Annotated in this window: 52 protein-coding genes (2 of these 52 only partly in view); 26 read left to right on the plus strand and 26 right to left on the minus strand. The window is 66.3% G+C overall.

Annotation, left to right across the window (positions count from 1 at the left end; translation table 11 throughout):
• Together J5M67_RS16120 and J5M67_RS16125 are read right to left on the minus strand one after the other, a co-directional pair.
• Positions 1–327, minus strand: partial view of a GTPase/DUF3482 domain-containing protein gene (locus J5M67_RS16120; protein ID WP_207886347.1) — the 5' portion only. 1,047 nt of this gene lie to the left of the window's left edge; the window shows 327 of its 1,374 coding nt (coding positions 1–327); its start codon is at positions 325–327; its stop codon lies off the left edge, out of view.
• On the minus strand, positions 320–1,696 hold the full coding sequence (locus tag J5M67_RS16125; RefSeq protein ID WP_207886348.1) for a DUF2868 domain-containing protein: 1,377 nt from the start codon (positions 1,694–1,696) through the stop codon (positions 320–322). The genes J5M67_RS16120 and J5M67_RS16125 overlap by 8 nt, the downstream gene beginning before the upstream one ends.
• A 181-nt stretch (positions 1,697–1,877) precedes the next feature.
• On the opposite strand from J5M67_RS16125, the gene J5M67_RS16130 reads away from it, so the two are divergent.
• From J5M67_RS16130 to J5M67_RS16140, 3 genes are read left to right on the plus strand one after another with little or no spacing between them, the layout of a single operon-like run.
• Positions 1,878–2,900: a hypothetical protein gene (locus J5M67_RS16130; protein WP_207886349.1), complete on the plus strand. Its 1,023-nt coding sequence runs from the start codon at positions 1,878–1,880 to the stop codon at positions 2,898–2,900.
• Entirely contained in the window at positions 2,897–3,961 is a 1,065-nt protein-coding gene (locus J5M67_RS16135) for a hypothetical protein (protein WP_207886350.1), read from the plus strand. Before J5M67_RS16130 ends, J5M67_RS16135 begins: the two co-directional genes overlap by 4 nt.
• Before the next feature lie 20 nt (positions 3,962–3,981).
• Positions 3,982–4,494 (plus strand): dihydrofolate reductase, encoded by a 513-nt coding sequence (locus J5M67_RS16140; protein ID WP_207886351.1) that lies wholly within the window; start codon positions 3,982–3,984, stop codon positions 4,492–4,494.
• 250 nt (positions 4,495–4,744) lie between these two features.
• Here the strand turns inward: J5M67_RS16140 and J5M67_RS16145 are convergent, their stop codons facing one another.
• From J5M67_RS16145 to hslO, 5 genes are all read right to left on the minus strand, one after another.
• Positions 4,745–5,347, minus strand: coding sequence for a nitroreductase family protein (locus J5M67_RS16145; protein ID WP_207886352.1), 603 nt, complete (start codon positions 5,345–5,347; stop codon positions 4,745–4,747).
• 150 nt (positions 5,348–5,497) lie between these two features.
• Positions 5,498–6,997 (minus strand): NAD(P)/FAD-dependent oxidoreductase, encoded by a 1,500-nt coding sequence (locus tag J5M67_RS16150; protein WP_207886353.1) that lies wholly within the window; start codon positions 6,995–6,997, stop codon positions 5,498–5,500.
• A gap of 114 nt (positions 6,998–7,111) precedes the next feature.
• Positions 7,112–9,049, minus strand: coding sequence for an ATP-dependent DNA helicase RecQ (locus J5M67_RS16155; protein WP_207886354.1), 1,938 nt, complete (start codon positions 9,047–9,049; stop codon positions 7,112–7,114).
• Between the two features lie 191 nt (positions 9,050–9,240).
• A complete protein-coding gene (locus J5M67_RS16160) occupies positions 9,241–10,782 on the minus strand; it encodes a phosphoenolpyruvate carboxykinase (protein WP_207886355.1) in 1,542 nt (513 codons plus the stop codon).
• A gap of 168 nt (positions 10,783–10,950) precedes the next feature.
• A complete protein-coding gene (gene hslO, locus J5M67_RS16165; protein ID WP_207886356.1) occupies positions 10,951–11,844 on the minus strand; it encodes an Hsp33 family molecular chaperone HslO in 894 nt (297 codons plus the stop codon).
• A 119-nt stretch (positions 11,845–11,963) separates the two neighbouring features.
• On the opposite strand from hslO, the gene J5M67_RS16170 reads away from it, so the two are divergent.
• A complete protein-coding gene (locus J5M67_RS16170) occupies positions 11,964–12,764 on the plus strand; it encodes a phosphatase PAP2 family protein (RefSeq protein ID WP_207886357.1) in 801 nt (266 codons plus the stop codon).
• A gap of 48 nt (positions 12,765–12,812) precedes the next feature.
• Here J5M67_RS16170 and J5M67_RS16175 read toward each other — a convergent pair whose 3' ends face one another.
• Positions 12,813–13,205: a S4 domain-containing protein gene (locus J5M67_RS16175; protein WP_207886358.1), complete on the minus strand. Its 393-nt coding sequence runs from the start codon at positions 13,203–13,205 to the stop codon at positions 12,813–12,815.
• Between the two features lie 134 nt (positions 13,206–13,339).
• Between J5M67_RS16175 and J5M67_RS16180 the strand changes: the two genes are divergently transcribed.
• From J5M67_RS16180 to J5M67_RS16190, 3 genes are all read left to right on the plus strand, one after another.
• Positions 13,340–13,783 (plus strand): ATP-dependent zinc protease, encoded by a 444-nt coding sequence (locus tag J5M67_RS16180; protein ID WP_279381575.1) that lies wholly within the window; start codon positions 13,340–13,342, stop codon positions 13,781–13,783.
• Positions 13,780–14,685: a 30S ribosomal protein S6--L-glutamate ligase gene (gene rimK, locus J5M67_RS16185; RefSeq protein ID WP_207886360.1), complete on the plus strand. Its 906-nt coding sequence runs from the start codon at positions 13,780–13,782 to the stop codon at positions 14,683–14,685. The genes J5M67_RS16180 and rimK overlap by 4 nt, the downstream gene beginning before the upstream one ends.
• 176 nt (positions 14,686–14,861) lie before the next feature.
• Positions 14,862–15,791, plus strand: a complete 930-nt coding sequence (locus J5M67_RS16190; protein WP_207886361.1) for an LD-carboxypeptidase — start codon at positions 14,862–14,864, stop codon at positions 15,789–15,791.
• Here the strand turns inward: J5M67_RS16190 and J5M67_RS16195 are convergent.
• Both J5M67_RS16195 and ompR read right to left on the minus strand, forming a co-directional pair.
• Positions 15,788–17,107: an ATP-binding protein gene (locus J5M67_RS16195; RefSeq protein ID WP_207886362.1), complete on the minus strand. Its 1,320-nt coding sequence runs from the start codon at positions 17,105–17,107 to the stop codon at positions 15,788–15,790. The two genes, J5M67_RS16190 and J5M67_RS16195, sit on opposite strands and share 4 nt — an antisense overlap.
• A gap of 61 nt (positions 17,108–17,168) precedes the next feature.
• Positions 17,169–17,909, minus strand: a complete 741-nt coding sequence (ompR, locus tag J5M67_RS16200; protein ID WP_207886363.1) for a two-component system response regulator OmpR — start codon at positions 17,907–17,909, stop codon at positions 17,169–17,171.
• 364 nt (positions 17,910–18,273) lie between these two features.
• On the opposite strand from ompR, the gene J5M67_RS16205 reads away from it, so the two are divergent.
• From J5M67_RS16205 to gshA, 3 genes are all read left to right on the plus strand, one after another.
• Complete coding sequence (locus J5M67_RS16205; protein ID WP_207886364.1) at positions 18,274–20,616, plus strand: Tex family protein; 2,343 nt, start codon at positions 18,274–18,276, stop codon at positions 20,614–20,616.
• A gap of 9 nt (positions 20,617–20,625) precedes the next feature.
• Positions 20,626–21,015 carry a PaaI family thioesterase gene (locus J5M67_RS16210; protein ID WP_088420109.1) on the plus strand — a complete coding sequence of 130 codons (390 nt, stop codon included), beginning with the start codon at positions 20,626–20,628 and terminating at the stop codon, positions 21,013–21,015.
• A 165-nt stretch (positions 21,016–21,180) separates the two neighbouring features.
• Positions 21,181–22,767, plus strand: coding sequence for a glutamate--cysteine ligase (gene gshA, locus J5M67_RS16215; protein WP_207886365.1), 1,587 nt, complete (start codon positions 21,181–21,183; stop codon positions 22,765–22,767).
• A gap of 67 nt (positions 22,768–22,834) precedes the next feature.
• Here gshA and argA read toward each other — a convergent pair whose 3' ends face one another.
• Together argA and argE are read right to left on the minus strand one after the other, a co-directional pair.
• On the minus strand, positions 22,835–24,133 hold the full coding sequence (argA, locus tag J5M67_RS16220; RefSeq protein WP_207886366.1) for an amino-acid N-acetyltransferase: 1,299 nt from the start codon (positions 24,131–24,133) through the stop codon (positions 22,835–22,837).
• A 155-nt stretch (positions 24,134–24,288) separates the two neighbouring features.
• Positions 24,289–25,428, minus strand: a complete 1,140-nt coding sequence (argE, locus tag J5M67_RS16225; RefSeq protein WP_207886367.1) for an acetylornithine deacetylase — start codon at positions 25,426–25,428, stop codon at positions 24,289–24,291.
• A gap of 175 nt (positions 25,429–25,603) precedes the next feature.
• On the opposite strand from argE, the gene J5M67_RS16230 reads away from it, so the two are divergent.
• Together J5M67_RS16230 and J5M67_RS16235 are read left to right on the plus strand one after the other, a co-directional pair.
• Positions 25,604–26,968 carry an inorganic triphosphatase gene (locus J5M67_RS16230; RefSeq protein WP_207886368.1) on the plus strand — a complete coding sequence of 455 codons (1,365 nt, stop codon included), beginning with the start codon at positions 25,604–25,606 and terminating at the stop codon, positions 26,966–26,968.
• 57 nt (positions 26,969–27,025) lie between these two features.
• Positions 27,026–28,810 carry a GspE/PulE family protein gene (locus J5M67_RS16235; protein WP_207886369.1) on the plus strand — a complete coding sequence of 595 codons (1,785 nt, stop codon included), beginning with the start codon at positions 27,026–27,028 and terminating at the stop codon, positions 28,808–28,810.
• Here J5M67_RS16235 and J5M67_RS16240 read toward each other — a convergent pair.
• Complete coding sequence (locus tag J5M67_RS16240; RefSeq protein ID WP_207886370.1) at positions 28,785–29,801, minus strand: AraC family transcriptional regulator; 1,017 nt, start codon at positions 29,799–29,801, stop codon at positions 28,785–28,787. The two genes, J5M67_RS16235 and J5M67_RS16240, sit on opposite strands and share 26 nt — an antisense overlap.
• A gap of 153 nt (positions 29,802–29,954) precedes the next feature.
• Here J5M67_RS16240 and J5M67_RS16245 point away from each other — a divergent pair, with 153 nt between their 5' ends.
• Together J5M67_RS16245 and J5M67_RS16250 are read left to right on the plus strand one after the other, a co-directional pair.
• Positions 29,955–30,821, plus strand: coding sequence for an SDR family NAD(P)-dependent oxidoreductase (locus J5M67_RS16245; RefSeq protein WP_207886371.1), 867 nt, complete (start codon positions 29,955–29,957; stop codon positions 30,819–30,821).
• Between the two features lie 101 nt (positions 30,822–30,922).
• A complete protein-coding gene (locus J5M67_RS16250; RefSeq protein WP_207886372.1) occupies positions 30,923–31,765 on the plus strand; it encodes an SDR family NAD(P)-dependent oxidoreductase in 843 nt (280 codons plus the stop codon).
• A gap of 189 nt (positions 31,766–31,954) precedes the next feature.
• Here J5M67_RS16250 and lgt read toward each other — a convergent pair whose 3' ends face one another.
• Positions 31,955–32,755 carry a prolipoprotein diacylglyceryl transferase gene (lgt, locus tag J5M67_RS16255; protein ID WP_207886373.1) on the minus strand — a complete coding sequence of 267 codons (801 nt, stop codon included), beginning with the start codon at positions 32,753–32,755 and terminating at the stop codon, positions 31,955–31,957.
• A 23-nt stretch (positions 32,756–32,778) separates the two neighbouring features.
• Positions 32,779–33,561 carry a sulfite exporter TauE/SafE family protein gene (locus J5M67_RS16260; RefSeq protein WP_207886374.1) on the minus strand — a complete coding sequence of 261 codons (783 nt, stop codon included), beginning with the start codon at positions 33,559–33,561 and terminating at the stop codon, positions 32,779–32,781.
• Positions 33,562–33,675: 114 nt separating this feature from the next.
• On the opposite strand from J5M67_RS16260, the gene J5M67_RS16265 reads away from it, so the two are divergent.
• A complete protein-coding gene (locus J5M67_RS16265; protein WP_207886375.1) occupies positions 33,676–34,440 on the plus strand; it encodes an NRDE family protein in 765 nt (254 codons plus the stop codon).
• Here J5M67_RS16265 and J5M67_RS16270 read toward each other — a convergent pair.
• The 3 genes from J5M67_RS16270 to J5M67_RS16280 all read right to left on the minus strand — a co-directional run bounded on the left by J5M67_RS16270 (position 34,437) and on the right by J5M67_RS16280 (position 38,339).
• The gene (locus J5M67_RS16270; RefSeq protein WP_207886376.1) at positions 34,437–35,462 is read right to left on the minus strand and encodes a sensor domain-containing diguanylate cyclase; all 1,026 of its coding nucleotides are present in this window, start codon (positions 35,460–35,462) and stop codon (positions 34,437–34,439) included. The two genes, J5M67_RS16265 and J5M67_RS16270, sit on opposite strands and share 4 nt — an antisense overlap.
• Positions 35,463–35,547: 85 nt before the next feature.
• Complete coding sequence (gene ptsP, locus J5M67_RS16275) at positions 35,548–37,827, minus strand: phosphoenolpyruvate--protein phosphotransferase (RefSeq protein ID WP_207886377.1); 2,280 nt, start codon at positions 37,825–37,827, stop codon at positions 35,548–35,550.
• Positions 37,828–37,859: 32 nt separating this feature from the next.
• Entirely contained in the window at positions 37,860–38,339 is a 480-nt protein-coding gene (locus J5M67_RS16280; RefSeq protein ID WP_152227102.1) for an RNA pyrophosphohydrolase, read from the minus strand.
• 147 nt (positions 38,340–38,486) lie between these two features.
• On the opposite strand from J5M67_RS16280, the gene J5M67_RS16285 reads away from it, so the two are divergent.
• Positions 38,487–39,143: an HAD family phosphatase gene (locus J5M67_RS16285; protein ID WP_207886378.1), complete on the plus strand. Its 657-nt coding sequence runs from the start codon at positions 38,487–38,489 to the stop codon at positions 39,141–39,143.
• A 149-nt stretch (positions 39,144–39,292) separates the two neighbouring features.
• On the opposite strand, the gene J5M67_RS16290 is transcribed toward J5M67_RS16285, so the two are convergent.
• The 3 genes from J5M67_RS16290 to ilvA all read right to left on the minus strand — a co-directional run bounded on the left by J5M67_RS16290 (position 39,293) and on the right by ilvA (position 41,827).
• Complete coding sequence (locus tag J5M67_RS16290; protein WP_207886379.1) at positions 39,293–39,760, minus strand: DUF2269 domain-containing protein; 468 nt, start codon at positions 39,758–39,760, stop codon at positions 39,293–39,295.
• Between the two features lie 10 nt (positions 39,761–39,770).
• Entirely contained in the window at positions 39,771–40,244 is a 474-nt protein-coding gene (locus J5M67_RS16295; RefSeq protein WP_243434696.1) for a DUF2269 domain-containing protein, read from the minus strand.
• 68 nt (positions 40,245–40,312) lie between these two features.
• Complete coding sequence (ilvA, locus tag J5M67_RS16300; protein WP_207886380.1) at positions 40,313–41,827, minus strand: threonine ammonia-lyase, biosynthetic; 1,515 nt, start codon at positions 41,825–41,827, stop codon at positions 40,313–40,315.
• Positions 41,828–42,031: 204 nt separating this feature from the next.
• On the opposite strand from ilvA, the gene rpiA reads away from it, so the two are divergent.
• Positions 42,032–42,703, plus strand: a complete 672-nt coding sequence (gene rpiA / locus J5M67_RS16305; protein WP_207886381.1) for a ribose-5-phosphate isomerase RpiA — start codon at positions 42,032–42,034, stop codon at positions 42,701–42,703.
• 91 nt (positions 42,704–42,794) lie between these two features.
• Positions 42,795–43,127: a YegP family protein gene (locus J5M67_RS16310; protein WP_207886382.1), complete on the plus strand. Its 333-nt coding sequence runs from the start codon at positions 42,795–42,797 to the stop codon at positions 43,125–43,127.
• Between the two features lie 40 nt (positions 43,128–43,167).
• On the opposite strand, the gene J5M67_RS16315 is transcribed toward J5M67_RS16310, so the two are convergent.
• A complete protein-coding gene (locus J5M67_RS16315; protein WP_207886383.1) occupies positions 43,168–44,097 on the minus strand; it encodes an SdiA-regulated domain-containing protein in 930 nt (309 codons plus the stop codon).
• A gap of 135 nt (positions 44,098–44,232) precedes the next feature.
• On the opposite strand from J5M67_RS16315, the gene J5M67_RS16320 reads away from it, so the two are divergent.
• The 7 genes from J5M67_RS16320 to J5M67_RS16350 all read left to right on the plus strand — a co-directional run bounded on the left by J5M67_RS16320 (position 44,233) and on the right by J5M67_RS16350 (position 52,289).
• Complete coding sequence (locus J5M67_RS16320) at positions 44,233–45,249, plus strand: AraC family transcriptional regulator (protein ID WP_207886384.1); 1,017 nt, start codon at positions 44,233–44,235, stop codon at positions 45,247–45,249.
• Positions 45,250–45,544: 295 nt separating this feature from the next.
• Positions 45,545–46,594, plus strand: coding sequence for an ABC transporter ATP-binding protein (locus J5M67_RS16325; protein WP_207886385.1), 1,050 nt, complete (start codon positions 45,545–45,547; stop codon positions 46,592–46,594).
• A complete protein-coding gene (locus J5M67_RS16330; RefSeq protein WP_207886386.1) occupies positions 46,591–47,505 on the plus strand; it encodes an ABC transporter permease in 915 nt (304 codons plus the stop codon). Before J5M67_RS16325 ends, J5M67_RS16330 begins: the two co-directional genes overlap by 4 nt.
• A complete protein-coding gene (locus J5M67_RS16335; protein WP_207886387.1) occupies positions 47,502–48,290 on the plus strand; it encodes an ABC transporter permease in 789 nt (262 codons plus the stop codon). Before J5M67_RS16330 ends, J5M67_RS16335 begins: the two co-directional genes overlap by 4 nt.
• 44 nt (positions 48,291–48,334) lie before the next feature.
• Positions 48,335–49,384, plus strand: coding sequence for an extracellular solute-binding protein (locus J5M67_RS16340; protein ID WP_207886388.1), 1,050 nt, complete (start codon positions 48,335–48,337; stop codon positions 49,382–49,384).
• Between the two features lie 388 nt (positions 49,385–49,772).
• The gene (locus tag J5M67_RS16345; protein ID WP_207886389.1) at positions 49,773–51,158 is read left to right on the plus strand and encodes an APC family permease; all 1,386 of its coding nucleotides are present in this window, start codon (positions 49,773–49,775) and stop codon (positions 51,156–51,158) included.
• Between the two features lie 99 nt (positions 51,159–51,257).
• Complete coding sequence (locus tag J5M67_RS16350; RefSeq protein ID WP_207886390.1) at positions 51,258–52,289, plus strand: histone deacetylase family protein; 1,032 nt, start codon at positions 51,258–51,260, stop codon at positions 52,287–52,289.
• Between the two features lie 197 nt (positions 52,290–52,486).
• Here the strand turns inward: J5M67_RS16350 and J5M67_RS16355 are convergent, their stop codons facing one another.
• From J5M67_RS16355 to J5M67_RS16370, 4 genes are all read right to left on the minus strand, one after another.
• On the minus strand, positions 52,487–52,864 hold the full coding sequence (locus tag J5M67_RS16355; RefSeq protein ID WP_207886391.1) for a NirD/YgiW/YdeI family stress tolerance protein: 378 nt from the start codon (positions 52,862–52,864) through the stop codon (positions 52,487–52,489).
• Between the two features lie 118 nt (positions 52,865–52,982).
• Complete coding sequence (locus tag J5M67_RS16360) at positions 52,983–53,903, minus strand: SdiA-regulated domain-containing protein (protein ID WP_207886392.1); 921 nt, start codon at positions 53,901–53,903, stop codon at positions 52,983–52,985.
• An 83-nt stretch (positions 53,904–53,986) separates the two neighbouring features.
• A complete protein-coding gene (locus J5M67_RS16365; RefSeq protein ID WP_207886393.1) occupies positions 53,987–54,652 on the minus strand; it encodes a fumarylacetoacetate hydrolase family protein in 666 nt (221 codons plus the stop codon).
• Positions 54,653–54,807: 155 nt separating this feature from the next.
• Positions 54,808–56,202: an FAD-binding oxidoreductase gene (locus J5M67_RS16370; protein ID WP_207886394.1), complete on the minus strand. Its 1,395-nt coding sequence runs from the start codon at positions 56,200–56,202 to the stop codon at positions 54,808–54,810.
• 194 nt (positions 56,203–56,396) lie between these two features.
• Here J5M67_RS16370 and serA point away from each other — a divergent pair, with 194 nt between their 5' ends.
• Positions 56,397–56,703, plus strand: partial view of a phosphoglycerate dehydrogenase gene (gene serA, locus J5M67_RS16375; RefSeq protein ID WP_207886395.1) — the start only. Its footprint extends 923 nt past the window's final position; 307 of the gene's 1,230 nt are visible here — the first part of the coding sequence; it begins with the start codon at positions 56,397–56,399; its stop codon lies beyond the right edge, outside the window.

Here is a 56,703-nt window from a genome sequence, read left to right on the forward strand (position 1 = left end):
CACCTTGGCCTCCTGTTCGAAGCGGCCACGGGCCTCGCTGCCGTCGAGGAAGCGGCGCAGCTTTTCCGGTCCGTCCAGGCGCTCGCCGGGGCGCTCCAGACCGTCGAGGAAGTCACGCAGGGCGATGGCGTCTTCCAGGCCGGGCGTGTCGTACAGCTCCAGCAGCGGCTCGCCGTCCACCGACAGCCGCGCGCCTTCCACATGCCGCGTGGTACTGGGGCGGTGGGACACTTCGCCGAAGCCCACGTCGCGGGTCAGGGTGCGCAGCAGGGAGGTCTTGCCGACGTTGGTGTGGCCGACCACGGCCAGTTTCAGCGCATCAGTCATGCCCGGTCTCCAGCCAGCCCAGCGGCGATGCCGAGGTGTGCGGCAGTTGCAGGCGTTCGATGGAGGCGTGCCAGTCGCCCAGGCGCTCGGCGTCCAGCGCTTCGCCCGTCGGCGCCTGGAGCAGCCAGACGCGGCTGGCGGCGGCGCAGCGCGAGAGCTCGGCGATCAACGCCAGGGTGCCGCGATCCGGCGAGCGGCGCGGGTCGCAGGCGATCACCAGGCGTGCCGGCGGGTAGCGGGTGAGTTGTTCCAGCAGGCGGCGGCGCTGGGCGCCGTCGTCGAGGTCGCCGGCATTGGCGATGCCTTCCGGCAGCCTCGGAGGCCAGTTGGGCCGGTCCAGCAGTTCGATAGACACCAGTACGGCGCCGTCGGCGGTGCTCGCGGGAGCCTGCGCCTGCGGTTCGACCAGTTCGTCCGGTGCGGCATCGCTGACACCCAGGCGCTCGCTGGCCGGCATCAGGCGCTCGCGCAGCAGGGCGTAGCCGGGCAGCGAGACATCCAGCGCCAGCTGCGCGCGCCCGCGCTTCCAGCGCCACAGGCAGAGCAGCCAGAGCGCGCCGCGCAGCAGCACGCCGTACACCAGCAGGATGCCCACCAGCCAGCCGGCCCAGGCGTGGCGCGCGTTCTCGCTGGCCACCAGGGCATCGCCGCTGGCGCGCACCAGTTCCGAGTCCGGCTGCGGGAAGCCGAGCAGCGACGGCAGCGCGCCAAGGCCTTGGGTCAGGGCGATGAAGGTATCGCCGCCGAGGATGGTGGTCTCCCAGACGAAGCCGTAACGCCGCGTCGCCAGCAGCGCCAGCATCACGCCCAGCGCGCTGGTCAGCGCCACCAGCCACAGACCGTGGACCAGCAGGCCGAGCGCCCAGCGCGTGAGCTTCTGGCGGTCCAGCAGCACCAGCAGGGCGGGCGCCAGTTGCGCGGCCTGGGCATCGCGGGCGAGCTTGCCGCTCAGCCATAGCCACAGGCGGCCGAGTGCGCCGGCCGCCTCGCCGCTGGCGAAGAAGGCCAGAATCCAGCCGATCAGGGTAATCAGGTGCAGGCCCAGCAGGCTGGCCAGGGCCCAGAACACGTTGACCGGGCGCAGGCCGTCGCCGAGGGCGGCAAAGGCCAGGCCGCCGCCGGTGAACAGGGCCAGCGCCAGCAGGACATACAGCGCCAGGCGCGAGCCTTGCACCCAGGTGCGCAGCGCGGCGCGCTGGCCGTCACGCCCGGCGAGCAGCAGCGCGCGGTGTTGCAGGCGCCGCGCAAGGTCGCCACCCGCAACGATGGCGCGGCGGTTGGCTTCGCTGTCTTCCAGGGGACCGACCTGTTCCTCGCGCAGGCGTACGGCCTCGCACAGCCACAGGGATTGGAGGGCGGACTCGCTCACGGGGTCTCCGACAATCGGTACTGAGAGCAAAGCATAACCGCTGCTCGCCCTCGCGTCCGCCAGGACCGCCGGTAACACCTTCTGCGGTCAACCAAACCAAGGAAGGGCTCACGGCGCTCGTCTGCGGCCTCAGACTCGCCCGACAGCAACCTGCCTACAACAACAAGAACGAGGCCTCGCCATGCTGCGCTCGATGCTCAGTGCCTTGCCCCTGCTGCTGGCCGCCGCCACCGCGGTTGCCGTGGAAACACCGCCGGTGCGCCCCTCCGACTGGGGCCCGGACACCCCGTTGATGCAGGCGGTGCCGCCGCGCGTGCTGGACGCCAACGTCAGCGCCCGGCAGTCCGACAGCAATACCTCGCAACTGTGGATCAGCCATACCGACTTCCGCCTGCACGACGATATCGGCTTCTTCATCCGCAGGATGCTGATCCAGATGAGCCCGGTGGCGGGCAGCGGCACGCCGCTGATGCTGGATGATCCGAAGTCCATGGTCGCGCACATCCAGGCCGGGGACATTTTCGTCGCCGACGCGACCCTCGCCACGCTGCTCAACGAGGAGCTGCGCAACGCCAACGCCCCGGTGCGCAACCTCAGGCTCAGCACCCGCGCCGACGGCCAGGAAGTCCACGGCGAACTGCTGCGCAAGGGCCGCTGGCGGCCGCTGCGGATGGTCACCGGGATCGAGCAGGCCGGGCCGCTGAAGGTGGCGCTGGTGCCGCAGCGCATCTTCGTCGACGGGGTGGACGTCACCCCCTCGCTGGCAGCCGCGTCCATCGAGATGTCCGAGGTGCTGCAACTGCACACCGCGCACATGCAGCTGATCGGCAACCGCATCCTGGTCGACCTCGACGGCCTGTTCCCGCCGCCGCGCCTGGACTTCACCGTGCGCCGCCTGAAGCTCGCCGACGGCGGCATGGACCTGCTGCTGGGCGGCGACCTGGCCGAGCTGAAATGGCCGCAGCTGAAGGCCCCGCAGAGCTACATGTTCATCGAGGGCGGCGACATCAAGATGGCGCGGACCATCCTGGTGAAGGCCTACGCGCTGTTCACCAGCCTGAGCCCCGACGCGCCGCTGCTGTTCAACCTCTACGACTACCGCCGCCAGCTGCAGTACGGCGAAATCCGCCTGCGCGAGGACGGCATGGTGCACATCGCCGTCTCACCCGTAAAAGCGCCGGCCCCGGAGGAGAAAGCCCTATGAGAACCCTCCTTGCCGCCCTGCTCTGCCTCGCGCTGGCCGGCCAGGCCGCCGCCGAAAGCGCCATCGACAGGCAGCAGCGCGAACTGGGCGTGCTGCGCCAGGGCTGGTTCCAGCAGACGCCGCCGGCGCCGGATTTCAAGGCGACCCGCCCCGGCGGCCTGCGCGACTCCGGCCAGGACGGCGTGGGCATCCTGCTGAACAACGTGGACATGTACTTCCAGGGCGGCGTCGGCTTCCACAGCCCGCAGCTCAAGGGCTGGCTGGTGCCGCTCAAGGCCGGGGAGCCGGTGGACTTCGACCGCCCGCAGGACATGCGCATCGAGGTCTCCGAGGGCGAGGTGATCCTCAACCCCGAGCAGCTTGCCAACCTGTTCAACCAGCACATCCTCGCCTACCCGGAAACCATGCTGCGCAACTTCAGCCTGAGCGTGGAAGGCGACCGCCTGCTGGTCTCCGGCGAAGTACAGCCGCTGGGCGTCGGCCCCTGGCTGCCGCTGCGACTGTCCGGCACGGTGACACTCAATGGCGACAACATCGACTACCAACCCGACAGCGTGAAGGTGCTCGGCGTGCCCAGCTACGGCGCCATGAGCCTGGTGGGCCTGCGCCTGGACTCGCTGGTGACCCTGAACCGCCCCGGCGCGGTGCTGCAGGACAACGTGATGCACCTGAACTACCACCAGGTCTTCCCGCTGGTGGGCATCGGCGGACGGGTGGAGTCCAGCTGGCTGGACACCCAGGGCCTGCACCTGAAGTTCGCGCCGAAGCCAGGTGCCGCCGCGCTGGCCTTCGAGCCGCCGCGCCAGGCCGGGCAGTCCTATATCTGGCTGCAGTCGGGCGACCTGAAGATCTTCGAGATCCTCATCACCTATGCCCAGGTGCTGCTCAAGGCCGAGCGGCCGGACCAGACCCTGGCCTTCAACCTCAAGGACTATCGCAAGGTGCTGGCCACGGGCATCACCCAGGTCAACGAGGACGGCACCTTCTTCATGCGCGTACCACCGCCCGGTCCCACCGGGGAGGTGCGACTGGTATCCTCTGGCAACGGGAGTTCCCGCTGATGTTCACCACTGGAGTCACGATGTCCGAAGTCCTGCCCCTGGCGATGATCGCCGCCCTTGCCGAGAACCGCGTGATCGGCGTCGACAATCGCCTGCCCTGGCACCTGCCGCAGGATCTCAAGCACTTCAAGGCCATGACCCTGGGCAAGCCGGTGATCATGGGCCGCAAGACCTGGGACTCCCTCGGCCGCCCACTGCCGGGCCGGCTGAACATCGTGGTCACCCGCCAGCAGGGCCTCAAGCTCGAAGGTGCGGAAGTCTTCACCAGCCTCGATGCCGCGCTGGAGCGCGCCGCCGAGTGGGCGAAGGAAGAGGAAGCCGAGGAACTGATGCTGATCGGCGGCGCGCAGCTCTATAGCGAAGCGCTGGAACGCGCCGGGCGGCTGTACCTGACTCGCGTAGGGCTGAGTCCGGCGGGCGATGCACATTTCCCGGCGGTGGATGAAAAGCGCTGGCGCCTGGCGTCGAGCATCGAGCATGAGGCGGATGGCGAAACGCCGGCTTATGCGTTTGAGGTTTGGGAGCGGACCTGATAGCCCTGCGCATTCAAAGCCCCTCACCCCAACCCTCTCCCAAGGGGAGAGGGGCCGTACGTGCCGAGATAGATTCTGCTCTCCCTGACTCACCGGCTGATGCTGGACTCCCAGAGCGCTCGGGTCAGTCCCCTCTCCCTCAGGAGCGGGGCGCGCAGCCAGGGTTAGGGTGAGGGAACGACATGGGCACACCGGTGGGCAGCGCGCCACGCAAAAACAGAAACGCGCCCGAAGGCGCGTTTCATCTGGCTCAGAAGCGATCGCGAATGATCGTCTCTTCCAGCGGCAGGCGGCCGATGCGCGGCTTGGCTTCCACTGCCTGCTTGCCCACGGCGATCATCAGGCCAATCACGTGGTTGTCCGGCAGGTTGATCAGCTTGCCCACAGCATCGAAGTCGAAGCCGACCATCGGCACGCTGTCCAGGCCACGGCCTCGGGCGGCGAGCATCAGGGTCTGGGCCACCAGGCCGCAGCTGCGCATGGCTTCGTCGCGCTGGGTCTGCGGCTTGTCGCGGTAGTAGCCGTCGATGGCGCCGACCATGTAGTTCTTCACTTCAGCCGGGGCGCCGTCCCACACGCGCTGGGCATCCTGCTCCCAGCTGTCGACCCGGGCGCAGACCACCACCAGCATCGAGGCTTCGGTCATCTGCACCTGGTTCCAGCCGGCTTCGCGAATCTGCGCGCGCAGCTGCGGGTCGCTGACTTCCACCAGACGCACGTGCTGCAGGTTGAAGGAAGTGGGGGCGAGCAGCGCCTGTTGCAGCAGTTCGTCCTTCTCCTCACGGCTCATTACGTAGGAGGTGTCGAAGCCACGGATGGAACGGCGGCTGCGGATGGCGTCATCGATATGCATGGAAATTCCTCTGGCCTGCATGTTTGCGAATGGCGCGCATGGTAATCCGTGCGGGAGCCGAGTTGCAGAGCGGCGTATCGATAATGTCTATCCGATGTCTCGATGGGACAGCGCAGCCCCCACCGTGATAGCGGGGGCCCGGCGGAGGAATCAGCCCTCCAGCGCTTCCACCGGCGCCGCCGTGGCCTGGCGCTGTCTGGGCGAGGTGAAGGCCAGGTAACCGTCCTCGACCTTGCCGAAGCGCAGCAGGGCGAGGTCCAGCGCGTAGTTCTGGTAGAGCTTCCACGGCGTGCGGTCGCCCTGCTTGGGCATGCGGTCGGCGGCGCGCTGGATGTAGCCGGAGTTGAGGTTGAGGAAGGGTTCTTCCTTCACCTGCCCGGCGGTCTGGCGCGGCGTGCACTGGCGCATGCCGATGGCGTCGAGGTGGTTGATCAGGCGGCAGAAGTATTCGCTGGAAAGGTCGGCCTTGAGCGTCCAGCTGGCGTTGGTGTAGCCAACGATGGCGGCCAGGTTCGGCAAGTCGCGCAACATGATGCCGCGGTAACCCATGCTCTGGGTGACGTCGAAGGGCTTGCCGTCGATGGCCAGTTCCGCGCCGCCGAACATCACCAGGTCCAGTCCGGTGGCGGTAACGATCACGTCCGCCTCCAGCACCTGCCCGGATTTCAACAGGATGCCTTTCTCGGTGAAGCGCTCGATGTGGTCGGTGACCACCGAGGCGCGGCCCTGGCGCAGCGCCTTGAACAGGTCGCCGTCGGGCACGCAGCACACGCGCTCGTCCCACGGCTTGTAGCGCGGGCTGAAGTGGCGCATGTCGAAATCCTTGCCCAGCTGCAGGTTGGCCAGCTTGAGCATGAGCTTGCGCACCAGACCGGGGAACGCCTTGGAGGCCATGAAGAAGATCATCTGCATGGTCACGTTGCGCGCACGCGCCTGGCGGTACACCCACTTCTCCGGCAGGAAGTTGCGCAGGAAGTTGGAGATCGGGTCCTTCGCCGGCAGGGTGATCACGTAGGACGGCGAACGCTGCAGCATGGTGACGTGGGCGGCCTTGTCGGTCAGCGAGGGAATCAGCGTGACCGCGGTGGCGCCGCTGCCGATCACCACGATGCGCTTGCCGCTGTAGTCGAGGCTCGAAGGCCACAGCTGCGGGTGGATGACCTGCCCGGCGAAGCTCTCGCGCCCGGCGAAGTCCGGGGTGTAGCCGGCGTCGTAGCGGTAGTAGCCGGTGCACATGAAGAGGAACTGCGCACTCATGCGCACCGGCTCTTCCTCGTCGCCGCGCTGCACGGTGAGGTTCCAGCGCGCTGCGTTGCTGTCCCAGTCGGCCTTGAGCACCCGGTGACGGTAGCGGACCTTGTCCTCGACGCGATACTCGCGGGCGGTTTCGCGGATGTAGTTGAGGATCGACGGACCATCGGCGATGGCCTTGGGATCGGTCCAGGGTTTGAAGTTGTAGCCCAGGGTGTACATGTCCGAGTCGGAGCGGATGCCCGGGTAGCGGAACAGGTCCCAGGTGCCGCCCATGGCCTCGCGGCCTTCGAGGATGGCGTAGGTCTTGCCGGGGCACTGCTTCTGCAGGTGGCAGGCGGCGCCGATGCCGGACAGGCCGGCGCCGATGATCAGTACATCCAAGTGCTCGACGGACATGCGGGGTTCCTCTTGCGACGCCCTGGTGAGTCTAGGCAGGAATGCCTCTCCACACCCTACAAGGGAGCCCGGCGGCGCCACGCCGACCTTTAGTCGTGCGCGGCGCCTGCGCGGTTACAGCTGCGCTTGCACCCAGTCGCGCACCCTGGCGCAGGGGTAGTCCTCCAGCGTCGCGTAACCGGGCAGCGTGCGCGCCCGCATGCGGGTGAAGGCCGGCACGCTGATGCCGCAGAGAAAGCGCGTGATGCAGTCGGCGCTTGGCGTTGCACCACGGGCGCTGCGGTATTTCTCCAGGAAAGCGGCGCAGCGGTTGTGCAGCGACTGGCCGTCCAGCGGCGGCAGCGCGGGCGGCTCCGGCAGATGGGCGACGTGGCCGGCGCACACCGAGCAGTGTCCGCAATGCCGGGGTGCCTGCTGGTCGCCAAAGTAATGCGCCAGGCGCCAGCTCAGGCAATCCTCGCTGGCCAGCAGCTCGAGCATGGCGCCGATGCGCGCGATCTCGCTCTCCTCGTGGCGCTTGAAGTAGCGGTGCAACTCGTCGCTCAACTTATCCACAGCGAAGGACGCATCGAGCACCGAGTAGACCTCGGTCATCTGCTTGCTTTCCAGCTCCACCCAGCCGCGTTCCTGGAAGTAGTCCAGCGCCTTCACCACCCGTGCGCGCTCGGCGCTGTGGCGGCTGTAGAGGGTATCGAAGTCCAGGGTCGCCCAGGTCCGCGCGCGGGCCGAGGTGGTGAGGATGGCCTCGACGAACTGTCGCCGCTCGCCCTCGAAATGACCGAGCAGCGCAGCGGAATCGATGAGCAGTTTGTAGCGATATTCGGCGAAATAGGCGAAACGCGGCGCGATGATGCCGCGCAGCTCCAGCTGCACCAGCAGCGTCTTGAGCGGCAGCTGGCGGATATTGGACTGGTCCGACAGCGGCACCAGCATGGTTTCCCACTGGCCGCCCCCCTGATCGCCAGCCGCTTGGCGGATTTCCTCCAGCACAGTGCGGATGCCCTCGCGCTCGGGCGTGTCGCCGTAGACGAAGTTCTCCAGCACGTTGAGGCTGTCGCGGTTGGCCAGCACAAGGCATTCCGAACGCTGGCCGTCGCGCCCGGCGCGGCCGATCTCCTGGCTGTAGTTCTCCAGCGACTTGGGCAGGTCGTAGTGCACCACCTGGCGGATATCGCTCTTGTCGATGCCCATGCCGAAGGCGATGGTGGCGACGATGCAGTTCAGCGCGCCCTCCATGAAGCGGCGCTGGATGCCTTCGCGTTCCGGGTGTTCCATCCCGGCGTGGTAGGCGCAGGCGGGAATGCCACGCTCGGCCAGGTGCGCGGCGACCTCCTCGGCGGTCTTCTGCTGGGTGACGTAGACAATGGCCGGCTGCCCGGAGCGCTCGCGCAGCCATTGCACCAGGCGTGCACGGCGGGCGGCGCTGGAAATCGGTTCCACCTGCAGATCGAGGTTGGCACGGTAGAAGCCGGTGGTGACCACATCGGATTCGGCGATGGCGAACTTGGCGCGCATGTCGGCGATCACCGCTGGCGTCGCCGTCGCGGTCAGCAGCAGCACCTGAGGGATGCGGAACTGCTTCTGGTAGTCCGGCAACTTCAGGTAGTCAGGGCGGAAGTTGTGGCCCCATTCGGAGATGCAGTGCGCTTCGTCCACCACCAGCAGGGAAATCGGCACCTCGCTGATGAAGTTACGGAAGCGCTCGTTCTTCAGGCGCTCCACCGAGATCATCAGCACCTTCAGCTCGCCGCTGCGCGCGCGGGCCATGGTCTGCGCGGTCTGCTCGCGGCTCTGCGCCGAGTCGATGCTGGCGGCGGCGATGCCATGGCGGGTGAGGAAGGCGAGCTGGTCCTGCATCAGCGCCAGCAGCGGCGACACCACCAGCGTCAGGTGCGGCAGCAGCAGCGCCGGCAGCTGGTAGCACAGCGACTTGCCCGAGCCGGTGGGGAAGATCGCCGCCGCCGAGCGCCCGGCCAGCACGGCGCTGACCGCGGCCTCCTGGCCGGGGCGGAACTGGCGGAAGCCGAAGACGCGTTCGAGGGTGTCGTGCATGGGGAGTACTCCTTTACTAGGCAATCCACCCAGCCTAGAAAGCGTCATTGTAGGAGCGAGCTTGCTCGCGAACCGGAGCTGGGCTGTTCGCGAGCAAGCTCGCTCCTACGAAGAGCCCAATGGCGTAGGACCATTCCGAGGCGCCAATGAAAAAGCCGCCCGAAGGCGGCTCTTTCGCAGAACGGGCTCGCTTACAGCTGCGGGCCGGCGTTCTTGATGGCGTCGCTCACGTCGAACTTCTTGAAGTTCTCGATGAACTTGCTGGCCAGGCCCTTGGCGGCTTCGTCGTAGGCGGCCTTGTCTGCCCAGGTGTTGCGCGGGTTGAGCAGGACGGTCTCGACGCCCGGAACGGCCTTGGGCACGTCCAGGTTGATGATGTCCAGGTGCTCGGTCTCGGCGCCGATCAGAGCACCGCTCTGGATGGCGGCGATCACGCCACGGGTGGTCGGGATGTTGAAGCGCTTGCCGACGCCATAGCCACCGCCGGTCCAACCGGTGTTGACCAGGTAGACTTTGGAGCCGAAGGCCTTGATGCGCTTGATCAGCAGCTCGGCGTAGACGCCAGCCGGACGCGGGAAGAAGGGTGCGCCGAAGCAGGTGGAGAAGGTCGACTTGATGCCGCCGCCCGAACCCATTTCGGTGGAACCGACCAGCGCGGTGTAGCCGGACAGGAAGTGGTAGGCCGCCTGCTCGTTGTTCAGGATCGACACCGGCGGCAGAACGCCGGTCAGGTCGCAGGTCAGGAAGATCACGGCATTCGGTTCGCCGCCGAGGTTCTTCTCGGAACGCTTCTCGACGTGCTCCAGCGGGTAGGCCGCGCGGGAGTTCTGGGTCAGGCTGTCATCGGCGTAATCCGGGGTGCGGTTCTCGTCGAGGACGACGTTTTCCAGCACGGAGCCGAACTTGATGGCTTTCCAGATGACCGGCTCGTTCTTCTCGGACAGGTCGATGCACTTGGCGTAGCAGCCGCCTTCGATGTTGAAGACAACGCCTTCGCCCCAGCCGTGCTCGTCGTCGCCGATCAGGTAGCGGCTTTCGTCGGCGGACAGGGTGGTCTTGCCGGTGCCCGACAGGCCGAAGAACAGGGTGACGTCGCCGGCTTCGCCGATGTTGGCGGCGCAGTGCATCGGCAGTACGTCTTTTTCCGGCAGCAGGTAGTTCTGCACGCCGAACATGGCCTTCTTCATTTCACCGGCGTAGCGCATGCCGGCGATCAGCACTTTCTTCTGGGCGAAGTTGAGGATCACGCAGCCATCGGAGTTGGTGCCGTCACGCTCGGGCACGCACTCGAAGTTGGCGACGTTGAGGACCTGCCATTCTTCGCGGCCGGCCGGGTTGTACTGCTCGGGCTCGATGAACAGCGCACGACCGAACAGGTTCTGCCAGGCGGTGGCGGTGGTCATCTTGACGGCCAGGTAGTGGTCGTGGGCCGAACCTACATGGACGTGGGAAACGAAGTGGTCCTGGGCGTTGTTGAAGGCCTGGACACGGTCCCACAGGGCATCGAACTTGTCGGCCGGGAACGGACGGTTGATGGCGCCCCAAGCGATGAAGTCCTTGCTGCCCGGCTCTTCGACGATGAAACGGTCGGCAGGCGAGCGGCCGGTGCGGTGGCCGGTACGTACGACCAGTGAGCCGTTGTCGGCGAGTTCGCCTTCGCCGCGGCGAATGGCTTCCTCGACCAGTTGGGCAACGCTGATGTCGGTGTAAACGGCTTTATTGGCTTGCGTCATGTGGGTCCCCGTCGGCCGAAGCCGAGTCCTCCAAACATTGCGTAGTGACTTCTAATTCCCACTACCGCGGAAAAAAGTCGCGGGATTATGCCAGAAAAGAACTGTTTTCGTGCAGCCTCTGATCTGGCAAGAGCGCCATTGGTGCGGCTATCGGACGGATAGAAGCGGTCAATGGCGGGTTTCTGACGGCGTTTTGCTACCTCCGCCGGAGAACAGCTGGGCAACGTCCGAACCGTCGAAACGGTAGCGCTGGTTGCAGAACTGGCAGTCGATGACGATCTCGCCATCCTCCTCGGCCAGCAGACGCTCGGCGTCTTCCTGCCCAAGACTGACCAGCGCGTTGGCCGAGCGTTCCCGCGAGCAACTGCAGCGGAAGACCAGCGGCTGCGGGTCGAACAGGCGCACGTCGTCCTCGTGGTACAGGCGGTGCAGCACGGTGGCGTTGTCCAGGCCCAGCAGTTCCTCGGCGGTGAGGGTGTCGGCCAGGGTGATGACGTGCTGCCAGCTGGCTTCGCGGGACTCGGCGTCGCGCTGACGGTCGGCCGGCAGTTGCTGCAGCAGCAGGCCACGGGCGCGGCGACTGTCGGCATTGAGCCAGAAGCGGGTCGGCAGTTGCTCGGACGTGGCGAAATAGGTCGACAGGCACTCGGCCAGGGTCGCGCCTTCCAGCGGCACGATGCCCTGGTAGCGCTTGCCCTTCTTCGGATCGACGGTGAGGGTCAGCACGCCATGGGGCATCAAATCGGCGAGCCCGGCGGCATCGCCAATGGCCTCCGCGTCATAGCGGGCCAGGCCGCGCACTTCGCGGTCGCTGGAGCATTCCACCATCAGCAGCGGGACCGCGCCGTTGGAGCGCGCCTGCAGCACCAGCAGGCCATCGAACTTCAGGGTGCCGCACAGCAGCGCGGCGGCGGCTAGCATTTCCCCCAGCAGCTGGGCGACCGGCTGCGGGTAGGGGTGCTTGGCCAGCACTTCGGCGTAGCTGCGTTCGAGCTCCACCAGTTCACCGCGGACATCGGTGTTGTCGAACAGGAAACGCTGACTTTGATCGATCTGAGACATGCTGGGCACAACGCTGGGAGAGGCACAAATAAATGACAAGTTGATGGCAAAGGCCTATAAAGCGCGCTTTGCAGCACCCACCCGTACTGGGGTGGTTCCGTAAGGGGGGAATCGATTTTATGGATAAAGCCAATCCGTTCCAAGCCACCTGGTCCTGGAAGCCCTTTATCGCCTGTCATCTTTTCGCGCTCGCACTGCTCCTGCTGTGGCTCTGGGAGCCCGCCCGCGCCGCGATGAACCTGTTCGACTTCAGCCTGTTCAGCCTGCTCAACCAGCCGTTGGCGACCAATGAAATCTGGCGCCTGACCTGGGCCGTGGCCAGCACCCGGGCCTTCGACCTGCTGGTGGGCGTGATCCTGCTGCTCCTGCTGATCCGCGGCGACTGGATCTTCAAGGCGGTCCAGGCCCGCGCCGCCACCTTCGGCTTCCTCTGCACAGCCCTGCTGCTGGTCGTGGTGCGCGTTCTCTACGCCAAGCTCGCCCACAAGCTGGGCTGGCAGCATCCGAGCATCTCGACCGTCGCGCCGGACGCGGTGCGCCTGGAGCATTACTTCCCGCAGTGGGACGACACACTCCTCGAAGTGAAGGACGACTCCGCCCGCAGCTTCCCCGGCGACCACGCCTCGGTGCTGCTGATCTGGGCGCTGTTCCTCACCCTGTTCGCCCGCACCGCCCTGCAGTGGGTGGTGATCTGGGGCCTGGCGCTGCTGTTCATGCTGCCGCGCCTGGTGGCCGGCGCCCATTGGGGCCAGGACGACTACATCGGCGGCGTGCAGATGGCGCTGCTGGCCCTGGCCTGGAGCTGCTTCACCCCATTCGCCGCCACGGCCAGCGCCGCCCTGGTGCGCTGGACCGACCCGCTGTTCCGCCTGGCCGCCAGGATTCCGCTGCTCAATCGCCTGAGCGTCGTCGCGGCCTGACGCACTGCCCGATCCCGGCGAGGCGCGCCTGCCGCCCTCCCCGGTCGATCATTCCTGATCGCGGAAACTGAACAACTGGCGGCGCTGCTTCTTGGTCGGCCGCCCGTCGGTCTGCACGCCCAGCGCGCCAGCCTTGCGCATGGCCGAGGCGTCCTCGCGGCGCTTCACGCTGTCGGCGGTCTCCTCATACAGCAACTGGGCCTCGGGCGCGCCGCGACGCACCATGGACAGCGCCCTGACCACCACCGTGCGCTCGTCGAAGCCGGTGCGAATCACGTATTCCTCACCGATCTTCGGCTCCTTGCCTGGCTTGCAGCGCTCGCCCCGGCAATGCACCTTGCCACCGTCGATGGCCTCCTTGGCCAGCGAACGGGTCTTGTAGAAGCGCGCCGCCCACAGCCACTTGTCCAGGCGGACCTTGTCGTCGTCTTTCTCGCTCACTTCATAACCTCGTCACGTGGGTCTGAGAGTGTACCGCGCGCCCCGCTGGCGGGGCACAACCGGCCTGACTAGAATGCCGGCAAACGCCGGGGACGCCTGCCTTGAAGACATTCGACCAGCTGTCGGTAATAGGTTTGCGCGAGTGGATCGCCCTGCCCGAACTGGGCATGGTCGGCCTGCGCGCGAAGATCGACACCGGCGCCAGCACTTCCAGCCTGCATGCCAGCGACATCGTGCCGTTCAAACGCAACGGCCAGAGCTGGGTGCGCTTCGTCGCCCACCTTGGCACCCAGGTGCAACGCCGCCACCGCTGCGAGGCGCCGGTGGTGACGATGAAGACCATCAAGAGCTCCAACGGCCAGGCCCAGACCCGCTACGTGATCCGCACCCTGCTGGCCCTGGGCGACCGCGCCTGGCCGGTGGAATTCACCCTGGCCTGCCGCAAGACCATGCGCTACCGGGTACTGCTAGGCTCCAAGGCTTTGGTCCATGGCCAGTTGGTAGTCAATCCCGGCCTGACCTACGTCCAGGAAAAACCTCTCATCATGGTTCCCACCACCCCTTCAGGTGATCAATGAAAATTGCTGTGCTGTCGCGCAATCCGCGTCTGTATTCCACCCGTCGACTGGTGGAGGCCGGGCAGCAACGCGGCCATGAGATGGTGGTGATCGACACCCTCCGCGCCTACATGAACATCGCCAGCCACAAGCCGCAGATCCACTATCGCGGCCAGCCGCTGGAAGGTTTCGACGCGGTGATCCCGCGCATTGGCGCCTCGGTGACCTTCTACGGCTGCGCCGTGCTGCGGCAGTTCGAGATGATGGGCGTGTTCCCCCTCAACGAATCGGTGGCCATCGCCCGCTCCCGCGACAAGCTGCGCTCGCTGCAACTGCTGTCGCGCAAGGGCATCGGCCTGCCGATCACCGGCTTTGCCCATTCGCCCGACGACGTGCCGGACCTGATCGAGATGGTCGGCGGCGCGCCGCTGGTGATCAAGCTGCTGGAAGGCACCCAGGGCATCGGCGTGGTGCTCTGCGAGACCGAGAAGGCCGCCGAATCCGTGCTGGAAGCCTTCATGGGGCTCAAGCACAACATCATGGTGCAGGAGTACATCAAGGAAGCCGGCGGCGCCGACATCCGCTGCTTCGTGGTCGGCGACAAGGTGATCGCCTCGATGAAGCGCCAGGCCGCGCCCGGCGAGTTCCGCTCCAACCTGCACCGCGGCGGCAGCGCCAGCCTGATCAAGATCACTCCGGAAGAACGCATGACCGCCATCCGCGCCGCGCGGATCATGGGACTGAAGGTCGCGGGCGTGGACATCCTGCGCTCCCACCACGGCCCGCTGGTGATGGAAGTGAACTCCTCGCCGGGGTTGGAGGGCATCGAGACCACCACCGGCAAGGACGTCGCCGGGGTGATCATCGAATACCTGGAGAAGAATGGCGGGCCGCATCTGGCCAGGACCAAGGGTAAAGGGTGACTCCCCTGTAGGAGCGAGCTTGCTCGCGAACCACCCACCTTCCGCACCATACGGCGGATAAAGCGTTCCGCTTTATTCGCCCTACGGGTGTGAGCCTTCCGCTTTCGTTGCCACGCTGAACTCTTCGCGAGCAAGCTCGCTCCTACAGGCACTCCCCGCCAATACTGGATGTACCCATGCCGTCTTCCCGCTCCAACGCCGAACTCAAGTGGTCGCCCATCGAAGGCCGCGTCGCCCTGGTTGCGCCGGCCTCGGCCATCGCCGAGGAGGTGCTGGAAGCCACCCTGCGCCAACTGGAAGTGCTGGGCGTGGACTATCACCTGAGCGAGCACGCCGACGCGCGCTATCGCTATCTGGCCGGCACACCGCAGCAGCGCCTGGAAGACTTCCACGCCGCCTTCGAGCTGGAAGACGTCAGCGCCGTCTGGTCCCTGCGCGGCGGCTACGGCTGTGGACAACTCATCCCGCAACTCGACTGGCAGCGCCTCAAGGCCGCCTCGCCGCGCCCGCTGATCGGCTTCTCGGACATCTCCATCCTCCTCAGCACCTTCCACCGCCAGGGCCTGCCGGCGATTCACGGCATGGTCGCCACCGGGCTCGGCCTGCAGCCGCTGAGCGCACCCAGCGAACAGCGTGAACGACTGGCCTCGCTGGCCTCGGTCAGCCATGTGCTGGCCGGCGGACCGGGTAAGCTGCCCGTGCAGCACCTGGCAGGGCCGAAGCGCGCCGTGGAAGGCGAACTGATTGGCGGCAACCTCACCGCGCTGGCCTGCATGGCCGGCACCGAAGGCGCGCTGTATGTACCTGACGGCGCGATCCTGATCCTCGAAGACGTGGGCGAACCCTACTACCGCCTCGAACGCAGCCTCTGGCAACTGCTGAACAGTCTGGGTGGCGCACGCCTGGGGGCGATCTGCCTCGGCACCTTCACCGATTGCCCGCGCAAGGGCGTGGCCCACAGCCTGGAAGAAATCTTCGCCGAATACGCCGCGCAGCTGGGCGTTCCGCTCTACCACGGCCTGCCCAGCGGCCACGGCGCGCACAACCGCGCCTGGCCCTATGGGCGCCAGGCGGTGCTGGAAGGCAAGGCCCTGCGCTGGGCTTAATGGGCGTTGCGCGGTAGCAACAGGCCGAGCGGCAGGCAGACCCGCGCTTCCACGCCACCGCCCTCGCGGTTGCGCAGCTCGATGCTGCCGCCGTGTTGTTCGGCGATGCGCTTGACGATGGCCAGCCCCAGGCCGGTGCCCTTGCCGCCGCGCGCCTTGTCGCCACGGAAGAAGGGGTTGAAGATGTTCGCCAGCTCCTGCGGATCGACGCCCGCGCCGCGGTCGAGCACGCTGAGCACCACGTAGGGCGCACCACCGCCGCCGGCCACATGGGCCGCCACTTCCACCTTGCCACCGCCGTGGTTCAGACCGTTCTCGATCAGGTTGCCCAGCAGGCGCTTGATCGACACCCGGCGGAAGCGGAACAGCGGCAAGGTATCCAGGCACAGGCGCACCCGGTTGCCGTTCTGGTTGAACGCATCGGCCACCTCGCGGATCAGGTCGGCCAGGTCGCCCTCTTCCACTGACTCGTCGCGGCCATCGCGGATGAAGGCGAGGAACTGGTCGAGGATGGCGTCCATGTCCTCGATGTCACGGACCATGTCCTCGACCATCTCGCGGTCGCTGTCGGGCATCAGCTCCAGCGACAGGCGCAGGCGCGTCAGTGGCGTGCGCAGATCGTGGGACACGCCGGCCAGCATCAGCTCGCGCTCGCGCCCGGCCTGCTCGACGTCGTCGGCCATCTGGTTGAAGGCACGGTACACCTCGGCCATCTCGCTGGGCGTTTCCGGCCCCAGCGGCAGGCGCACGCTGCGGCCCTTGCCGAACTCGCGGGAGGCGAACACCAGGCGCTTGAGCGGCTGGCTGAGCAGGCGCACGAAGATCCACGCGGCGGCGGTGGACAGCAGGCCGATGCCGAGGAACCAGCCGAGCACGCTCCAGATCTGCTGGCCGCGCAGCGGGTGCGGGTAGAGCGGGACGCCGATCCAGCCGTCGCCCAGGGTCGGCGCGCGCACCCAGAGCATCGACGGGTGGTGGATGCGCAGGCGGGTCTCGGTGTCGATGCCCAGTTCCATGCGCATCTGCCGCTGGAAAATGTCCGTGTACGGCCAGTGCACTTCCTCCGGCTGCCCCTGTTCGTGGGGCGCCCACTTCAGCCCGGCGGACTGGGCGATGGCTTCGCGCGACTTCTCGTCCGCCGCCCAGTAGGCGCGTACGGTCAGCGCCGCGCCGTGGCTGTACTGGCGGTCGACCAGCATGTCCTCGTTCATCAGCAGGTAGACCAGGGTCAGCGCCTTGGAGAACAGCACGACGATGAGCACCAGCCAGAGGGTGCGGGCGAAGAAGCTTTGCGGGAACCAGAGGGGTGTTTTCAAGAGGGCATTACCAGGGGAGCACGAACGACCGGGGCGAAGGGCTTCGCCCCGGCGGGGTCAATCACTTGCGGGCGGCACCATCGGGTACGAACACGTAGCCCACGCCCCAGACGGTCTGGATATAGCGCGGCTTGGACGGATCGGGCTCGATCAGCCGGCGCAGGCGGGAAATCTGCACGTCGATGGAGCGCTCCAGGGCGTCCCATTCGCGGCCGCGGGCCAGGTTCATCAGCTTGTCGCGGGTCAGCGGCTCGCGGGCGTGCTGCACCAGGGCCTTGAGCACGGCGAACTCACCGGTGGTGAGCATGTGCACTTCCTCGCCCTTCTTCAGCTCGCGGGTGGCCAGGTGCAGTTCGTAGTCGCCGAAGGTGACGATCTCATCCTCGCCCGCCGGCGCGCCCGGCACCAACGGCGCCTGGCGGCGCAGCACGGCCTTGATCCGCGCCAGCAGTTCGCGCGGGTTGAACGGCTTGGCCAGGTAGTCGTCGGCGCCCTGCTCCAGGCCCGAGATGCGGCTGGCCTCGTCGCCCTTGGCGGTGAGCATGATGATCGGGATCTGGTTGTTCGAGTCGCGCAGGCGCTTGCACGCGGAGAGGCCGTCCTCGCCGGGCATCATCAGGTCCAGCACCACCAGCTGGAACAGCTCGCGGGCCAGCAGGCGGTCCATCTGCTCGGTGTTCTCGACGGCGCGGACGCGGTAACCCTGCTCGTCGAGGAAGCGTTCCAGCAGACGGCGCAGGCGCGCGTCGTCATCGACCACGAGGATCTTTTCGCCTTCCGGCAGGGTGGCAGCGTTGCTCATGGAAACTCCCAGAATCTGATTCGGCGGGCATTATCGCCCAGCAGCCGCGCGTCACGGCCTGTCCATTGTTAGCAGATTTTTCCCCGACCAGCCGCCCACCCGGTGAAATTGTCGTGGGTATAATGCGGCGCTTTTGCGGCGGGGCGTTGTCACAGAGCCTGTCCGAACGCCGGAGCATCCGGCACGGACGCTCAGTTTTGGGCCTGTCGATGATCTTGCGAGCTAGAGCAGAACAAGGCGAGGACAGCCGAGAAAGCTTCAGTTGACTGCAGTCAATGAGCACTTCTCGGCTGGCCTCAACGCAGTGATGCCGACGCGCAGCAGATCATCCGCCCCGTTTTCGATTGGTTTGTCAGGTGGATTCATGGACAGCATCAACACCCGTATCGCCGAAGAGCTTTCCGCACTGCCCTCCGGCCGCGTTCAACCGCAGCAAGTCGCCGCTGCCGTCGCCCTGCTCGATGAAGGCTCCACCGTCCCCTTCATCGCCCGTTACCGGAAAGAAGTCACCGGCAGCCTGGACGACACCCAGCTGCGCATGCTCGAAGAGCGCCTGCGTTACCTGCGCGAGCTGGAAGACCGCCGTGGCGCGATCCTCGCCAGCATCGAGGAACAGGGCAAGCTGACCCCGGAACTGGCCCGCGAGATCAAGCTCGCCGATACCAAGACCCGCCTCGAAGACCTCTACCTGCCCTATAAGCAGAAGCGCCGCACCAAGGGCCAGATCGCCCTGGAAGCCGGCCTGGGCGAGCTGGCCGACGCGCTGTTCAACGACCCGACCCTGACCCCGGAAACCGAAGCCGCGCGCTTCGTCGATGCCGAGAAGGGCTTCGCCGACACCCGCGCCGTGCTCGAAGGCGCCAAGTACATCCTGATGGAGCGCTTCGCCGAGGACGCCACCCTGCTGGACCGCCTGCGCGGCTTCCTCAAGGACAATGCCACCCTCACCGCACGCGTGGTGCCGGGCAAGGAAACCGAAGGCGCCAAGTTCAGCGACTACTTCGAGCACGACGAGCCGCTGAAGAGCGCCCCGTCGCACCGCGCCCTGGCGATCTTCCGTGGCCGCAACGAAGGCGTGCTGAGCGTCGCCCTGAAGGTCGGCGAGGAGCTGCCGGGTACCGCCCACCCCTGCGAGACCATGATCGGCGAGCGCTTCGGCGTGAGTAACCAGGGCCGCGCCGCCGACAAGTGGCTGTCCGAGGTGGTGCGCTGGACCTGGAAGGTCAAGCTTTACACCCACCTGGAAACCGACCTGCTGGGCGAGCTGCGTGACGGCGCCGATGCCGAGGCGATCAACGTCTTCGCCCGCAACCTGCACGACCTGCTGCTGGCCGCCCCGGCCGGCCCGCGCGCCACCCTGGGCCTGGACCCGGGCCTGCGCACCGGCGTGAAGGTCGCCGTGGTCGATGCCACCGGCAAGCTGCTGGACACCGCTACCGTGTACCCGCACGCGCCGAAGAATCAGTGGGACCAGACCATCGCCGTGCTCGCCGCGCTGTGCGCCAAGCATCAGGTGGAGCTGATCGCCATCGGCAACGGCACCGCCAGCCGCGAGACCGACAAGCTGGCCGCCGAGCTGATCAAGAAGTACCCGGCACTCAAGTGCACCAAGATCATGGTCAGCGAGGCCGGCGCCTCGGTGTACTCGGCCTCCGAGCTGGCCGCCAAGGAATTCCCGGACCTCGACGTGTCCCTGCGCGGCGCCGTGTCCATCGCCCGCCGCCTGCAGGACCCGCTGGCCGAACTGGTGAAGATCGAGCCGAAATCCATCGGCGTCGGCCAGTACCAGCACGACGTCTCCCAGCTGCAGCTGGCGCGCAGCCTGGACGCGGTGGTGGAAGACTGCGTGAACGCCGTGGGTGTGGACGTGAACACCGCCTCCGCCGCCCTGCTGGCGCGCATCTCCGGCCTCAACAGCACCCTGGCGCAGAACATCGTCGCGCACCGTGACGCCAACGGCGCCTTCCGCACCCGCGACGACCTGCGCAAGGTCAGCCGCCTGGGCGACAAGACCTTCGAGCAGGCCGCCGGCTTCCTCCGCGTGATGAACGGCGACAACCCGCTGGACGCCTCCGCGGTGCACCCGGAAACCTACCCGCTGGTACAGCGCATCGCCGCCGACACCGGCCGCGACGTACGCTCGCTGATCGGCGACTCGGGCTTCCTCAAGCGCCTGGACCCGAAGAAATTCACCGACGAGCAGTTCGGCCTGCCCACCGTCACCGACATCCTCAAGGAACTGGACAAGCCCGGCCGCGACCCGCGCCCGGAGTTCAAGACCGCCGAGTTCCAGGAAGGCGTCGAGAGCCTGAAGGACCTGAAACCCGGCATGGTGCTCGAAGGCGTGGTGACCAACGTCACCAACTTCGGCGCCTTCGTCGACATCGGCGTCCACCAGGACGGCCTGGTGCACATCTCCGCGCTGTCGGAGAAGTTCGTCAAGGACCCGTACGAAGTGGTCAAGGCCGGTGACATCGTCAAGGTGAAGGTCATGGAAGTGGACATCCCGCGAAACCGCGTCGGCCTGTCCATGCGCATGAGCGACACGCCCGGCGAGAAGGTCGAAGGCCCGCGCGGCGGTGGCCGTCCCGGCAACGGCGCGCCGCGTGGCGAACGCAGCGCCGCTCCGCGCCAGCAGGAGAAGGCCCCGGCGAACAACGCCATGGCCTCGCTGTTCGCCAACGCCAAGCAACTGAAGAAGAAGTAAGGAAGGTCCATGAGCGAGATGCCCGCCCGCGAGCTGATGATCAGCCGCTTCAGCGAAACCATCGGCGTGCAGCCGATCCGTGTCGCTGACGGCGAAGCCGAGGTGCTGCTGCCGATGGCCGAGCACCTGCGCAATCGCGGCAACGTCATGCACGGCGGCGCGCTCTTCACGCTGATGGACATGACCATGGGCCTGGCCTGCTCCAGCGCCCATGGTTTCGACCGGCAGAGCGTCACCCTGGAATGCAAGATCAACTACATCCGCGCGGTCGCCGAGGGCGAGGTGCGCTGTGTGGCCAAGGTCCTGCACGCCGGGCGCCGCTCGCTGGTGGTCGAGGCCGACATCCACCAGGGCGACAAGCTCGTCGCCAAGGGACAAGGCACCTTCGCCCAGCTGTAAATAGCGTCAGCGCAACTGACCTATGCTGTAGGCCGGAGCCTGCGGATGGCGGGCGCCGGCGCAGCGCTTAAGAAAGCCAGGCGACCACGCCGGTAGTGTTCTCCCCTTGTAGACCGCCCAGTCCACCCCCATAGTGAGGCGACTGCCGTGTGAAGGACTTCCAACTTGAGCGACCAACTCACCCGCCGCCTGGCTCTGCTCGGCGATGCTGCCAACCTGTCCCTGCTCACCCAGTGCCTGCACGGTATCGAGCGCGAATGCCTGCGTGTCGACGAGCACGGCAAGCTGGCGCTGACCCCGCACCCGCGCGCCCTGGGCTCGGCCCTGACCAACCCGCAGATCACCACCGACTACTCCGAGTCGCTGCTGGAATTCATCACCCCGACCGCCAGCAGTGTCGAGAAGACCCTGGAAGACCTGGGTGAAATCCACCGCTTCGCCTACGAAAAGCTCGACGGCGAATACCTGTGGAGCCCGTCCATGCCCTGCGAGCTGCCGGACGAAGAGACCATCCCGATCGCCCGCTACGGCAGTTCCCACATCGGCCGCCTGAAGTACGTCTACCGCAAGGGCCTGGCCCTGCGTTACGGCAAGACCATGCAGTGCATCGCCGGCATCCACTACAACTTCTCCCTGCCCGAAGGGCTGTGGGAACTGCTGCGCCGGGAAGAAGGCAGCGAGAAGAGCGCGCGGGACTACCAGTCGCACCGCTACATCGCGATGATCCGCAACTTCCGCCGCTACAGCTGGCTGCTGATGTACCTGTTCGGTGCCTCCCCGGCCCTGGACGCCGGCTTCCTGCGCGGCCGCCCGCACGGCCTGGAAGCCTTCGACGAGCACACCCTCTACCTGCCCTACGCCACCAGCCTGCGCATGAGCGACCTGGGCTATCAGAACAACGCCCAGGCGGGTCTGACGCCCTGCTACAACGACCTCGACAGCTACATCGACAGCCTGCGCCGCGCGGTGAGCACGCCCTATGCGCCGTACGAGAAGGTCGGCACCAAGGTCGATGGCGAGTGGGTGCAGCTCAACACCAACATCCTGCAGATCGAGAACGAGTACTACTCGAGCATCCGCCCCAAACGCGTCACCTACACCGGCGAGCGTCCGATCCAGGCGCTGATGGCCCGTGGCGTGCAATACGTCGAGGCGCGCTGCCTGGACATCAACCCCTTCCTGCCACTGGGCATCGACCTCACCGAAGCGCGCTTCCTCGACGCCTTCCTGCTCTTCTGCGCGCTCTCCGACAGCCCGCCGCTGGGCGGTTGCGAGTGCGGCTCGGCCACCAGCAACTTCCTCAAGGTGGTCAAGGAGGGTCGCCGCCCCGGCCTGAAACTGGAACGCGGCGGCCAGCAGGTGGAGATGAAGGACTGGGCCAGCGGCCTGCTCGATGCCATCGCGCCGATCATCGAACTGCTCGACCGCGCCCGTGGCGGCAGCCTGCACGCCCAGAGCCTGGCCGAGCAACGCGCCAAGATCGCCGACGCCAGCCTGACGCCTTCGGCCAAGGTACTGGCGGAAATGCGCGAGCGCGGCGAGAGCTTCGAAGCCTTCGCCCTGCGCTACAGCCGCCAGCACGCCGCGACCCTGCGCGCGCAGCCGCTGTCCGCCGAGGAACAGGCACGCTTCGAAGACATGGTCAGCCAGTCACTGCAGGAGCAGGCGGATCTGGAAGCGCAACCCGAAGGCGATTTCGACACCTTCGTCGCTGCCTACCAGGCGAGCATCCTGGGGTTGCTCAGCGTCTGAGTGCGCAGGCAGGCAGAACGAAAAAGAGGCCCGAGGGCCTCTTTTTCATGCTCCTACGAAAAGCGCCTTACAGGCTCTTCTCGAACACCTGCGAGTTGCGCTGGTAGTTGTACAGCGAGGCGCGTGCCGCCGGCAGGCGCTCCACGCTGCTGGGCTGGAAGCCGCGCTCGCGGAACCAGTGGGCGGTCCGCGTGGTGAGCACGTAGAGGGTCTTCAGCCCGAGGTTGCGCGCGCGCTGTTCGATGCGCTCCAGCAGATCGTCGCCGCGCCCGCCGTGGCGGTACTCCGGGTTCACTGCCAGACAGGCCAGCTCGCCGGCGTCGGAATCGGCGATGGGATAGAGCGCCGCGCAGGCGATGATCAGCCCTTCGCGCTCGACGATGCTGAACTGCTCGATCTCGCGCTCCAGCACCTCGCGGGAGCGGCGCACCAGGATGCCCTGCTCTTCCAGCGGACGGATCAGCTCCAGCAGGCCGCCGACGTCCTCGATGCCGGCCTCGCGCAGTTGCTCGAACTGCTCCTGGGCCACCAGGGTGCCGTTGCCGGTGCGGGTGAAGAGTTCGCTGAGCAGCGAGCCGTCTTCGGTGTAGCTGACGATATGGCTGCGGCGCACGCCGGCACGGCAGGCCTGGGCAGCAGCGTCGAGCAGCTCGCCCTGATAGCTCGCGCCGAGGCGCTCCAGGTGCGCCGGCACCTGCTGCGGACGCAGCTCGCGAACCAGCTTGCCATTGACGTCCAGCAGGCCGCGCTCGGCTCCGTAGAGGATCAGCTTGTCGGCATCCAGCTCGATGGCGGCCTGCATGGCCACGTCCTCGCAGGCGAGGTTGAAGATTTCACCCGTGGGCGAATACCCCAGCGGCGAGAGCAGCACGATGCTGCGCTCGTCGAGCTGGCGGTTGATGCCCTTGCGGTCGATCCGGCGGACTTCGCCGGTGTGGTGATAGTCGATACCCTCGACCACGCCGATGGGCCGCGCAGTGACGAAGTTGCCGGCGGTTACCCGCAGGCGCGAGCCCTGCATGGGCGAGGCAGCCATGTCCATGGACAGGCGCGCCTCGATGGCGATGCGCAGGTTGCCAACCGCGTCGATCACGCACTCCAGGGTCGGCACATCGGTCACTCGCAGGCCACGATGGAAGCGCGGCGCCAGGCCGCGGGAGGCCAGGCGCGCCTCGATCTGCGGGCGCGAGCCGTGCACCAGCACCAGGCGCACGCCGAGGCTGTGCAGCAGCACCAGGTCGTGGACGATATTGCCGAAATTGGGGTCTTCGACGCCCTCGCCGGGGAGCATCACCACGAAGGTGCAGTCCCGGTGCGAGTTGATGTAGGGCGAGGCGTGGCGCAGCCAGTTGACGTAGTCGTGCATTGCTTGAAAAGCCTGTCGTTCGAGTGGGCGGAAATCTGTCGGATGCGGCCGGAATTCGGCCAGGGGCGGCGCGGTTATCGTCGTCGCATGCACATCGACAGGTTTCTCCTCTTGGATAGGTCGGGCCCGTCAGCCGGGCTTCATTCAGGCAAGTCTTACAGACAATAGTGACGGATCAGGCCACGCAGCAGTTCCACGGTCGGCTCGATGCGGTCGAGGTCGAGATACTCGTCCGGCTGGTGCGCGCAGGCGATGTCACCGGGGCCGAGTACCAGGGTCTGGCAACCGAGCTGCTGAAGATACGGTGCTTCGGTGCCGAAGGCTACCGCTTCCGCGCAATGGCCGGTCAGACTTTCGGCGATACGCACCAGCTCGCTGTCGGCCGCCTGCTCGAAGGGTGGCACGGCGGGGAACAAGGGGCGGTAGTCGAGTTGTACCGCATGGCGCTCGGCAACCGGCCGCAGGCGCTCGCGGATGGCCTGGCGCAGCATCTCCGGCTGCATGCCGGGCAGCGGGCGCAGGTCGAACTCCAGAGCGCACTGGCCGCAGATGCGGTTGGGGTTGTCGCCGCCATGAATGCAGCCGAGGTTCAGCGTCGGCTGCGGCACGCTGAACTGCGGATTGGAAAACTCGCGCTGCCACTCGCCGCGCAGCGCCAGCAGTTCGCCAATGGCGGCGTGCATCGCCTCCAGCGCGCTGTGGCCCAGGCTCGGGTCGGAGGAATGGCCGCTCTGCCCGACGATGTCGATGCGCTCCATCATCACGCCCTTGTGCAGGCGGATCGGCTTGAGGCCGGTCGGCTCGCCGATCACCGCCGCGCGCCCCAGCGAACGCCCCTCGGCGGCCAGCGCGCGGGCGCCGGCCATGGAGCTTTCCTCGTCGCAGGTGGCGAGCAGGATCAGCGGTTGCTTCAGCGGCTGATCCAGTAGAGGCAGCAGCGCCTCGATGGCCAGGGCGAAGAATCCCTTCATGTCGCAGGAACCCAGGCCGAACCAGCGACCGTCGCGCTCGTCCACGCGCAGAGGGTCGCTACGCCACAACGCCTCGTCATAGGGCACGGTGTCGGTATGCCCGGCCAGCACCAGGCCGCCGGGACCGCTGCCCAGCACGGCGATCAGGTTGAGCTTGCCCGGCGAGACCTCCTGCAGCTCGCAGGTGAAACCCAAGTCGTCCAGCCAGCCGGCCAGCCGCTCGATCACCGGTCGGTTCGACTGGTCCAGCGCAGGCTGGGTGCAACTCACCGACGGCAGGGCGATCAACTCGGCGAAGCGTTGTTTCAGGGGCGGCAACGACATGCTGTTCTCCGGAGGCTTTGCGCCCACTATGGACCATGCCGGCCCGCGGTAAAACCTCGCGCTGCCCGGCAGGCATGCCGAACTCCCTGTAGACTGCACACCTTTGACGTCTTTTTTTCGCGCCCGCCCCCAGGCTTTCGCCAGACGGGCGCAGCCGCCCAACCCGGACACCGCCATGCAGAAAGAAACCGAAATCAAACTGCGCGCCAGCCGCGAGACCCTCGAAGCCCTGCGCGATCACCCGGCGCTGAAGAAGCGCAACAAGTCCGGCTGGGAACCCCGCGAGCTGTTCAACCAGTACTACGACACCCCGACCCGCGAGCTGGCCCGCGCCCGCGTCGCCCTGCGCATGCGCCGCGACGGCGAGCAGTTCATCCAGACCCTGAAGACCCGTGGCCAGAGCGTCGCCGGGCTGTCCGAGCGCAACGAGTGGGACTGGTACCTGGAGAAGAACAAGCTCGACCTGAAGAAGCTCGACGACCAGTGCTGGCCGGCCGCCCTGGCCGACCTGGACAAGAAGACCCTCAAGCCGATCTTCAGCACCGATTTCACCCGCCAGCGCGCCGAGATCGCCTGGGGCCGCGGCAAGACCAAGGTGGTGATCGAAGCCGCGCTGGACCTGGGCAAGGTGATCGCCGGCAAGCAGGAAGAGGAAATCTGCGAGCTGGAACTGGAACTGCGCCAGGGCGAACCCGCCGCGCTGCTGGAACTGGCCCTGGAACTGGCCGCCGACCTGCCGCTGATGCCCTGCGACATCAGCAAGGCCGAGCGCGGCTACCGGCTGTTCGACCCGGCCAGCTACAGCATCCAGCCCGACACCCAGAAGCTGCTGGCGGAAACCCCGCTCGACGGCGCCTTCGCCGCACTGGCCTGGACCCTGCTGGGCAGCAGCCAGCGCCTGGCCGAGCAATACCGCTTCAACGGCCACTGGCGCCTGCTGGAAGACTGGCTGCGCCAGCTGATGGACCTGCGCGCCCTGCTCGGCAGCCTCGGCCAGGCCGTACCGCGCGCCACCACCCGTGAGCTGCGCGCCGCCCTCGATGCGCTGATCGCCGACTGGCAGCCACGCATCGAGCAGGGCCGCGACGACGAAGCCGTGCGCCAGCAGATGCCCGACGCCTTCCGCGAGGAGCTGGCCAACACCCGCTGGGGCCAGTTCTCCCTGAGCGCCTCCAGCTGGCTGCTGGCCAAGGCCTGGACCGCCGGGCGCAACGAGCGCGCCAACCGCCTGGGCGGCGCCGCGGTCGGCAAGTGGCTGCAGCGCACCCTGGCCGAAGAGGCCCAGGCCATGCCGCTGCAACGCGCCCTGCAACAACCCGAGGTGCTCGCCGACCAACTGCCGCGCCTGCAGCGCATGCTGGTCTGGCTGCGCCCGGCACGCGGCGTGCTAGAGCTGCCGGAAACCGACCGCCTGTACGGCGAGCTGGCCAAGCTGGAAGAACTGCTGGCCGCGCCGGACGCCGAGGGTCGCCTGGATGCCCTGGCGGCCCAGGCCCATACTGTGCTGACCCTCAAGCCGTTCAAGGCGCTTTTGAAATAAGCTGCCCCGACAACGCGGCGGGCTGACCGGGGCCCGCCCCAGACGAAGGGAATCCGTATGTCCGCCTATGCCCCATCCGCCCAGGACCGCTTGCTCGACCTGGGCGACATCCTGCGCGAACTGGTGAGCCAGGGCCGCGTGGCCCAGGATGACGCCGAGCAGTGCATGGCCATCCGCCGCAGCGCGGTGAACAACCAGCAGCATCCGCTGGAATTCCTCGCCGCCCAGCAGATCGAGGACCGCCAGCGCAACGGCCGCAAGCTCGACCTGGACGCCCTGGTGCACTGGCTGGCGGACTACTCCGGTCAACCCTACATGCGCATCGACCCGCTGAAGATCGACGTCGCCGCGGTCACCCCGCTGATGTCCTACGCCTTCGCCCAGCGTCACCAGATCCTCGCGGTGGCCGTGGCGCCGGACGAAGTCACCATCGCCAGCGCCCAGCCCTTCGTGCAGGCCTGGGAAAGCAACCTCATCCACGTGCTCAAGCGCCCGATCAAGCGCGTGGTCGCCAGCCCCACCGACATTCAGCGCTTCACCGTGGAGTTCTACCGGCTGGCCAAATCGGTCAGCGGCGCCACCGCCAAGGATCAGAAGATCAGCGGCGTGGGCAACTTCGAGCAACTGCTCAACCTGGGCGCGGCGGACCAGGAGCCCGATGCCAACGACGCACACATCGTCACCATCGTCGACTGGCTGTTCCAGTACGCGTTCCAGCAGCGCGCCAGCGATATCCATATCGAACCGCGCCGCGAGCAGGGCACGGTGCGCTTCCGCATCGACGGCGTGCTGCACAACGTCTACCAGTTTCCGCCGCAGGTCAGCATGGCGGTGGTCAGCCGCCTCAAGTCCCTGGGCCGGATGAACGTCGCCGAGAAGCGCAAGCCGCAGGACGGCCGGGTGAAGACCAAGACCCCGGACGGCGCCGAAGTGGAACTGCGCCTGTCGACGCTGCCCACGGCGTTCGGCGAAAAGATGGTGATGCGTATCTTCGACCCCGAGGTGCTGCTCAAGACCTTCGACCAGTTGGGCTTCTCGCCGGACGACCTGCGCCGCTGGCAGAGCATGACCAGCCAGCCCAACGGCATCATCCTGGTCACCGGCCCCACCGGCTCGGGCAAGACCACCACGCTCTACACCACGCTCAAGCAGCTTGCGACGGATGAAGTGAACGTCTGCACCATCGAGGACCCGATCGAGATGATCGAACCCTCGTTCAACCAGATGCAGGTGCAGCACAACATCGAGCTGACCTTCGCCAGCGGCGTGCGCGCCCTGCTGCGCCAGGACCCGGACATCATCATGGTCGGCGAGATCCGCGACCTGGAGACCGCCGAGATGGCGATCCAGGCGGCGCTCACCGGTCACCTGGTGCTCTCCACCCTGCACACCAACGACTCGCCCACCGCCATCACCCGTCTGCTGGAACTGGGCGTGCCCTACTACCTGATCCGCGCCACCGTGCTCGGCGTCATGGCCCAGCGCCTGGTGCGCACCCTCTGCCCGCACTGCAAGGCGCCGATGGAGCTGGACGAGGCGGACTGGCAGGAGCTGACCCGGCCGTGGAACGCCCCGTTGCCGACCAACGCCCACCGCGCCGTCGGTTGCCTGGAATGCCGCGACACCGGCTACCGGGGCCGCGCCGGGGTCTACGAGATCATGCTGCTGAGCGAAACCGTGAAGGAGCAGATCAGCGCCGACACCGACCTGATCCCGCTGCGCCGCCAGGCCTTCAAGGAAGGCATGCGCAGCCTGCGCTTGTCCGGCGCGCAGAAGGTCGCCGCCGGGCTGACCACCATCGAGGAAGTGCTGCGGGTCACTCCGCTGAGCGAGCAGAAGTAGCGCCGAGGCGGGCCGGCGAGTCCGAAGGGCTCAGGCCGGTCCAACCCTTGAAGGCGCGGCGGAACGCACGGTCATCGGAAAAGCCCAGGCGCTGCGCCACCGAAGCGATGGATGCACTGCCGTCTTTCATCAGCCGCTCCGCGGCTTCCCGCAGGGACGACGCGCGCAACTGCAGGTAGCTGGTGCCCTGCGCGCGCAGCTGGCGGCGCAGCGTGGCCTCGCTCATGTGCAGGATGTCCGCCAGGGTCGCCGCCGACGGCAGGCGCCTGCCCTGGCGCAGGGCATGTTCCAGCAGCAGCTTCACCTGCGACGGCAAGCCGTGCTCGTCCAGCGTCTCGATGATGAAGTTGTAGGGAAAACAATCGAGGATCGCCGCCAGCTCCGCGGGCGTCCGCACCACCGGCCGGGCGAGCATGGCCGCGTCGAACAGCAGCGTGTTGCGCGGCTGGTCGAACTGCACGGGCGCGTCGAACAGTTCGAGCAGCCGGTTCGGGCGCTGCGGGCGGCTGTAGACCAGCTCCACGCCGCGCAGGTCGAGGCGCTGGCCGCTCAGCCAGGCCAGCAGCGACAGGTAGTAGTGGAGGCCGATCAGGTCGCTGAGCAGCGCGGCATCGTCGCGCGTCGCATAGCGCGAAGCCATGCTGAAGCGCACCAGCGGGCCCAGCCGCTCCAGCCGACTGGAACGCTCGGCGCCGACGAACATGATGCTGAAGCGGTGACTGCGTTCGAGTACCGACCCGATATCCGGGCAACTGATGACCGCGTGGCAGAGCATCTCGCCCGCCAGGTTGGCGAAGATGGGGGCGTTGTCACGGGTGCAGCACAGGCGTTCGAGCGCATCCATCCGGTCGCTGAACAGGCGCGCAAAGACTGAAGGGTCGTGCCTTGCGGGTCCGTCCAACTCCTCCGTCGTCAGCGCCGGAGAATCGAAGCAGGCCAAGGCGTTGGCCAGTTGGGCCAACAGCCCTTCGGTGAGATCGGAGCCGTCCATCTGTCCCGCCGCAGCATGGTGGTGGCCGCGTCATCGGCACGCGGGTGATCGAAACTGTCCTACGATATTGCACGCTTGCGTCCTGTGCAATGAAGGTGGCGCGCTCGATAGTGCCCGCTACTCACACCTTCATACACAACGAGGATGGACGGAATGGCGGCTAAGCGATTGCTGGGCAAGACGGCGCTGGTAACGGGATCGAGCCGGGGAATCGGGCGCGCAATCGCCCAGCGGCTGGCTGCGGAAGGCGCCACCGTGGTGGTAACCGCGCGCAGCGTGGAGGCCTCCGCCGGCAACCCCGGCACGCTGCGGGAAACCGTCGAACTGATCGAGGCGCAAGGCGGCCGTGCCATTCCGATCGCCTGCGACCTGGAGCGGCAGGAGGACTGCGAACGACTGATCGAACGGGTGACCCAGGTGGCCGGACCGATCGACATCCTGGTGAACAACGCAGGCCTTGCTGAATACGTACCGCTGGAAAGCATGCCGCTCGACCTGTTCGACCGCACGCTGACGCACTACCTGCGCGCGCCCTTCATCCTCACCCAGGCGGTCATTCCGCAGATGAAAGCCCGTGGCGCCGGCTGGATCGTCAATATCGGCTCCGTCACCGCGCAGCCGCCGATCAAGCCCTACAGTGTGTTCGACACCGAGGTCGGCTCGACCGTCTACGCCACCGCCAAGGCGGCGATGAACCGCTTCACCCAGGGCGCGGCGGCCGAGCTGCTGGCGTCGAACATTGCGGTCAACATGGTCGCGCCCTCCACCGCCATCCTCACCCCCGGTGCGTCTCGCTACATCCCGGACGACTACCCCGGCGAGAACGTCGCCTATCTCGCGCATACCGTGGTCGAGATGTGTCATCTGCCGGCCGCCGAGCGTTCCGGCCTGCTCACCCATTCAATGCACTTCCCCGCGGCGCACAAGCTGGCGGTGCTGGACCTGGACGGCGCCACGCCGCTGCCGCCGGCACAGATTCCGGCGTGGTCGCACCCGGCGGTGAATCCGCTGGGCGAATAACGCCCCCGTATCGGCTCCGGAACGCTGCGGATTACCCGTGGCGCCAACCCGCAATCCCGGCGACCGGGCACGCTGCCGGGACACAAGAAGAAGAGGACTGCATGAGCGAGAACATCATAGCCGGCGGCGTGGCCGTCATCACCGGCGCGGGCAGCGGCATTGGCGAAGGCATCGCGCGAACCGCCGCGTCGCGCGGCATGAAGGTTGTACTGGCCGATATCGCCGGCGATCGCGCCGAAGCAGTGGCCGCCGAGATCCGCGCGCAGGGCGGCGAGGCGCTGGCCGTGGCGACCGACGTCTCCGACGCCACACAGCTCGATCGCCTGGCCCAGCGCGCCTACGACGCCTTCGGCGAAGTGACCCTGCTGGTCAACAACGCCGGCATCGAGATGCTCGGCTACGCCTGGGAAATCCCCGCCGCCACCTGGGAGAAGACCCTGGCGATCAACGTCCTTGGGGTCATCCAGTCGGTGCGCGCCTTCGCCCCGCGCATGATCGCGGCCGGCAAGCGCGCCTGGATCGCCAACGTCGGTTCGGTCGGTTCGCTGGGCATGATGCCGATCCAGACCTCCTACATGGTCAGCAAGCACGCCGTGCTGTCGTTCAGCGAGTGCCTGGCGCTGGAGATGGAACTGGTCGGCGCGCCGATCAGCGTGTCCTGCGTGCTCCCCGGCCCCGTCGCCAGCCGTATCTTCACCGACGCCGTGCTGGGCGAGACAGGCGGGCATTCGGACAAGCACCGCTCGATCATGGCCGACATGCTGCGCACCCACGGCCTGACGCCGCTGCAGGCCGGCGAGATCATCCTCGACGGTATCGCCGCCGGGGACTTCTGGGTACCGACCCATCCGGAGATGGCCGACGCCATGGCCCGCGCGCGCGCCGACTACCTGGTGAGCGAGCGCCGCCCCCGGCTTCGCGACGAAGTGCGCGGGTTGCTGTAGGGCGTACAACCGTTCGCGGTTGTACGCCGATTCACCTATGCCTGTCGCGGCTCCGGGACCAATCTCGGAGTGCTCTGAAGCCAAGGCCGGAGGGCGTATAACGTCGAACGTCATACGCCCTACGTTCCCCGATACCTTGTGCCAACAAAAAAGCCCGCCAATTGGCGGGCTCTTTCATTCAGGCGATGCTCAGTTCGCCGTCGGCTGCGCCGGTGCGCGGCGGTAGGCCCAGACCATCAGCCCGATGCCGCCCAGGACCATCGGTACGCACAGTACCTGGCCCATGGTCAGCCAGCCCCAGGCCAGGTAGCCCAGCTGGGCATCCGGCACGCGGACGAACTCGACGATGAAGCGGAAGATGCCGTAGCAGAGCACGAACAGACCGGACACCGAGGCGGTCGGGCGCGGCTTGCGGGTGAACAGCCAGAGCACGACGAACAGCGCCACGCCTTCCAGGGCGAACTGATACAGCTGCGACGGGTGGCGCGGCTCCGGGCCGCCGGTGGGGAAGACCATCGCCCAGGGCACGTCGGTCACCTTGCCCCACAGCTCGCCATTGATGAAGTTGCCGATGCGCCCGGCGCCCAGGCCGATCGGCACCAGCGGCGCGATCAGGTCCATCAGCTGGAAGAAGCTCTTGTTGTTGCGCTTGCCGAACCACCAGGTCGCCAGCATCACGCCGATCAGGCCGCCGTGGAACGACATGCCGCCCTTCCACACCTCGAAGATCAGCGTCGGGTTGGCGATGTACTCTTCCAGGTTGTAGAACAGCACGTAGCCCAGGCGACCGCCCAGGACCACGCCGCACGCCACCCAGAACACCAGGTCGGAGAGCTTCTCCTTGGTCCAGGTCGGGTCGAACTCGTGGAGCTTGCGCGAGGCCAGCAGCCAGGCGCCGCCGATGCCGATCAGGTACATCAGACCGTACCAGTGGATTTTCAGCGGCCCGAGCGCGACGGCAACCGGGTCGATCTGTGGATAAGGCAGCATCCGCTACTCCTTCAAACTGGAACTCAGATCAGGAAACTCAAGCCCACGCAGAACAGCAGCAGGGCGAACAGGCGCTTCAGGACTTTTGCCGGCAGGCGGTGTGCGAGCCGCGCCCCGATGCGCGCGAAAAACATGCTGGTCAGGGCAATGCCCACCAGCGCCGGCAGGTAGACGAAGCCCAGGCTCATCTCCGGCAACTTGGCGTTGTGCCAGCCGACGGCGATGAACGATATCGCACCGGCGATGGCAATCGGCAGTCCGCAGGCGGACGAAGTCGCAACCGCCTGTTGCATGGGAACGCCGCGCCAGGACAGGAAAGGCACCGTCAGCGAGCCGCCGCCGATGCCGAAGATCGCCGAGGCCCAGCCGATCACGCCACCGGCAACGCCCAGGCCGACGCGGCCAGGCACCTCGCCGCTGCCCTTGGGCTGCAGGCCCAGGGCCATCTGGATCGACACCAGGATGGCGAAGACACCAATGATCTTCTGCAGCACAGGCCCCTGGATCTTCGAGGCGGTGACCGCGCCCAGCGCACTGCCGACCAGGATGCCGACGGTCATCCACAGGAACAGCCGCCAGCGCACCGCACCACGGCGGTGATGTTCAAGAATCGAATTGGTCGAGGTGAAGATGATGGTCGCCAGCGAGGTGCCGACTGCCATTTGCGTCAGCACCTCGGCGGAAAAGCCGTGGGCGCTGAAGCTGTACACCAGGACGGGCACGATGATCAGCCCGCCGCCGACGCCGAACAGGCCGGCCAGCACGCCGGCGCAGGCGCCAAGCACCAGGTAGAGGACGAACTCCATGGGGCAACCTTCGTCAACAAAGCGGGCATGGTAGCCGATGCCTCCCGGGCGCTCCAGCCACACCGGGACATCGGCGGAGTTGATAGACTGCCGACACACTACGGAGTTCGACCCATGTGCCTGATCGTCTTCGCCTGGCGCCCCGACCACGCCACGCCGCTGATCGTCGCGGCCAACCGCGACGAGTTCTACGCCCGCCCGACCCTGCCGCTGGCAGCCTGGGAGGACTTCCCCGGCCTGTACGCGGGCCGCGACCAAGAGGCCGGCGGCACCTGGATGGGCATCGCGCCCGGCGGTCGCTTCGCCGCCCTGACCAACGTCCGTGACCCGGGGCAGCCGCTGGGACCGCGCTCCCGCGGCGAGCTGGTCGCCGCCTTCCTGCAGGGCCGGCAGGCGCCGCTGGAGTACCTGCAGCAGGTCGCGCGCCGCGCCAGCGACTACAGCGGCTTCAACCTGCTGGTAGGCGACGCCGGGCAGCTCTGTTATTTCAATCCACGCGTCGGCCCGCCAACGGCGGTGGCGCCCGGCGTGCACGGGCTGTCCAACGCCGCGCTGGATACGCCCTGGCCGAAGCTGGTGCGCGCGCGCTCGGCCCTGGAGGCGCAGCTCGCACAACCGGACACGGAGTCGCTCGTCGCCCTGTTGGCCGATGACCGCCAGGCCAGCGAGGCGGAACTGCCCGAAACCGGCGTGGGCCTGGCCACCGAGAAGCTGCTGTCGAGCGTGTTCATCGCCAGCGCGAACTATGGCACCCGCGCCAGCACGGCGCTGATCGCCCACGCCGACGGCCGCCGCGAGCTGCTGGAGCGCAGCTTCGGCCCCAGCGGCGCGCGCCTGGGCGATGTCCGGGTGAGCATCCTCCAGCCGGGTGCGATCTAGCAGGTGACGATGCTGTCGCGCTGCTGCTTGGCGCGGTAGAGGCCGTCGTCCAGCCGGCGCATCAGCGCCATCAGGTCCTCGCCGGGGTGCATCGCGGTGACCGCGAAGCTGGCGGTCAGCTCGACCGGCAGCGACGTCTCCGCGCCGCGCATGCTCACGCGCAGCCGCTCGGCCAGCTCCCGCGCCGCGTCGCGGTCGGTCTCCGGCAGCAACACGATGAACTCCTCTCCGCCCCAGCGGGCGAAGCAGTCCTCCTCGCGCAACTGGCGCCGCACCACGTCCGCCACCGCCACCAGCACACGGTCACCGGCCGGGTGGCCGAGGCTGTCGTTGACGCGCTTGAAGTGGTCGAGGTCGAACATCATCAGCGCGCAGGCATGACCGTGGCGCTGCAAGCGCTGCCATTCGGCATGCATCTGCTGCTCGAAGCGGCGGCGGTTGGCGATCTGCGTCAGCGGGTCGATCTCGGCGAGACGCAGGGCCACCGCCGCCTGCTCGACCAGCGCCTCGTTGGCCCGGCGCAGCGCGTCGGTGCGCGCTTCCACCAGCGCCTCGAGCTGCTGGTTGAGCTGCTGCAGTTCGAGGTTCTTCTGCTGCAGGGCCAGTTCGGCCAGCTTGCGCTCGTGGATATTGCGGTGGGCGCCGATCATCCGGGTCGCCTTCCCCGTCTCGTCGAACTCGACGAAGCGGCCGTGATCGCTGACCCACAGATAGCTGCCGTCGCGGCAACGGCAGCGGTACTCCTCGGCGTAGATTTCGCAGCGCCCCTCGATGTAGGCGTTGAAGCCGTTCATCACCTGCTCGAAGTCGTCCGGGTGGATCACGTCATGCCAGGTCGCGACATTCTCCGGCAGGCTGTCGGTGCCGTAGCCGAGCATGCTGTACCAACCGGGGCTGCGGCTCACGTGATTGGTGCGGATGTTCCAGTCCCAGATACCATCGCTGACGATCCCCAGCGCCAGGCGCAGGGTCAGGGCACTCTCACGGGAGTCCGTGCCGGGGCTGACGTCGAGCTCGTCCATAAGCTTCGCCTTGGCCGGCAACCGGCCTTGCCATCTGGGTGCCTCCCGGGGCCTGTGCGCATCCGGGAAGGTATGGGAGCCGGCGTCAGGCCTGGATGGTCGCCGCCGGGTTGATCACACGGCCGAGGCCGAGGTTGCGCAACGCCAGGTGCAGCGAGCTGTGGATGACCTGGGGGTTGTCGAAGGTCATCAACTGGCCGAGCAGCTCGCGGGCCTTGGACAGGGTCATCTGCCGCAGCAACCATTTCACTTTAGGCAAGTTGGTGGCGTTCATCGACAGGGAATCGAAGCCCATGGCCATCAGCAGTACGGCAGCCGCCGGATCACCGGCCATCTCGCCGCAGATACTCACCGGCTTGCCTTCGGCGTGGGAGTCGTCGACCACCTTCTTCAGCGCCTGCAGCACGGCCGGGTGCAGGTAGTCGTAGAGGTCGGCGACGCGCGGGTTGTTGCGGTCCACCGCCAGCAGGTACTGGGTCAGGTCGTTGGAGCCGACCGAGAGGAAGTCCACCTGGCGCGCCAGCTCGCGGGTCTGGTACACCGCCGCCGGGATCTCCACCATCATGCCGATCGGCGGCATGGGGATGTCCACGCCCTCGTCGCGCACTTCGCCCCAGGCCCGGTGAATCAGGTGCAGCGCCTCTTCCAGCTCGTGGGTACCGGAGATCATCGGCAGCAGGATACGCAGGTTGTCCAGACCTTCACTGGCCTTGAGCATGGCGCGGGTCTGCACCAGGAAGATTTCCGGGTGGTCGAGGGTGACGCGGATGCCGCGCCAGCCGAGGAAGGGGTTCTCTTCCTTGATCGGGAAATAGGACAGCGCCTTGTCGCCGCCGATATCCAGCGTGCGCATGGTCACCGGCAGCGGGTGGAAGGCGGAGAGTTGCTCGCGATAGATGGCGAGCTGTTCCTTCTCGCTGGGGAAGCGGTCGTTGATCATGAACGGCACTTCGGTGCGGTACAGGCCGACACCCTCGGCGCCGCGTTCCTGGGCGCGCGCCACGTCCGCCAGCAGGCCGGTGTTGACCCACAGCGGCATGCGATGGCCGTCCAGCGTTTCACAGGGCAGCTCGCGCAGCGCGGCCAGCCCCTTGCTCAGTTCCTTTTCTTCGGCGACCACTTCGCCGTATTGCTTGACCAGCTGCGGCGAGGGGTTGGTGTAGATCTCGCCGTGATAGCCGTCGACGATCAGGTCGATGCCGTCGACCTTGGAATACGGCAGGTCGACCGCGCCCATGACCGTGGGGATGCCCATGGCGCGGGCGAGGATGGCGACGTGGGAGTTGCCCGAGCCGAGCACCGAGATCAGGCCCACCAGCTTGCCCTCGGGCACTTCGCCGAGCATGGCCGGCGACAGCTCCTCGCTGACGATGATGGTCTGGTCCGGGTAGGTCAGGGTCTGCTTACGCTCTTCCTGCAGGTAGGCGAGGATGCGGCGGCCGATGTCCTTCACATCTGAGGCGCGCTCGCGCAGGTAGGCGTCGTCCATCAGTTCGAAGCGCTGCACATGCTCCATGACCACCTGGCGCAGGGCACCCTGGGCCCACTGGCCGGTGCGGATGATGCGCTTGACCTCCTGGCCGATGGAGGCGTCGTCGAGCATCATCAGGTAGACGTCGAACAGCGCCCGCTCTTCCTTGCGCAGCTGGGTGGCCAGCTTGCTGGAGAGGTTGCGCATGTCTTCGCGGACGGACTCCAGGGCCTGCTTGAACAGCTCGACCTCGGCCTCGACGTCGTCGATGGGTTTGTCCGGGACCACTTCCAGGTCAGCCGGCGGCAGCACCACCACGGCCTTGCCCACGGCGACGCCGGGGGCGCCGGGGACGCCGACGAACTTGGCCTCGCTGATGCCCTTGCCGAGCTTGCCCAGGCCACGGATCGAGCCGGTGGCCTCGGCGTGGGCAATTACGCCGGCGAGCTGTGCGCTCATGGTCACGAGGAAGGCTTCCTCGCCTTCGTCGAACTGGCGCTTTTCCTTCTGCTGCACGACCAGGACGCCCATCACCCGGCGATGGTGGATGATCGGTGCGCCGAGGAAGGAGGCGTAGCGTTCCTCGCCGGTCTCGGCGAAGTAGCGGTAGCGGGGGTGTTCGGAGGCGTTCTCGAGGTTCAGCGGCTCCTCGCGGGTGCCGACCAGGCCGACCAGACCCTCGTTGGGCGCCATGCTCACCTTGCCGATGGAGCGCTTGTTCAGGCCCTCGGTGGCCATCAGCACGAAGCGGTTGCTCTCGGCGTCCAGCAGGTAGACCGAGCACACCTGGGTGCCCATGGCCTCCTTCACGCGCTGCACAATGATGCCCAGCGCCGCCTTGAGGTCCTTGGCGGAGTTCACTTCCTGGACGATCTTACGCAGCGTGTTGAGCATGGCTTCCGGGTCTAACTCCTTGAACTTGCGTATCAGTCGCGCGCGAGCAGGCGCGGTGCCAATTCCTTCAGTGCCCGGCGGTAGACCTCGCGCTTGAAGGTCACGACCTGGCCGAGCGGGTACCAGTAGCTGACCCAGCGCCAGCCGTCGAACTCCGGTTTGCCGGTGACATCCATGCGCACCCGGCTTTCCTCGCCGGTCAGGCGCAGGAGGAACCATTTCTGTTTCTGCCCGATGCACAGCGGTTGGCTGTTGGTCCGCACCAGGCGTTGTGGCAGGCGGTAACGCAGCCAGCCACGGGTACAGGCAAGAATCCGTACGTCCTGTTCTTCCAGGCCGACTTCTTCGTTCAATTCGCGGAACAGCGCTTCCTCAGGGGTTTCGCGGGCGTTGATGCCGCCCTGGGGAAATTGCCAGGCTTCCTGGTTGATACGCCGTGCCCACAATACTTGTCCGACATCGTTGGAAAGGATGATGCCGACATTAGGGCGAAAACCATCGGGATCGATCACGGCGGTACATCCTCGAAATCGCGTGTGCCCGCATTGTTCCACAAAGCTTGTGACAGCGGCAACGCGAGGCGCGGCGTCATGTGCAGGGCCGGCAAAAGCCGTTACTCTAGGCGACTTTTCAGCATAGGCAACCATTGGTAATCCGACGTGCGATTGGCTCTCTTCGATCTCGACAACACCCTCCTGGCCGGTGACAGCGACCACAGCTGGGGCGAATGGCTGTGCCAGCGCGGGCTGGTCGACGCCGGCGAGTACCAGGCGCGCAACGACGCCTTCTATGCCGACTACATGGCCGGCACCCTGGACGTGTTCGCCTACCAGGCCTTCACCCAGGCCATCCTGGGCCGCAACAGCCTGGAACAGCTGGCAACCTGGCATCGCCAGTTCATGGAAGAGGTCATCGAGCCGATCATCCTGGCCAAGGGCGAAGCCCTGCTGGCCGAACACCGCGCCGCCGGCGACAAGCTGGTGATCATCACCGCCACCAACCGCTTCGTCACCGGCCCCATCGCCGAGCGCCTGGGCGTGGAAACGCTGATCGCCACCGAGTGCGAGATGCAGGGCGGCCTCTATACCGGCCGTACCTTCGACGTGCCCTGCTTCCAGGGCGGCAAGGTGACCCGCCTGAACCGCTGGCTCGACGAGACCGGCCTGAAGCTGGACGACGCCTACTTCTACAGCGACTCGCGAAACGACCTGCCGCTGCTGGAACTGGTGGCCAACCCGGTCGCCGTCGACCCGGACGACACCCTGCGCGCCACCGCCATCGAACGCGGCTGGCCGGTGATCAGCCTGCGCGGCTGAGCCGCCTCAGAACCTGTTTACGATCTCGCGAGCTAGAGCAGAACAAGGCAAAAACAGGCGAGGACGCGGAGTTTACGAGCTGTAAATGAGCAGTCCGAGCCTGTTTTTAACGCAGTTGTGCCGACGCGCAGCAGATCGTAAGCAGGTTCTCAGAAGGTCTTGTTCACCATCAGGTGAAAAATCGCCAGGAAGGCCAGGAACGCCGGCCAGCCCAGAGCGAACCACCAGCGCATATAGAGGAAGGCTTGCGGCGGTAGCGCCACGCCTTCCCGGTGCGCCGCCTCGGCCATGTCCCGCACGCGGATCTGCAGCCACACCACCGGCAGCCAGCAGGTGCCGGCGAATACATAGAGCGACAGGCTCCACAGCAGCCAGCCCGAATCCAGCGGCCAGCCGGCGATATGCGCCATGGCCAGCCCGCTCAGCGGCTGGAACACCGCCATGGTGGCGATGAACAGCCAGTCGGCGGTCACCAGATGGCGGAAGGTCACCCGGATCGCCTCCAGGCTGCCACTGCGCCACGCGCGCCAGGCGTAATAGGCCGAACCCAGGCCGGTGCCGAACAGCAGCGTGGACGAGAGGATGTGCAGGGTCTTGAGCAGCAGGAAGACGCTCACGCGGCGAGCATCAGACCGGCTTGCTGATCATCAGCACCAGGATGGCGACCACGCAGAGCAGCGAGAGCACGAAAAAGGCCAGGCCGAACTTCCATTCGCGCACCGCACGCACGGCAATCGGCTCGCCACTGCCCTGGGCCGCCAGGGCCAGGCCACGGATGCGCCACAGGCGGCTGGTGAACAGCAGCCAGAACAGCGTGGCGACGATCAGCAGGCAGGCGCTGCCCAGCAGCCAGGTCTGCCCCAGCGGCAGGCCCACGCCGTGCACCATCTGCCAGCCGGTGACCGGCAGGCTGGCGATGCTGCCGGCCACCAACACCCAGCCGGCCAGGCCGATGCGTTGCAGCGCCGTGGCGATCTTCCCGGCATCACCCCCGCGCCAGCTCCGCCAGCCGTACCAGGCCAGGCCGATGATCGCGAGGAACGGCAGCACCGCCGCGACACCGTGGAGGATTCGGAGGGTCTGGTAACTTTCCATGGTCATGCGTTCCTGTGAACAATCCGGTGTTCAGCGAAGACTAGCACCCGCCGTAGCGGCCCGGCTCCCCGGCGTCAGCCGAGGAACAGGCGATAGGCGGGGTTGTCGCTTTCATCCCAGTAGGGGTAGCCGATCTCTTCCAGCGCCGCGGCCACCAGGTGCTTCTCCTCGTCCGGCACCTGCAGGCCGGCGACCACGCGGCCGTCGGCGGCGCCGTGGTTGCGGTAGTGGAACATGGTGATGTTCCAGCGCCCGCCCAGGCGGTTGAGGAAGTTGAACAGCGCGCCAGGCCGTTCGGGGAATTCGAAGCGGAACACCTGCTCGCCCGAGACGCGCGGCGAATGGCCGCCGACCATGTGGCGGATATGCAGCTTGGCCAGTTCGTTGTCGGTCAGGTCCAGCACCGGGAAGCCCTGGCCGCGCAGATGCTCCACCAGCGCCTCGCGCGGGTCGTTGTCCGGGTGTGTCTGCACGCCGACGAATATGTGCGCTTCCTCGTTGGTGTTGTAGCGGTAGTTGAACTCGGTGATCTGGCGCTTGCCGATGGCTTCGCAGAAGGCCTTGAAGCTGCCCGGACGCTCGGGGATGGTCACCGCGATGATCGCTTCGCGCTTCTCGCCCAGTTCGGCGCGTTCGGCCACGTGGCGCAGGCGGTCGAAGTTGATGTTGGCGCCCGAGTCGATGGCCACCAGGGTCTGGCCGCTGGCGCTCTCGCGCTGCACGTACTTCTTGATGCCGGCCACCGCCAGCGCGCCGGCCGGTTCGGTGATCGAGCGGGTATCGTCGTAGATGTCCTTGATCGCCGCGCAGATCTCGTCGGTGCTGACGGTGATCACCTCATCCACGTACTGCTTGCAGACATCGAAGGTGTGCTGGCCGATCTGCGCCACGGCCACGCCGTCGGCGAACAGCCCGACCTGCCCCAGCACCACGCGCTCGCCGGCGGCCATGGCGGCCTGCAGGCAGTTGGAATCATCCGGCTCGACGCCGATCACCTTGACGTCCGGACGCAGGTATTTGACGTAGGCGGCGATGCCGGCGATCAGGCCGCCACCGCCGACAGGGACGAAGATCGCGTCCAGGCGGCCCGGATGCTGACGGAGGATTTCCATCGCCACGGTGCCCTGGCCGGCGATCACTTCCGGATCGTCGTAGGGGTGGATGTAGACGTAGCCCTTCTCTTCCACCAGCTTCAGCGAGTACGCCAGCGCCTCGGGGAAGGCGTCGCCGTGCAGCACGGCCTTGCCGCCGCGGGCGCGCACGCCCTGGACCTTCAGCTCCGGCGTAGTGCGCGGCATCACGATAGTCGCCTTGATCCCCAGCTCACGGGCTGCCAGCGCCACGCCCTGGGCATGGTTGCCGGCCGAGGCTGTGACCACGCCGCGGGCCAGTTCTTCCGGGCTCAACTGCGCCAGCTTGTTGTAGGCGCCGCGAATCTTGAAGGAGAACACCGGCTGCAGGTCTTCGCGCTTGAGCAGAATCTGGTTGCCCAGGCGCTCGGAGAGCTGGCGGGCGGGCTGCAGGGGCGTTTCCACGGCAACGTCGTAGACACGCGAGGTGAGGATCTTCTTGACGTATTGTTCGAGCATCGGAAGGGCACATTCGGCGGCATTTTCGAGGATTTGCGAGTCTACTCCAGCCAGCGCCGGGCGGGCCACCGAACAATCCGCACGCAGATGACCGTAACAGTTGCCCGGCGGCGCAACACCGGCGCGCCATCGACCGCTATAATCCGCCCTCTCGAACATTCTCCGGCGCTTCCGCGTCCCCCCCAGGTAAGAAGACCCTTCGCCATGAACCAGGATCAGCTCAAGCAGGCTGTGGCCCAGGCCGCCGTCGACCACATCCTTCCGCACCTCGACAGCAAGAGCATCGTCGGCGTGGGCACCGGCTCCACCGCCAACTTCTTCATCGACCTGCTGGCGAAACACAAGGCCGAGTTCGACGGCGCCGTGGCCAGCTCCGAAGCCACCGCCGCGCGCCTGAAAGGCCACGGCATCCCGGTCTACGACCTGAACACCGTCAGCGAGCTGGAGTTCTACGTCGACGGCGCCGACGAGGCCAACGAACGCCTGGAACTGATCAAGGGCGGCGGCGCCGCGCTGACCCGCGAGAAGATCGTCGCCGCGGTGGCCAAGCAGTTCATCTGCATCGCCGACGCCAGCAAGCTGGTGCCGATCCTTGGCGCCTTCCCTCTGCCGGTGGAAGTCATCCCCATGGCCCGCAGCCACGTCGCTCGTCAACTGGTGAAGCTGGGCGGCGACCCGGTGTATCGCGAGGGCGTGCTGACCGACAACGGCAACATCATCCTCGACGTGCACAATCTGCGCATCGACAGCCCGGTGCAGCTGGAAGAGTCGATCAACAACATCGTCGGCGTGGTCACCAACGGCCTGTTCGCCGCCCGGCCGGCCGACCTGCTGCTGCTCGGCACCGCCGAAGGCGTGAAATCGCTCAAGGTCTGAGCCCGCGGGGCGCCATCCACCCGCTGGCGCCCTCCGTCCCGCTCGCGGCCGTCTACGCTGGGGGATACCTTCCACCCAACGGAGAAACGGCATGGCCGGCAAGTACCATCTCAAGAAGGCCAGTGATGGCCAGTTCCACTTCAACCTGCACGCCAGCAACGGCGAGATCGTGCTGACCAGCGAGCTGTATAAGGCCAAGGCCTCGGCCCAGGACGGCATCGAGTCGGTACGCAAGAACTCCCAGCGCGAAGGCGCCTTCGAGGTGAAGACCGCCTCCAACGGCAAGCACTACTTCGTGCTCAAGGCCACCAACGGCCAGGTCATCGGCCAGAGCCAGATGTATGCCAGCCAGGCCAATGCCGAGGGCGGCGTGGCCGCGGTGAAGCGCTATGCGCCGGAGGCTACGGTCAGCGACGAGACCTGAAACCGCTGCTGTCGGGTTCCGAAGAACGGGGCGGAGGCATTCAAGGCGTCTCCGTCTCGCGCTTCCTGAACACGTAGAACAGATTGGGTTCGCTGACCAGGTACAACGTACCCTGTTCATCCATGGCGATACCCTCCGCCTGCGGCACGCCGCGCCGCAGTCCCTGCATGCCGCGCAGCAACGACAGCGTGCTGATCGGCTCGCCATCGGCGCTGAGTTCCTGCACCAGCCGGGACTCGTCGGATAGCGCCAGCAGGTGCCCGCTGCGCTCGTCGTACTGCAGGCTGGAGAGGTCGCGGACGAACAGGTTGCGGTTGTGCTTAAGGTCTTCTACCACATGCACCGCGAAGGGCTGCTGCGATTGCTCGTAGGGGAAGCCGCGCACCTCGTAGATATGCACCGGATTGCGCTCCTTGGCGACGAACAAGCGCTTGCCCTGCGCGTCGTAGGCCAGCCCCTCGAAGCCACTGTTGCCGCCGCGCCCCAGCGCCAGGGCAAGTTGCTGGGCGTCTTCGGCGCGCAGCTCCTTCGTCTCGTCGCGCAATTCGACGCGGAGCAGGCGCTGGTGGGTTTCGTCGGTGATCACATAGACGTTGCGGCTGATGTATTCGATGGCCTCGGTATCGCCGAAACCGTGCAGCGCGATTCTGCGCAGCACCTTGCCCTCCAGCGACAGCTCGATCAGTTCATTGTGCTTGTTGGTAACGGTGAACAGGGTCTGCCGGTCCGGATCGTAGGTCAGCGCCGAGACGTTCTCCTCGAGCCCCTCGATCGGCTGCGCCTCCAGCACCACCCGGTAGTCGGGCAACCAGATGGACTTGCCCTTCCACTGCGCCGCGTGACGCCATTCGTTGAGCTTGAACCAGGCGCGTTCATACATGCGGAAGCTCTGGCCCAATGCAAGCAGCGAGGCCAGGGCGAGCAGCGCCAGCAACGGGAGTAAACGGCGCGGTTTGAGCAGACGGCGCATGGAGAGCTCGGGGTTGGGTTGGCGTGGCAGATTGGCAGTGGCGCCTGAAGCCAAACTTAAAGGCCATCGGTGGCTGCGGGCAGGCTAGAGTCAGGTTAGCGCAAGACCGTCCGATCCTTCGCAAGAGGTATACAGATGGCCCAGCATCTGCTCCCCGAACAACGCCAGCAAGCCACCCTGCACACCGTGGTGCTGGCGACCGAGGTGCTGCATCACGCCGGCATTCCGCGCCAACGGCTGTTGGAAGGCAGCGGCATCGGCGAAGCGGACCTGCTGACCCCGCACAAGCTCATCACCCATGCCCAGGAACTGCGGGTCTTCGCCAATGCCCTGAGCTGCCACCACGATCCGGCGCTGGGTCTCTATCTTGGCCTGCGCATGCACGTTTCGGCCTACGGCATCCTCGGCTACAGCATGCTCGCCAGCCGCACCCTGCGCGACGCGCTGCAACTGGCGCTGTCCTTCCCCGATCTGCTCGGCACCTACTTCCGCCTGGCGCTGACCCCGCAGGGCGATGAAGTCCACCTGACCGCCGACGGCTACCGGTACGCGCCGGAGCTGACGGTGTTCAACACCGAGCTGTGCCTGACCTCGCTGCTCACGGTGATCCGCGACCTGCTCGGCGAGTCGGTGCGCCCGCGCCGCCTGCTGCTGGCCTACCGTCCGCCGCTGCACGCGGAAACCTATACCGAACGCCTGGGTTGCCCCGTCGAGTTCGGTGCGCCGACCAGCGCCCTCTGCTTCAGCCCGGCGCTGCTCGACCGCCCGCTGCCGCTGGCCGACCCGGTGAGCTGCCACAACGGCGTGCAGCAATGCCTGCGCATGAGCGCGACGCTCAGCAACCGTGGCGACGTGATCGAGCAATTGCGCCAGCACCTGGCCAGTCACCTGCAGGACACCGCCAACCTGGACACCGTGGCGCGACACCTGCACCGTTCCACCCGCACCCTGCGCCGCCACCTGCAGCAGCAGAACACCAGTTATCAACAGGTGCTCGACGAGGTGCGCTTCGACCGCGCGCGGCAACTGCTCAAGGACACCGACCTGCCGATCTACCTGATCGCCGAGCAGCTCGGCTACAGCGAGACGGCGAGCTTCCGGCATGCGTTCCATCGCTGGAGCGGGTCGAGTCCGAGCCTGTATCGGGGCTGAAGCCACGACCGGAAACGTCACTGTAGGAGCGAGCTTGCTCGCGAACCCGGCCCCACGGCGATTGTTCGCGAGCAAGCTCGCTCCTACGAAAAGCCCTCGGAACGCCATCCCGCTGACGCCTGAAATCCCGCACTCCAGAGGCTATTTTCAACTTGGCCTGATTTATCCCTTATTGGCCTGATCTATCGTTCTGCGTACCGGGCTGCTTGGTCATTATCAATCCGCAGCTAGGTGAAACGGTCTCAGAAACCGTAAAACCTCAACAATAACAACTGCTTAACTGCATGGTACCAGCATGACCAGCGCGATCACCATCGAGCGGATATGCATGGAGTTCGGTACACCCGGACAAGGCCTCAAAGCCCTGGACGACGTGTCACTGGAAATCCGCGCCAACGAATTCTTCACCCTCCTCGGGCCTTCGGGCTGCGGCAAGACCACCTTGCTGCGACTGATCGCCGGATTCGAACAACCCTCCTCCGGCAGCATCCGCCTCTACGGCGATGCGATGGAAGGCCTCCCGCCCTTCAAGCGCCCGGTCAACACCGTCTTCCAGAGCTACGCCCTGTTCCCCCACATGACGGTGGCGGAAAACATCGCCTTCGGCCTGGAAATGCAGGGCAAGAGTCGCAGCGACATCGATGCCACCGTGCAGAAGATGCTCGACCTGGTGCGCCTGCCGGACGTCGGCAAGCGCCGCGCCGACCAGCTCTCCGGCGGCCAGCAGCAGCGCATCGCCCTGGCCCGCGCCCTAGCCAGCCGGCCCAAGGTGCTGCTGCTCGACGAATCGCTCTCCGCGCTGGACCTCAAGCTGCGCAAGGAGATGCAGATCGAGCTCAAGCGCCTGCAGCACGAGACCGGCATCACCTTCATCTTCGTCACCCACGACCAGGAAGAAGCCCTGACCATGTCCGACCGCATCGCGGTGATGAGTCGCGGCAAGGTCATGCAGATCGGCACGCCGACGGAAATCTACGAGGCGCCGGTCAACCGCCTGGTGGCCGACTTCATCGGCGAGACCAACTTCCTCGAAGGCGAATCCAGCGGCGACGGCGTGCGCCTGCCCGACGGCCAGGTGCTGCCGGCGGCGACCACCCTGCCGGGCAAGGTGACCCTGGCGATCCGCCCGGAACGCACCGAGCTCGCCCAGGACGGCCAGCTCGAAGGCGTGGTGGAAAACATCGTCTACGTCGGCACCGACACCGTGTACCACCTCAATGTCGCCGGTCAGGGCGGCTTCCGCGTGCGTCAGCAGAACCGCGACGGCGCCCATTCCACCCACGCCCCGGGCGCACGGGTACGGGTCCGCGTACCCGCCACCGCCATCCGGGTACTGGCCGAATGAGTACGCTGCGCGCACAAGCCGAACGCAAATCGCTGTTCAATCGCCTGGCCCTGACCAGCCCGGCGATGATCATGCTGGTGGTGTTCCTCGTCCTGCCGCTGGGCATCATGTTCGCCGTGTCGATCCAGGCACCGGGGGACTACGGCGGCGTGAAATGGGGCCAGCACACCGTCGAGGCTTACATCAACTTCCTCTGGGAGCGCGACCTGGACGACAGCCTGTCGTTCAACGCCGACTACCTGGGCATCTTCCAGCGCTCGTTCTGGTTGTCGATCCTGACCACCCTGGGCTGCCTGCTGATCGGCTTCCCCACCGCGCTGTACCTGGCGCTGCAGGACGAACGCCGGCGCAACCTGCTGCTGTTCCTGGTCACGGTACCGTTCTGGACCAACCTGCTGGTGCGGGTCTATGCCTGGATCCTGCTGTTGCGCAACGGCGGCCTGATCGACGAGGGGCTGCACGGGCTGGGCTTCTCCGACGCCTCCATCGGCCTGCTCTATACCGACAACGCAGTGATCATCGGCCTGCTCTACACCTACCTGCCGTTCATGGTCCTGCCCATCTACACCAGCCTGGAAAAGATGGACTGGCGCCTGGTGGAAGCGGCCTTCGACCTGGGCGCCAACCGCTGGAAGGCGCTCAAGCGGATCATCGTGCCACTGGCCATGCCCGGCATCGTCGCCGGCTGCATCCTGGTGTTCATCCCCTCGCTGGGCAGCTACATCATTCCCGAGCTGCTGGGGGGCGGTAAGTCGCTGATGATCGGCAACCTGATCCAGCTGCAGTTCGGCACGGCGCACAACTGGCCGTTCGGCGCGGCGCTGTCCTTCGCCCTGCTGGCCTTCGTGCTGCTGGCGATGATGATCTACAGCATGCGCTTCAAGCAGGGCACCGCGGGAGGTCATCCATGAAGTCGGCCAACCCGCTCTGGCGCTTCACCGGCGTGCGGCCCGCCGCCTGGCTGTTCTTCGCCTTCCTCTACATCCCGATCCTCGTACTGGTGGTGCTGAGCTTCAACAGCGGCCAGTCGGCGACCCTGTGGGAAAGCTTCAGCCTGAAATGGTACTCGGTGGTGGCGGACGATCCGGAAATTCTCCGCGCGGCGAAGAACTCGCTGATCGTCGCCAGCCTCGCCACGATCATCTCCACCACGCTGGCCACCCTCGCCGCCCTGGGCATGCGCGGGCGGACCTTCCGTGGCCAGGGTCTGATGAGCGGCGTGCTGGGCCTGCCGCTGCTGGTGCCGGAGATCGTCACTGCCGTGGCGACCCTGATGTTCTTCGCCTTCATCGGCCTGAAACTGTCGCTGTTCACCATCCTGCTGGCGCACGTGGTGTTCTGCATCCCCTTCGCCTACCTGCCGATCCGCGCGCGTCTCGAAGGCATGGATCCCAGGCTGGCCGAAGCGGCGGCGGACCTCTACGCCTCGCCCTGGAAGACCTTCTGGAAGGTGACCTTCCCGCTGCTGATGCCGGGCATCCTCTCCGGGGCGATGCTGGCGTTCATCATCTCGATGGACGACTTCGTCATCACCTACTTCGTCGCCGGTGCCGGGGCCACCACCCTGCCGGTGTATATCTTCAGCTCCATCCGCATGGGGATTTCCCCGAAGATCAACGCCATTTCTTCAATAATACTGTTGATTTCCATCGCGTTCGTTGCGTTGTCGTACTACGTCGGCCAGCGTCGCCGCTGACCTCCTGCCGCCAAAACAAAACAACATTGCAAGGAGCTTCACCGATGAAATTCCGCCGTACCCCCATCGCCCGTGCGCTCGTCGCCGCCAGCCTGCTGCTGGCCGGCAGCGCCCATGCCGAAGGCACCCTGCACTTTGCCAACTGGTCGGACTATTTCCCGCCGGAGCTTTTGAAGAAGTTCGAGAAGGACACCGGCATCCACGCCACCCTGGACTCCTACGACAGCAACGAAACCCTGCTGGCCAAGCTCAAGGCCGGCGGTGGCGCCTATGACGTCGTGGTGCCCTCGGACAGCTTCATCGAAATCTTCGTCAAGGAAGACCTGCTGCAGAAGCTCGACAAGGCGCAGCTGCCGAACCTGGCCAACCTGAAAGACAAGTTCAAGACCCTGAGCTACGACCCGGGCCACGACTACACCATCCCCTACCTGTGGGGCACCACCGGCTACAGCTACGACAGCGCCAAGGTGCCGGGCGGCAAACTGGAGGAAAGCTGGAAGCCCTTCTTCGAGCCGCCGGCCGAGCTGAAGGGCAAGGTGGTGGCGCTCAACTCCATTGAGGAGCTGTACGCCCCGGCGTCCTACTACCTGGGCATCAACGAATGCACCGAGGATCCGAAGGAAGCGGCGAAGATCCAGGAGCTGCTGCTCAAGCAGAAACCGATGCTGGCGATGTACAACAGCGATGGCACCATCGAGCGCATGGCCGCCGGTGAAGTCTCCATGCACCAGCAGTGGAACGGCGCCTTCCACCGCGCCCACGCCCAGCGTGCCAGCCTGGTCTACGTCTATCCGAAGGAAGGCATCCGCCTGTTCATCGACAACCTGGCCATTCCCAAGGACGCCACCAACATCAAGGAAGCCCACGTCTTCCTCAACTGGATGATGCAGCCGGAAAACATCGCCGCCGCCTCCAACTTCGCCAAGTACAACAACGCCATCGAAGGCTCGGACAAGTACATGGAGAAGGAGCTGTTCGACGACCCGGCGATCAACACCCCGGCCGACAAGCTGGACCGCCTGAAACCCTTCCAGCTGTGCTCGCCCAAGGCGCTGCAACTGCGCTCCAAGGTGTGGACCAAGCTGAAGAAATGATCCGGAAGGCACCCGGCGCGGCGGTGCGCGCCGGGTGACCCTGACAGTCATTTTGGCCATTTCGATCCCTTTTTGACCCTTTGCAGGGTTCTGCCCGGCCACCCCGGTTGCTAGAGTCGGGCCGCTCGCGCAGGGAGCGGCAGGAAAGGCGGCCAGCTCCGGCGTCACGATCAGTGGCGCGGGAATATCCCAAGGGAACGCGAGCGCGTTATCCACAAGAACAAATCCCCGAGAACGCCCATGACCAGCTTTTGCGTCACCCTGCAGCACAGCCCTTCATTCCTCGCGCGTCGTCATCGCTGCGGCTGAGCCGTAAGCCGACGACATCCGGACGGCCACCGAACGCCGCCCGCCCGCACTAGAACACAAGAATCGCGAGGAATCCCCCATGGCCAGCCAACACAGCGCCAGCACTGCACACACCAACAAGGGTGACACGGCCTCCGCCGATGCCCGCCTGAAACGCGTCCTGGGCCTGCCCGCCCTGGTCTTCTTCGGCCTGGTCTACATGGTCCCGCTGACCATGTTCACCACCTACGGCGTGGTCACCGAGATGACCGGCGGCCGTACCGCCACCGCCTACCTGATCACCCTGCTGGCGATGCTGTTCACCGCCGCCTCCTACAGCTTCATGGTGCGCAAGTACCCGATCTCGGGCTCGGCCTACTCCTACACCAGCCTGAGCTTCGGCCCGGCCGTCGGCTTCCTGTCCGGCTGGTCGCTGCTGCTCGATTACCTGTTCCTGCCGATGATCAACTACCTGCTCATCGGCCTGTTCATGAACATCGCCTTCCCGGAAATCCCGGCCTGGGTCTTCGTGGTCGCCTCCATCGCCCTGGTCACCGTGCTCAACGTGGTCGGCATCAGCCAGGTGGCCGGCATGAGCAACGTCATCGTCGGCGCGCAGCTGGTGTTCATCGTGGTGTTCGTGGTCATGTCGATCAAGAGCCTGGCCGGCGGCGCAGCGATAGACTTCAGCCTGCCCTTCGTCGGCGACGGCAGCCAACCCGGCTTCGCCCCGCTGATGGCCGGTGCGGCGGTGCTGTGCCTGTCGTTCCTGGGCTTCGACGCGGTCTCGACCATGGCCGAGGAAACCCGTGACGCCCGCCGCGACATCCCGCGCGCGATCATCATCACCACCGTGATCGCCGGCCTGATGTTCACCCTGCTGGCGGTGATCAGCCAGCTGGTGTTCCCCGGCAGCGTGTTCCAGAACGCCGACTCGGCGGCCAACGAGGTCATGCTCAAGGCCGGCGGGCAATTCCTGACCAACTTCTTCACCGCCGCCTACATCGCCGGCTGCATCGGCTCGGCGCTGGCCTCGCAGGCCTCGGTGTCGCGCATCCTGTTCACCATGGGCCGCGACGGCATCCTGCCGCGCAGCCTGTTCGGCGTCCTGCACGCACGCTTCCAGACGCCGGTGGTGGCGATCCTGGTGGTCTCGGCGATCTCCCTGCTCGCCGTGGTGCTGGACCTGACCACCCTGGCCTCGATGATCAGCTTCGGCGCCCTGGTGGCCTTCTCCGTGGTCAACCTGGCGGTGATCCGCACCTACCTGGGCGTCGAGCGCCGTCGCGGCGCGGCCAACCTGCTCAAGTACGGGCTGATCCCCTTCATCGGCCTGTGCCTGACCCTGTGGCTGTGGACCAGCCTGTCTCAGCTGACCCTGATCGTCGGCCTGAGCTGGTTCGCCGTCGGCTTCACCTATCTGGCGGTGCACACCGGCGGCTTCCGCCGCAAGGCACCGAGCGTGAACTTCGAGGAAAACGCCTGACCCTGTGTTCGACACGCCCCGGGCCCGGCCCCACGCGCGTCGAACGCAACCTGACAACCGGAACCAGCGGGCGCCGCCGGGCGCCATGAGGAGCGCGTGATGTTGACGATCTACACCGACGACCATCGCTTGCACCACGGTCAGCACGAGCTGATCGGCGGCCAGTTCACTCCCTGCTACGAGAAGCCCAGCCGCGCCGACATGGTGCTGGACCGGGTCAAGGCGGTGAAACTGGGTGACATCCAGGGCCCGCGCGACTTCGGCCTGGAGCCGATCCTGCGGGTGCATGACGAGGGCTTCGTGCGCTTCCTGCAACACGCCTGGCGCGACTGGCTGGCCACCGGCCGCACCCACGACATGCTGCCGATCGCCTGGCCCACCCGGCGTCTGCGGCAGAAGGAGCCGGACAGCATCGACGGGCGCCTGGGCTACTACTCCTTCGACGCCGGCGCACCGATCACCGCAGGCACCTGGCAGGCGATCACCAGCTCGGTGAACGTGGCCATGACCGGCCAGGCCGAACTGGCCAAGGGCGCGCGCTCGGTATTCTCTCTGTGCCGCCCGCCGGGACACCACGCCTCGGCGGACTTCATGGGCGGCTACTGCTTCCTCAACAACGCCGCCATCGCCGCCCAGTCGATCCTCGACCAGGGCGCCAGCCGGGTCGCCATCCTCGACGTGGACTATCACCACGGCAATGGCACCCAGGACATCTTCTACGACCGCGCCGACGTGCTGTTCACCTCGATCCATGGCGATCCGCGCTTCGAGTACCCCTACTTCCTCGGCTACGCCGACGAAAAGGGCCAGGGCGTGGGCGAAGGCTTCAACTTCAACTACCCGCTGGCCTCGGGCAGCGACTGGTCGGTGTGGAGCCTGGCGCTGCAGGCGGCGGTCCGGCAGATTTCCGCCTTTGCCCCGGACGTGCTGATCGTCTCGCTGGGCGTGGACACCTTCAAGGAAGACCCGATCTCCCAGTTCAAGCTGGACAGCCCGGACTACCTGCGCATGGGCGAAGCCATCGGCAGGCTCGGCCTGCCGACCCTGTTCGTCATGGAGGGCGGTTACGCGGTGGAGGAAATCGGCATCAATGCTGTGAACGTGCTGCAGGGCTTCGACAGTATCGGCTGATGCCTGCCCGTAGGGCGTATAACGCTCCGCGTTATACCGCCTGGCCTGGGTTACGCCACGCTCGATGCCGATCCTCGGCGTTGACCATAAGCCAGTTGAATCGGCGTACAACCGCGAACGGTTGTACGCCCTACGCAAAAACGAGAAAAGCCGCGCCGGGGATGAGGTTCCCGGCGCGGCTTTTTATTGGGGCAGGCTTATTGCAGGACTTCGACGCGATCCACGTCGATATCGGTGGCCTTCTGCTTGTGATGATCGACCTCACCCGTCAGACGCACCTTGGTGCTCTCGGAGACCGACGCGCCCGCCGGCCAGTCGTCGTGGTCGATCTCGACCTGAATACTGCCGGTGGCGTCCTTGAACTCGTAGTGCTCGCCACCGATACGCTTGGTGATCACGCCTTCCAGCACCACCGGGGTATCGTCGGCGGCGGACTGCGCCTGCTTGACCGTGGTGACCTGCGTAGCGGCGGCAGCGGGCTTGGCGTCGCTGCCCGGGCCGGTGTAACCGGCGGCCAGGGTGAGGGTGGAGAACAGGCCAGCGGCAGCGATCAGGGGGAGATGAGTCAGTTTCATGGATTGGCCTCCAGGGCGTTTTCGATGGGGTCAGCTTATTGCCGGTGGCTGAAACCAGCCTGAATCCGTGCTTAACCCAAACTTAAACGCCCCGGGCGCCACAGCCCCCCGACCTGTATCAGTCGGCCTTGGCCGGCACTGCTTCGCGCTTGAACACGTAGAACAGGTCGGGCTCGCTGACCATGTAGATAGTGCCCTGCTCGTCGATGGCCACACCCTCGGCGCGCGGAATCTTCCCGTGCAGGCCGTTGAGGCCGCCGAGCAGGCTGATGAAGCTCACTGGCTGGCCCTTCTCATTCAGTTCCAGCAGCAGGTGCGATTCCGCCGACAACACCAGGGCATGGCCGGTACGCGGATCGATGCTCAGCGCCGATACGTTGGTCATCAGCAGGTCACTGGCCAGCGGCTGCAGGGCGCCACTCACGCTCGGACCACCGTCGCTGGGCAGGCTGAACAGCGCCAGCGGGTCACGCTCCTGCCCGAGGACCAGGCGGTGCTGGCGCGGGTCCCAGGCGATGCCCTCGATGCCCTTGTTCTTCTTCCCGCGCGGGCCGAGATCGAAGCTGGCCAGTTTCTCGGTGCTCAGCTCACGGGTCAGCGGATCGACGTGGAAGATGGTCAGCGAGTTCTTGCGTTCGTCGGTCACGGCGATGTTGCCGTTCTCCAGCACCGCCACGCCCTCGGGGTTGGACATACCCAGCAGCGGAATCACCCGCAGCACGTCGCCGGTCAGGGACAGCTCGGCCAGCAGCGGCTTCTTGCCGGTCACGGTGAACAGGGTGCGGGTCACCGGGTTATAGGCCAGGTCCGAGGCCTCCTGGCCTTCGAGTCCGCCGGTCAATTGCTTGGCCTGGATTACGGCGCGGTAGCTGGGCAGCCAGACGCTCTCGGCACGCTCCTGCGCGCTGGTGTCCTGCTCACGCAACCAGAGACGGGCGCGGTCGTCCCAGTGGAAGCGCACGGTCAGCACGGCGAGCACGATCAGCAGGAGCAGCAGTGCCAGCAGCAGCCAGCGAGAACGAAGGACGGAGATGGTCATGGCGACTCTTGTGGGTGGTTTCGGACAAGGCGCCCCGCAACGAACGAAGGCCGCACAAACGGCGGCCTTCGGCGGGACAACGGTTAAAGCACGCGGCTTTCGAAGCGGCTGGCGCCGGGAAGTTCCAGCACCAATTCATTGCCGCTGGAAAGCGGCCCGACTCCGACTGGCGTGCCGGTGGAAACCACGTCGCCCGGCTGCAGCGAGAAGTGCCCGCAGATGTGCTGGATCAGCGGCACGATGGGGTTGAGCATGTCGCGGCTGTTGCCGTCCTGGCGGACTTCGCCGTCGATGGTGAGGCGGATGCCGATGTCGGTCGGGTCCGGGAAATGGTCGGCACTGACGAAGGGTGCCAGCACGAAGGCGCCATCGAAGGACTTGGCCAGCTCCCAGGGCAGGCCCTTTTCCTTCAGCTTGGCCTGCACGTCGCGCAAGGTCAGGTCCAGCGCCGGTGCGTAGCCGGAGATGGCGTCCAGCACTTCCTCGGTGCTCGGCTTGCGCGACAGCGGCTTGCCGATCAGCACGGCGATCTCGGCTTCGTAGTGCACCGCGCCGCGCTCCTCGGGAATGGCGAAGCCACCGGCCAGCGGCACGGTGCAGGAGCCGGGCTTGATGAACAGCAGCGGCTCGGTCGGCACCGGGTTGTTCAGCTCCTTGGCGTGCTCCGCGTAGTTGCGGCCGACGCACACCACCTTGCCCAGGGTGAAATGGATCGGGGTGCCGTCGATGTACTGATGCTGGTAACTCATGACCGACTCCTGAACGGGTGGAATTAGGGTTCGCCGGAGCCCATGCTCCCGCGCGGCGGCCCGCACCTGCTGGCGGCACCGTCATATTCCGTGACGCGAACATGCAAAGGGCCGGCCCCTCTATCCAAAGAGCCGGCCCTTCTGAATAAAGCGACTTACTCGGCGAAGATCTTGCCAGGGTTCATGATCCCGTTGGGATCGAACACCGCCTTGACCGCCTTCATATAGCCGATTTCAGCCTCGGAGCGAGAGTACCCCAGGTAATCGCGCTTGGTCATGCCCACGCCGTGCTCGGCGGAGATCGAGCCGTTGTACTTCTGCACGGTCTCGAACACCCACTTGTTGACGGTGGCGCACTTGCCGAAGAACTCGTCCTTGGTCAGGTTCTCGGGCTTGAGGATATTCAGGTGCAGGTTGCCGTCGCCGATGTGGCCGAACCACACGACTTCGAAGTCGGGGTAGTTGGCTTCGACGATGGCATCGATGTCCTTGAGGAAGGCCGGAACCTTGCTGACGGTCACCGAGATGTCGTTCTTGTACGGGGTCCAGTGGGAGATGGTCTCGGAGATGTACTCGCGCAGCTTCCACAGGTTCTGCAGCTGTTGCTCGCTCTGGCTCATCACGCCGTCGAGCACCCAACCCTGCTCTACACAATGTTCGAAAGTCGCCAGCGCCTCGTTGGCCACTTCCTCGGTGGTCGCCTCGAACTCCAGCAGGGCATAGAACGGGCAGTCGGTCTCGAAGGCCGGCGGCACGTCGCCACGGGCCATGACCTTGGCCAGGGCCTTGTCGGAGAAGAATTCGAAGGCAGTCAGGTCGAGCTTGCTCTGGAAGGCGTGCAGCACCGGCATGATCGAATCGAAGTCCGGGGTGCCCAGGACCATGGCGGTGAGGTTCTTCGGCTGGCGTTCCAGGCGCATGGAAGCCTCGACCACGAAGCCCAGGGTGCCCTCGGCGCCGATGAACAGCTGGCGCAGGTCGTAACCGGTGGCGTTCTTGATCAGGTCCTTGTTCAGCTCCAGCAGGTCGCCCTTGCCGGTGACGACCTTCAGGCCGGCCACCCAATTGCGGGTCATGCCATAGCGAATGACCTTGATCCCGCCGGCATTGGTGCCGATGTTGCCGCCAATCTGGCTGGAGCCGGAGGAGGCGAAGTCCACCGGGTAGTACAGGCCGTTTTCCTCGGCGAACAGCTGCAGCTGCTTGGTCACCACGCCAGGCTGGCACACCACGGTGCGGTCGAAGGCGTTGAAGTCGAGGATCTTGTTCATGTAGTCGAAGGCCACGACCACCTCGCCGTTGGCGGCGACGGCGGCGGCGGAGAGCCCGGTGCGGCCGCCCGAGGGGACCAGCGCGACCTTGTGCTCATTGGCCCAGCGAACGATGGCCTGGACCTGCTCGGTGCTCTTGGGGAAGGCGATGGCCAGCGGCGCCGGGGCGAAATGCTTGGTCCAGTCCTTGCCGTAGGTCTCGAGGGAATCGGCGTCAGTCAGCAGCTTGCCGGGCTCCAGCAGGGGCTTGAGCGATTCGATCAGGGCTTCGCGGGTCATGGGAGGAACTCTCAAAGGATTCATGGTCGTCCTGAGAACAGCTCAGGTCGCAACCGGGCAAGGAAAAGGGAGAACATGCTAGCATACGCACCCCAAGCAGATCGCCACTTGGCGCCGAGCTGCCTGGCACCGGCCGGTTCGGCCAGAGCTATTGGTTTTCTAGCCACTCTCCCGGGACTACAGGTTCAAAGCAGATGAGCAAGACTTCTCTCGACAAGAGCAAGATCAAATTCCTTCTCCTTGAAGGCGTACACCAGAACGCCGTGGACACCCTCAAGGCGGCCGGCTACACCAACATCGAGTACCTCAAGGGCGCGCTGTCCGGCGAGGAGCTGAAGGAAAAGATCGCCGATGTGCACTTCATCGGTATCCGCTCCCGCACCCAGCTCACCGAGGAAGTCTTCGATGCCGCCAAGAAGCTGATCGCTGTCGGCTGTTTCTGCATCGGCACCAACCAGGTCAACCTGGACGCCGCCCGCGAGCGCGGCATCGCGGTGTTCA

This window comes from Pseudomonas sp. 30_B, from assembly GCF_017491605.1.
GTDB lineage: Bacteria > Pseudomonadota > Gammaproteobacteria > Pseudomonadales > Pseudomonadaceae > Pseudomonas.

Bases quoted from the DNA above. Each gene is read 5' to 3' on its own strand.
- J5M67_RS16130 (WP_207886349.1), top strand. From the start codon at position 1,878: ATGCTGCGCTCGATGCTCAGTGCCTTGCCCCTGCTGCTGGCCGCCGCC.
- J5M67_RS16135 (WP_207886350.1), top strand. From the start codon at position 2,897: ATGAGAACCCTCCTTGCCGCCCTGCTCTGCCTCGCGCTGGCCGGCCAG.
- J5M67_RS16140 (WP_207886351.1), top strand. From the start codon at position 3,982: ATGTCCGAAGTCCTGCCCCTGGCGATGATCGCCGCCCTTGCCGAGAAC.
- J5M67_RS16145 (WP_207886352.1), bottom strand. From the start codon at position 5,347: ATGCATATCGATGACGCCATCCGCAGCCGCCGTTCCATCCGTGGCTTC.
- J5M67_RS16150 (WP_207886353.1), bottom strand. From the start codon at position 6,997: ATGTCCGTCGAGCACTTGGATGTACTGATCATCGGCGCCGGCCTGTCC.
- J5M67_RS16155 (WP_207886354.1), bottom strand. From the start codon at position 9,049: ATGCACGACACCCTCGAACGCGTCTTCGGCTTCCGCCAGTTCCGCCCC.
- J5M67_RS16160 (WP_207886355.1), bottom strand. From the start codon at position 10,782: ATGACGCAAGCCAATAAAGCCGTTTACACCGACATCAGCGTTGCCCAA.
- hslO (WP_207886356.1), bottom strand. From the start codon at position 11,844: ATGTCTCAGATCGATCAAAGTCAGCGTTTCCTGTTCGACAACACCGAT.
- J5M67_RS16170 (WP_207886357.1), top strand. From the start codon at position 11,964: ATGGATAAAGCCAATCCGTTCCAAGCCACCTGGTCCTGGAAGCCCTTT.
- rimK (WP_207886360.1), top strand. From the start codon at position 13,780: ATGAAAATTGCTGTGCTGTCGCGCAATCCGCGTCTGTATTCCACCCGT.
- J5M67_RS16190 (WP_207886361.1), top strand. From the start codon at position 14,862: ATGCCGTCTTCCCGCTCCAACGCCGAACTCAAGTGGTCGCCCATCGAA.
- ompR (WP_207886363.1), bottom strand. From the start codon at position 17,909: ATGAGCAACGCTGCCACCCTGCCGGAAGGCGAAAAGATCCTCGTGGTC.
- J5M67_RS16205 (WP_207886364.1), top strand. From the start codon at position 18,274: ATGGACAGCATCAACACCCGTATCGCCGAAGAGCTTTCCGCACTGCCC.
- J5M67_RS16210 (WP_088420109.1), top strand. From the start codon at position 20,626: ATGAGCGAGATGCCCGCCCGCGAGCTGATGATCAGCCGCTTCAGCGAA.
- argA (WP_207886366.1), bottom strand. From the start codon at position 24,133: ATGCACGACTACGTCAACTGGCTGCGCCACGCCTCGCCCTACATCAAC.
- argE (WP_207886367.1), bottom strand. From the start codon at position 25,428: ATGTCGTTGCCGCCCCTGAAACAACGCTTCGCCGAGTTGATCGCCCTG.
- J5M67_RS16230 (WP_207886368.1), top strand. From the start codon at position 25,604: ATGCAGAAAGAAACCGAAATCAAACTGCGCGCCAGCCGCGAGACCCTC.
- J5M67_RS16235 (WP_207886369.1), top strand. From the start codon at position 27,026: ATGTCCGCCTATGCCCCATCCGCCCAGGACCGCTTGCTCGACCTGGGC.
- J5M67_RS16240 (WP_207886370.1), bottom strand. From the start codon at position 29,801: ATGGACGGCTCCGATCTCACCGAAGGGCTGTTGGCCCAACTGGCCAAC.
- J5M67_RS16245 (WP_207886371.1), top strand. From the start codon at position 29,955: ATGGCGGCTAAGCGATTGCTGGGCAAGACGGCGCTGGTAACGGGATCG.
- J5M67_RS16250 (WP_207886372.1), top strand. From the start codon at position 30,923: ATGAGCGAGAACATCATAGCCGGCGGCGTGGCCGTCATCACCGGCGCG.
- lgt (WP_207886373.1), bottom strand. From the start codon at position 32,755: ATGCTGCCTTATCCACAGATCGACCCGGTTGCCGTCGCGCTCGGGCCG.
- J5M67_RS16260 (WP_207886374.1), bottom strand. From the start codon at position 33,561: ATGGAGTTCGTCCTCTACCTGGTGCTTGGCGCCTGCGCCGGCGTGCTG.
- J5M67_RS16265 (WP_207886375.1), top strand. From the start codon at position 33,676: ATGTGCCTGATCGTCTTCGCCTGGCGCCCCGACCACGCCACGCCGCTG.
- J5M67_RS16270 (WP_207886376.1), bottom strand. From the start codon at position 35,462: ATGGACGAGCTCGACGTCAGCCCCGGCACGGACTCCCGTGAGAGTGCC.
- ptsP (WP_207886377.1), bottom strand. From the start codon at position 37,827: ATGCTCAACACGCTGCGTAAGATCGTCCAGGAAGTGAACTCCGCCAAG.
- J5M67_RS16295 (WP_243434696.1), bottom strand. From the start codon at position 40,244: ATGACCATGGAAAGTTACCAGACCCTCCGAATCCTCCACGGTGTCGCG.
- ilvA (WP_207886380.1), bottom strand. From the start codon at position 41,827: ATGCTCGAACAATACGTCAAGAAGATCCTCACCTCGCGTGTCTACGAC.
- rpiA (WP_207886381.1), top strand. From the start codon at position 42,032: ATGAACCAGGATCAGCTCAAGCAGGCTGTGGCCCAGGCCGCCGTCGAC.
- J5M67_RS16310 (WP_207886382.1), top strand. From the start codon at position 42,795: ATGGCCGGCAAGTACCATCTCAAGAAGGCCAGTGATGGCCAGTTCCAC.
- J5M67_RS16315 (WP_207886383.1), bottom strand. From the start codon at position 44,097: ATGCGCCGTCTGCTCAAACCGCGCCGTTTACTCCCGTTGCTGGCGCTG.
- J5M67_RS16320 (WP_207886384.1), top strand. From the start codon at position 44,233: ATGGCCCAGCATCTGCTCCCCGAACAACGCCAGCAAGCCACCCTGCAC.
- J5M67_RS16325 (WP_207886385.1), top strand. From the start codon at position 45,545: ATGACCAGCGCGATCACCATCGAGCGGATATGCATGGAGTTCGGTACA.
- J5M67_RS16330 (WP_207886386.1), top strand. From the start codon at position 46,591: ATGAGTACGCTGCGCGCACAAGCCGAACGCAAATCGCTGTTCAATCGC.
- J5M67_RS16335 (WP_207886387.1), top strand. From the start codon at position 47,502: ATGAAGTCGGCCAACCCGCTCTGGCGCTTCACCGGCGTGCGGCCCGCC.
- J5M67_RS16340 (WP_207886388.1), top strand. From the start codon at position 48,335: ATGAAATTCCGCCGTACCCCCATCGCCCGTGCGCTCGTCGCCGCCAGC.
- J5M67_RS16345 (WP_207886389.1), top strand. From the start codon at position 49,773: ATGGCCAGCCAACACAGCGCCAGCACTGCACACACCAACAAGGGTGAC.
- J5M67_RS16350 (WP_207886390.1), top strand. From the start codon at position 51,258: ATGTTGACGATCTACACCGACGACCATCGCTTGCACCACGGTCAGCAC.
- J5M67_RS16355 (WP_207886391.1), bottom strand. From the start codon at position 52,864: ATGAAACTGACTCATCTCCCCCTGATCGCTGCCGCTGGCCTGTTCTCC.
- J5M67_RS16360 (WP_207886392.1), bottom strand. From the start codon at position 53,903: ATGACCATCTCCGTCCTTCGTTCTCGCTGGCTGCTGCTGGCACTGCTG.
- J5M67_RS16365 (WP_207886393.1), bottom strand. From the start codon at position 54,652: ATGAGTTACCAGCATCAGTACATCGACGGCACCCCGATCCATTTCACC.
- J5M67_RS16370 (WP_207886394.1), bottom strand. From the start codon at position 56,202: ATGACCCGCGAAGCCCTGATCGAATCGCTCAAGCCCCTGCTGGAGCCC.